Here is a 57671-nt window from a genome sequence, read left to right on the forward strand (position 1 = left end):
ATTAGTTACTGTACCGGCAGTTACCGAACCTGTACTAGCACCATAACAAGAAGCATCCGTTTTAGAAGAAGTTCCAAGAGCTAAGGCAGCAGCAGGTTGAGTAATCTCAACTTCTGAACTTGTAACACTGCATCCATTAGCTTCAGTTACTTTAACTTTATAAAATCCAACACCTAAGCCGGTATAAACTCCATTTGAATCACCATTTGTTGGTAAGCCAGTTGGACTAAACGATCCTCCTGAAGTGGCAGAATATAATAAATCATAAGTTATAGTTCCAGTACCTCCAGTTTTAGTTGCTGTTACTGTACCATTAGAAGCGCCATTACAAGTTACATTTGTTTTTGTTATTGAATTAATTGCTATTGTACAACAGGATTCAACTGTTATTGATTTTGTTTCAGTGTCTGTGTCATTATCGCTATCAGTAACTGTTAAACTTACTGTTTTTGATCCTCCAGAAGAGTATGTCACTGTAATTGGACCACTTGATGTTGAAGTAGCAGGAGATGCTCCAGTACCAAAATTCCAAGCATAAGTTAAAGTTCCATCTCCTCCTGTAGAGATATTGGTAAATGTTACTTGTTGGTAAGTGTTTCCTGTACAACTTGGGATGTATGTAAAATCAACAGCTAAAGGTGTGTTAACAATTATGTTAGGGATACTGCTTGCTTGAGCACATTTTGAACCGACTGATTCGCTTGCGCAACTAGCTGCTGTACTACTAAACCCCCCTGTTTTCCAAGATACATAAATATTGCGTAGTTCAAGTTTACCACCACATGTAAAATTTATTTGTGAGATATTAATTGGTATCGTTGGAATTTGAGTTCCGGTAATTGGCTCAGCATAAGTGTATTTACCAGTTGTATTCACTTTAACATCATTCCAGTAAAGATCAAATTGCACATAAATGTTGTATTTTGGGCCTGTATTAACAGTTAAAAATAAATATGCAGTTGTTGCATCACCAACATTACAGATATCTAATGGAGAACCATCTGCTTTTCCAATAAAAGCAGTTGTAATGGTTAAATCGTTTGCAGTACAACCTGAAAAGGTACAAGCCGAAGTTTCGGGTAATGTTACTGAGGGATTGGTTTGCGAATAACTATTTGCTACTGAAAATAACAATATTAACAAGGCTAAAAATCGAATAAAAGTAATTTTTTTCATAATATTTATTATTTAAATAAATTTGGGATGAATGCTTTAGAAGATGAGGAGCTATCCAATTTTTCCATAAAAGAATTACTGATATGCGTTTCTTTTGTAGTTAGGATTGTTTTGGAGGGAAGAGTAGTTTTAGTTTCCATAATAATCAATTTTAAGATGATTGGAGCTAATTGATATAGCTAGAAATGTATTAATCTAATTTTACGCTAAGCTACTCACATTAAATCTCAGCAATAAATTTTCTCTTTAAACAACCTAAAAACTCGTTAAAAAGCGTTTTTATTTGTAAAACAAACCCTAGAATTGAGTTAATTTTTTGTTTATCTGTCGTGATTAATCAAAAAGTTCTGTTAATATCGGAACTCATTTAAAGGATGTAGCATTTTAAAATCAGCTAATGACTTTGTTGATTTTTTGTTTTTATGATATAAAATATTCAAAGATTAATTGTATCTTTCTGTTTAGGAAATTTATAATAACGTCATGTAAACAGAAACAATATGAAAAATCTAGTGTTAGTAAGGCATGCAAAATCAAATTGGGATATGCCGTTGAAAGATATTGATCGGCCTTTGGATCAAAGAGGGCTTCAGGATGCGCATTTAGTTTCTTCTAATATTCAAAAGCATGTTCCTAAAAAATATATTATTTGGAGTAGTCCCGCCAAAAGAGCTTCTGATACTGCGGTTATTTTTGCCCAAAATATGTTGTATCCCATAGAAAATATTGTTTATAAGGAGGAGTTGTACACTTTTGATGAAAAGCAGTTGGAACATATTGTAAAATCCTGTGCAAACTCATTTGATAGTGTAATTCTTTTTGGTCATAATGCTGCAATTACAAATTTTGTTAATAAATTTGGTGATGTATTTATAGATAATGTTCCTACAAGCGGCTTTGTTTCGCTTGAATTTGATACAGATTATTGGGATAAAATAAATAAAGGAAAAACTAAAAAAATAATAATGCCAAAAGATTTAAAATAAAAAATGTTTGATCAAAAATATATTGACAGAGAAAAAAGTTGGTTAGCATTTAACGCCAGAGTACTCCAGGAAGCAGCAGACGATTCGGTTCCATTATTAGACAGATTACGATTTTTAGGAATTTTTTCCAATAATTTAGACGAATTTTTCAGAGTTCGTTTTGCTGCTATTCGCAGATTGAGTTTGTCCGGAAAAACAGGAGAAAAAATTTTAGGAGGAATCTCGGCACAACAATTAGTTAAAGATATTACCGAAATTGTAATTGAACATCAGGCGGAAAGTTTGGCTATTTTGAAAGAAATAGAAGCCAAACTGGAAACCGAAAATATTTTTATTATCAATGAGAATGAAATTTCCGATGAACAGGAAATTTTTCTGAAAGACTTCTTTATTCAGTCTTTAAGTCCCGAATTAGTAACCATCATTTTGAATGATTTGGCCGAATTTCCTTTGCTGAAAGATAATGTAGGTTATTTGGCTGTAAAATTGGTGATGAAAAAAGATGGAGAAGTTCATTATGCTATTATTGAAATCCCAAAAACAATTAATCGTTTTGTGGTTTTACCGTCAAATGATAATAAAAAATATGTAATTCTCATTGATGATGTCATCCGACACAATTTACATAGTATTTTCAATATTTTTGATTACGACAGTATTTCGGCTCATATGATAAAAATTAGTCGGGACGCGCAGTTAGAGATTGATAGTGATTTGAGCAAAAGTATGCTTGAAAAAATTTCAACCAGTGTAAAAGACCGACGAATAGGAGAACCCGTGCGTTTTATTTATGATCAGTTGATTGAAGATGATACGCTTCAGTTTTTCCTGGATAAAATGAAAATTGTCTCGACTGACAGTATTATTCCGGGTGGAAGATACCATAACAGAAGGGATTATATGGAGTTCCCAAACTTAGGCAGATTCGATTTACTTTATAAAAAAAATATTCCTTTGCCAATTCCCGGATTGAGTCTGGAAGGAAGTATTTTGGAAAAAATCAGTAAAAAAGATTATCTGTTGCACGCACCTTATCAGTCTTTTTCTTATTTGACCAAATTTTTAAGAGAGGCCGCCTTAGATCCCAAAGTGACTACAATAAAAATTACGTTGTACCGATTAGCAAAAAATTCTCAAATTATCAGTTCGCTGATAAATGCTGCTAAAAACGGAAAAAAAGTTACGGTTCAAATCGAATTACAGGCACGTTTTGACGAAGCTTCGAATATTTCATATTCCGAACAAATGCAACAGGAAGGAATTGAACTTATTTTTGGTATCAAAGGTTTGAAAGTACACAGTAAAATATGTGTAATTGAACGAATTGAAAACGGAAAAAATAAGCGTTACGGATTTATTTCTACCGGAAATTTCAACGAATCTACTGCTAAAATTTATACTGATGTGACACTTTTTACCAGTCACCAACAAATTTTAAAAGATATTTCGAAAATATTTGAATTTTTCAATATTAATTATCGAGTTCATCGCTATAAACATTTGATTGTATCTCCGCATTATACCCGTTCAAAATTTTATAAGTTCATCGATAGAGAAATTATGAATGCCCGTGCCGGAAGATTGGCGTATATGAAGCTGAAAATGAATAGTTTGTCTGATTTTGATATAATTGATAAATTATATGAAGCCAGTAATGCTGGAGTTAAAATTCAATTAGAAGTCAGAGGAATCTGCTCATTAATTCCAGGAATAAAAGGGATGAGTGAAAATATTGAGGCCATCAGTATTGTGGACAATTATCTGGAACATTCCCGTATTTATATTTTTGCAAATGGAGGACAAACAGAAGTTTATATATCATCTGCCGATTTTATGACCCGAAATTTAGATGGCAGAGTCGAAGTTAGCTGTCCGATTTATGACGAGGAAATTAAAAAAGAACTAATTGAAAATTTTGATATTGGTTGGAAAGGAAATGTAAAAGCACGTTTTCATTCGTATAAATTAGACAATAAATACCGTAAGAATAACGGTAAAAATATCTTTAGAGCACAAATTGAAACGTATAAATATTACCAACGAAAGGTTGATTTATTAAAAGAAGTTATCTTTTAAAAAGTCATTAATAAAGTAAGAGAATGATAAAAATTAAAAAATATGCCGCCATTGATATTGGATCGAATGCGATGCGTTTGTTGGTAACCAATATTGTAGAACAGGACGGCAAAGAAACGCAGTTTAATAAAAGTGCTTTAGTGCGTGTTCCTATTCGTTTGGGACAGGATGCCTTTACCGTTGGAGAAATTTCTCAAGAGAATTCAGACAGGATGATTGATGCCATGAAAGCATTTAATCTGTTGATGAAAGTACATAAAGTGGAAGCTTATAAAGCTTTTGCTACTTCGGCAATGCGTGAAGCTTACAACGGAAAAGAAGTGGTAGCGATGATTAAGAAAAAAGCCGATATTAAAATTGAAATTATCGATGGCAAAAAAGAAGCTGCTATTATTGCTTCAACCGATTTGCATCATTTGTTAAAAACCGACAAAACCTATTTGTTTGTGGATGTAGGTGGTGGTAGTACTGAATTTACGCTGTTTTCAGACGGAAAAATTGTAACCTCTCGTTCTTTTAAAGTAGGTACCGTTCGTTTGCTTAATGAAATGGTTTGTGATGTGGTTTGGAATGAAATTGAAAAATGGATAAAAACTAATACTGCTGAGTTTGATGAAATTTCACTGATTGGATCCGGAGGAAACATCAATAAGTTGTTTAAAATGTCCGGAAAAATGCAGGACAAACCTTTATCATATTTGTATATAAATTCACAATATGCTTTTTTAAATTCGCTGACTTACGACCAAAGAATTTCCGAATTAGGTTTGAATCCTGACCGTGCTGACGTAATTATTCCAGCGGTTCGAATTTATTTAAATGCTATGAAATGGAGCGGGGCCAGAAATATTTATGTTCCTAAAATTGGACTTTCCGACGGAATTGTGAAAGCCATGTATTTTGGTAAAATTTAGTAAAAATGAATAAAAACAGATTGGAAGCTTTTAGCGACGGAGTGCTGGCTATTATTATCACAATTATGGTTTTGGAATTAAAAGTTCCGGAAGGAGCTTTGTTTTCAGATTTACTTGGTCTTTTTCCGGTCTTTTTGAGTTATGTGCTGAGTTTTATTTATGTTGGGATTTATTGGAATAACCATCATCATTTGTTGCATAGTGCTACCAGAGTTGATGGTAAAATTCTATGGGCAAATCTTCATTTGCTTTTTTGGCTTTCACTGATTCCGGCTTCAACGGCCTGGATGGGAGAGCATAATTTTGCCAAAGCAACTGTAACCGTTTATGGCTTGGTTTTATTTATGTCGGCTATTGCTTTTGTGATTTTACAAACAACAATTATTTGTTTGGATGGCGAAAAATCTTTTTTGGCAGAAGCCGTTGGTAAAGATGCTAAAGGAAAATGGTCGCAGACTTTGTATCTTTTAGCAATTGTAATTTCGTTTTTCTATCAATGGATTTCCTTAGTCATTTATTTAATAGTTGCCCTGATGTGGCTAATTCCTGATTCCAGAATTGAAAAGAAAATTTTGGAATCCGGAAAAAGTAAACATTAAGCGTTTATGTCTAATCCAAAAGTGGTTCGCAACAAATCAATATTTGGGTTGATTTCGTGTAAACGGTTGTATCTGTCCTGATCATTTAAGGCTTTTTTGATAGCAACATTTTCATTTACAATGATATCAATCGTAATGTTGTGGTTGTGAAGATGTCCTCGTAGATGTCCTAAAAGTCCATTCATTTCTTTTTCGAAATCTAATTTGGAACCTTCGTTAGGTAATTCAATACTAATGGTTGTGCCGTTTAAAACCGGATCATTGATAAGCAATAAAGATTCCATAATTTTAAATCCTTTATCTCCTAAGCGTTTGGCATAATTATTCCATTGCAACAACATTTCGGTTTCAGTAAAAGCTTCGGTAGGCAAATCCACAATTGGTCTCACAACTGTTTTTTTGTTTTGTTCCAATGCTTGTCTGGCTCGAATACTCGATAAAGATAGGGCAGAAAATTGCGGACCTGTTACTTCAGGTTCTGTTTTTTTTGTAGTTTCCGGTTTTTCGATTGCTTGATTTTCTGCTGAGACCGAAGTTGGAGTAGTTACAGGTTCGACAGCAGTATGGTTTCCAATAGTTTTTGTTTGTTCAACTATCGAATAATCGTTTTTTCTAAAATAAGTTGGTGGAATTATAAAGGACTCAGCTTTTTTTTTTCTCCATCAAAAGTGATAGAGGCCAATTGCATCAAACAAAGTTCAACTAATAATCGCTGATTTTGACTGAGTTTGTATTTTAAATCGCACTCATTGGCGATAGCAATTCCCTGTAAAAGAAATTCCTGAGAGCATTTTTGAGCCTGAACACCATACATTTTTTGAGCCTGTTCTCCCGCTTCTAATAAAGTTAAAGTTGAAGGCGTTTTACAAACCAATAAATCACGGAAATGTGAAGCCAATCCGGCAACAAAATGGTGTGCATCAAAACCTTTTGAAAGAATGTCGTTGAAAGCAATTAATAAATCCGGAATTTTATTTTCCAGAATTAAATCGGTTACATTTATGTATGTTTCGTAATCTAAAACATTTAGATTCTCAGTTACCGCCTGACGGGTTAAATTTGTTCCACAATAAGAAACGACTCTGTCAAAAATAGACAAAGCATCACGCATTGCACCATCCGCTTTTTGAGCGATAATATGCAAAGCATCGTCTTCAAATTCAATTCCCTGATTTTCGGCAACACCGGCTAAATGTTCTTTGGCATCTTTTACGGTAATTCTTTTAAAATCAAAAATTTGACAACGGGATAAAATCGTTGGGATGATTTTATGTTTTTCAGTGGTTGCCAAAATGAAGATTGCGTGTTTAGGCGGTTCTTCTAATGTTTTCAAAAAAGCATTGAAAGCTGCCGAAGACAACATGTGTACCTCATCAATAATATAGACTTTGTATTTTCCGGTTTGCGGAGGGATACGTACCTGATCAATCAGATTTCGAATATCATCTACCGAGTTGTTTGACGCAGCATCTAATTCGAAAACATTGAAAGCAAAGTCTTCGTTAGGATCATCATAACCCGGTTGGTTGATTTTTCGGGCCAAAATTCTGGCACAGGTTGTTTTTCCAACACCCCTTGGTCCTGTGAAAAGTAAAGCAGAAGCCAAATGATTGTTTTCTATGGCATTCAATAAAGTATTGGTAATCGCTTTTTGTCCCACAACATCATTAAATGTTTGTGGACGGTATTTGCGGGCTGATACTATAAATTGTTCCATAGAAATTTTATTCGAAAGCAAATATAGGTTTTAATTTAAAGATTGAAAAATTTAAATATTGAAGATTTTATAAAAAATTAGAATCCTGATTTGATTGTTTTTAAGATTGATTTTTCCTTCTGCTTCGGGATTTAATACTAATATTTAATAATAGTTGTGTGGTTTCATTGTTAGAATTGGCAGCAAATCCGGCAACGTAAACTCCTTTTTTTCCGGACTTGGATTGGATACCAAAAACAATGGCTTCGTCATCCGGATTGGATTCACCTTCATAACGATAAATATGTTTGATTTCAAATTTATCAGGGTTTTTCAAAATGACATCTTCATGTTTGTTAAAGTCATAATTAAAACCATTTTCGTTCAATTCGTCCAAGGCTTTTGAAACAGAATCGTAGTGGTATATAGGATCCATGGTGTAAAATATTAAGTGGTTAAAAGTTATTTAAATATAACCATTTTATTTTTAATGTATTGCGAAATACTTGTTAAAGTCGCTGTTTTGTACTTGTTGGCATGGTTTTTAAATTGTAATTTTGCACCACAGACCGCCTTATCGCTGTTCGCCTTGGCGGAGAGAGGAAAGTCCGGACACCATAGAGAAGCATAGCGGGTAACACCCGTCATCCTGTTTTTCGGGACGGATAGGACAAGTGCAACAGAAAGTATGTACAGGTAATGCTGTAGTGAAACCAGGTAAACTCTATGCGGTGAAATACCAAGTATATCAGCTCCCGATAACTATCGGGATAAAAAGGATTTCTCGTCCGTTGCTGAAGGGTAGGTAGCTTGATCTTGTTGGTAACAACAAGGCTAGATAAATGATAAGGGTCCCGATAGCTATCGGGATACAGAATCCGGCTTATAGGTCTGTTTTTTTTTTTTTTTTCTTAAAAAAATAAACCATTAAGAATTTAAGTTTCATTAAGTTCCTAACACTTAATTTTCTTAATCTCTTAATGGTTTAAAATTGAAATTTTATTGATTATTCTTCTTCGTAGTCTTCATCATCAAAATCATCATCTTCTGTTTCTTCGTCAGTTTCAAATTCGAAAAAACTAAAGACTGAACCTCCATAATTTTTTTGAAAGGAAAAATTAGCTAAATGGTCTAGTTGTGTATGTTTGGAATGCTCGATTATCATCATTCCTTCTTCATCCAAAATATTATTTTCAAAAACCAGTAAAACCACTTTTTCAAATTTTGCCTGATCCAAATCATAAGGCGGATCGGCAAAAACAATATCAAAATTGCTGTTACATTTTTCTAAAAATTTAAAAACATCACTTTTGACAGCGGCAATTGGGAAATCAAATTCGGCAGCGGTTTGTTTGATAAATTTAACGCAACCAAAATCACCATCAACCGAAGTGATAGGTTCGCTTCCTCGGGATGCAAATTCAAAGCTGATATTTCCAGTTCCGGCAAATAAATCCAAAATTTTTAAACCGTCAAAATTGAAATGATTGTTTAAAATATTAAATAAGGATTCTTTGGACATATCGGTAGTGGGACGTACCGGTAGTCCTTTTGGTGGATTGATGCGTCTTCCTTTGTATTTTCCTGAAATAATTCTCATGAATTAAAAAGTATAAAATGATTTCGGTTTTCGACTTCCGTAAAATAATTGTTCCATTTCAAATCTTCTACATCAATAAGCGAAACATTTCGAACGTATTTGTATGCAATTTTGAAAAACGGACTTTCAGCTGTGATGTTCCCAATTAATTCCAATGGAAAATTTTCAGGATTCATATTGAGTTGTTCGGCGGTGAACAAAATGTAATAGATAAAGTCTTCCGGAGTTTGGTATTCGAATGAATTGAATAATAACAACTTTTGGTTTTGAATGACTATAATTTCAAAATGAGTAGTGTTAAAATGAACCATCATTTTTTTTGTATCTACATTTTTAGAAGCATCTAATAATTTAGTGACCAAAATACTGTTGGCGTGTTTGTATTCAAAAGAACCAAATTTGTCTATAAAAAAATTATTCATGTTTACATACGGAATGTAAACAGCATTAATTCCATAATTACTGATTTCGTCGAAAGCAAAAAAATCAGTTTCAAAAACCTTAGTATTGTATTGCAAATAACTTCCTAAAAAGTTTTCGTCAAAAAGTGGTTCCGGTACAAAAGTGGACAAATTGTTACTATGAATCACCAAAACGTCGTCATACTGCTCATTCAATTCAGGATGTTCTGCAAAAGCATTGGCAAATAAATCTTCAATTTTTAAATTTTTATCAAAATTCCCAAATGGAATATCTTTAAAAGCGGAAACCGTATTGTTAAGTGTGTCAAAACAACAAAAAGAAAGTCCCGTCAGCGAAACCTGAATGGATAGTTTTTTATATTTCTTTTCGGTGATGTCCATTGATGTAGCTTTTTTTCTGAATCGCAAACTTACAAATTTATAATAGCAATATCAATTTAAAATTTAACACAAAGTATTACAATGGAAACACGATGATGTGCAAAGAATTTGTAATTAAAATTTACTCATATATATATAGGTATAAAAACTTATGTTGGCTTCATTAAATTTTATAGTTCTAAAGAAATACTTATATGACTTATGTGTTTCAAAAAAGCTATCTTTGAAACTAAATTACACTTCATGAATTCCTCCCAGTTTTATAGTCTTTTAAAAAAGAAATTTCCTTTTAATCCAACTTACAATCAGGAAATTTTTTTTCAAAAGATTGCCATTTTTTTGACAGAAACGACCAATGACCGACTTTTTGTTTTAAAAGGATATGCCGGAACGGGAAAAACTACTGTGATTTCTACGATTGTAAATAATCTGACGGAGATTAATAAAAAATATGTTTTGCTGGCGCCTACAGGTCGTGCTGCCAAGGTGATTGCTAATTATTCCGAAAAACCCGCTTTTACCATTCATAAGAAAATTTATTATCCCAAGAAATCTTCGGGAGGTGGGGTAACTTTTACGCTTCAGCCCAACAAACATAAAAATACGGTTTTCATTGTCGATGAAGCTTCGATGATTTCAGATGTAGATTCTGATTCTAAAATGTATGCCAATGGTTCACTGTTGGACGACTTGATAATGTATGTCTATTCGGGAACCAATTGTAAAATGATTCTATTGGGAGATACGGCTCAGTTACCACCTGTTAATTTAGAGGTGAGTCCAGCTTTGGATATTGATACCCTGAGTTTGCATTATAATATGGATGTCGATCATATTGAGTTGAACGAAGTCATGCGTCAGGAGGAAAGTTCGGGGATTTTATTTAATGCAACCGAATTAAGAGAGTTGTTGAAAGATTCATTCATTACCGATTTTCAATTTGATGTTCGAAAGTTTAAGGATATCGTTCGCTTAGTGGATGGTTATGATATTCAAGATGCCATTCATTCGGCTTACAGTAATTATAGTATTGAGGATACTGCTTTTATTGTTCGTTCCAATAAAAGAGCCAATCAATATAATGAGCAAATTCGTTCCCGAATTTTAGATAAAGAAAGCGAACTTTCTGCCGGAGATTTTTTGATGGTGGTTAAGAATAATTATTTTTGGTTGAAAGATTCCGACGAAGCGGGTTTTATTGCCAATGGTGATATTATTGAAATTTTGGAAATCTTTAAAATTGTCGAATTATACAGTTTTAAATTTGCCAAAGTAAAAATCAGAATGGTCGATTATCCAAATCAAAAAGCTTTTGAAACAGTTTTGTTGTTAGATACCATAAAAAGCGAATCGCCTTCTTTAACTTACGAAGAATCCAACCGATTGTATCAGGAAGTTTTGCAAGATTATGTAGATGAACCCAAATACAAACAATTCCAGAAAGTAAAAGCCAATGAATATTTCAATGGTTTGCAGGTAAAGTTTTCGTATGCTATTACTTGTCATAAATCGCAAGGTGGGCAGTGGAATACTGTTTTTGTAGAGCAACCCTATTTGCCAAATGGTATCGATCGGGATTATATTCGCTGGTTGTACACCGCCATGACCCGTGCCAAAAACAAATTGTATTTAATAGGTTTCAAAGACGAAAGTTTTGCGGATTGATTTTGTTTTAGACCGTTTATTTTTTATAAACCATTAAGAAATTAAGATTAGTTAAGGAAAAACTTAATTTACTAAATTCCTTAATGGTTTAAAACATTAGAAACTTAATCTGGATTAAGTGCAAAATGCTAAATCCCGGATTAAATTTGTGTATTATTAATTGCAAATAATATTTTCAAAATGAATACTTTAAACGACCTACATAAAATTTCTTCAACTTTTTCGAATACAGCGAAAATGCCAGTTTTGTTCCTTGGCCACGGAAGCCCAATGAATGCTATTGAGGAAAATCAGTTTGTGGCGGGTTTTAGAAATTTGGCCAAAACTTTGCCACAACCCAATGCTATTTTGTGTATTTCGGCGCATTGGTTTACCAAAGGAACAAAAGTTACTGCTATGGAAATGCCACGAACTATCCATGATTTTGGCGGTTTTCCAAGAGAATTATTTGCGGTACAATATCCTGCGCAGGGAAGTCCGGAATTAGCGATTGCAACTAAAGAATTATTATTGCCTACCGAAGTAGAACTCGATCATGAATGGGGATTAGACCATGGAGCATGGAGTGTTATCAAGCATTTATATCCCGAAGCCAATGTGCCTGTTATTCAAATGAGTATTGATTATTCAAAATCACCACAGTACCATTTTGAGTTGGCACAAAAATTAAGTGCTTTGCGTCATAAAGGGATTTTAATTGTAGGAAGTGGAAATATTGTACACAATTTACGATTAGTAGATTTTTACAATATGGATGTAGATAATTATGGTTTTGATTGGGCAATTGAAGCTCGAAAAAAAGTAAATAAGTTTTTATTGGAAGGTAATTTTCAGGCGTTGATTGATTATGAAAAACAAGGACAAGCGTTACAACTCGCTATTCCTACACCGGAACATTATTTACCTTTAATTTATACTTTGGGATTAAAAGATAAAAATGAAGAACTGAGTTTGTTTAATGATAAATTATTGGGAGGTTCTTTGAGTATGACTTCGGTGAAGATTATGTAAAATTGATTTTATTATGGATTTAGTAGACAGACAGGTTAAAGTTTATCAAACATCAAAAAAGCTTATTTTTAAACCTCTATTATTCTGGGCTATAATTGTGATAATTGTTTGTGCAATTATGGGACAAATTGAATTAGTGCTTTTTTGGTTTGCAGGGATAGTTTTTATTGGTGTTTTAGGTTTTTTTATTTCTTCAAATTTAAAAATCACAATTGATTCAGATAAAGAACTGGTTGTTATAGATAAAACCAACTTTCTTGATAATTTAATTGAAACAAAAACATATATTTTGAATCGATATCATTTTAAAATCACATCAAGAAAATCATATAAAAACAGAATAAATTATTTTTTTGCTTTTAGAGATACCCACTATAAAGGAGGAGAATTATATTATAATGAAAATTTTTATACTGATGAATATAGTATAAGTGGGTTTTCTAAAAAAACAGTAAAATTGATAGAAAAAGATATTCAAAAAATACAAGATAAAATTCACCCAATGGTATTATAAGAATTAATAATTTTCCTTGTAATTTGATTTAGTTTTTAGAACTAATAAAAATTAAAATATATCTTTGCGCCTTAGTGCCTTTGCGGCAAATCCAAATTACACATGAAAATAATAGCAGTCATTCCCGCCCGTTACGCTTCTACAAGATTCCATGCCAAATTGATGCAGGATCTTGGAGGGAAAACAGTGATTTTAAGAACTTATGAAGCAGCGGTAAACACCAATTTGTTTGATGATGTTTTTGTGGTAACGGATTCCAGTTTGATTTTTGACGAAATTGTTTCTCATGGTGGTAAAGCCATTATGAGTATCAAAGAACACGAATCGGGGAGTGACCGTATTGCCGAAGCGGTGGAAAATATGGATGTCGATATTGTTATCAATGTTCAGGGTGATGAACCTTTCATTAATGCCGAACCTTTGAAAGAGGTAATCGAAGTTTTCAAAAATGATTTAGACAAAAAAGTAGATTTGGCTTCGTTGATGTATGAAATTAAAGAGGAAGAAGAAATCAACAATCCGAATAATGTGAAAGTAGTGGTGAACCAAAATAATTTTGCACTGTACTTTTCGCGTTCGGTGATTCCGTATCCAAGAGAGAAAAATGTTGGCGTTCGTTATATGAAGCACATTGGAGTCTATGCTTTTAGAAAACAGGCTTTGTTGGATTTTTACCATTTACCAATGAAAACTTTGGAAGCTTCCGAAAAATTAGAACAACTACGTTATTTGGAATTTGGAAAACAAATCAAAATGGTCGAAACGACTCACGCCGGAATAGGTATTGACACTAAAGAAGATTTAGAAAAAGCAAGAAAGATAGTTTAGTCTTTTTTGCTTTTTTCAAAATAACCTTTCGAATCAATTTTGGTGGAATAAAAATTCAGAAATAAAACCACAAACATTAAAACCAACATCGATTGGATAATAACCAAAATTTTCCCGAAAGTCTGTACGGGATATAAATCGCCAAAACCAATAGTGGTTGAAGTAACAGTGCTGAAATAAACGGCATCAAACCAGTTGTTAAAAGATTTATTTAAATATTCACCGGTGGAATATAAAACGGCAAATCCTAAAATCATTTCCAGATAATTAAAGAAAAGCAAAAGCATCGAGCGCTTATAAGAACGTGGTCGGGCAAATAAATCGGAAGCAAAAATTAAGGTTGGAATGTATAAAACGGTTTCCAGCATGACGTAAACCATCAATCCTAAAACCACCGGAAATTGTTGCCATTGATTGGTAATAATTATTACTGGCAAAGCTACTTTAAGCAAAATATAAAAATCCATTGCTAGATCTTCGTATTCCGTTCCTTTTTTGGAAGCCAAATATTTGATGTAAATCCCGGGAAAAATTAGTTGTGAAGTAGAAAGTAGCAAACGGACAATTTTTTCAATTCCGTTGTCGTCCTGATGATCGTTATTCCAAATGGCTTTGATGTTTTGAATGCGCTTTTGAATCGGATTCAATTTGGGCTCACGTAAATTGGTTACATTTCCTAAAAGCAATTTTCGGAGTATCTTTTTCATGGATAAAGATTATTTTATAAAAATCTAATGTACAAATAATACAATAAGTTGATGGTTTTGAAATAAAGAATTACTTAGGTCAAACTAATTTTTCAATTATAATAAGTTCGTTGTGTTTTTCAACTCTTGGAATCGATTTGATACTGCAATTTTCTTTAGAAAAATCGGAGATTAATTTTTGATTCCTAAGATTATCAGCCTTATTCAAAAGCATCGTATTGAAAAGAATGTTTCCCCGGTTTTTGAGTAAAAAACAAATCCGATCTATGAAAAAAGTTTCAAAAAGAAAATTGGGCATTTTAGTATCCTGAAAAACATCGACGACAATTAAATCGTATTTGTCTGTAGTTTTTAAAACAAATTCAAAAGCATCGTCAATTATAATTTTAAGTTGCGGAATTTCGTTTAATTTAAAGTAACGATTGGCAATTTGAATCACTTCCGGATCTATTTCAACACCTGTTATTTTTCCTGGAAAATGAATATCATCAATTAAAGTTTTAATTACACTCCCGCCTGCAACTCCAAGTATTAAAATGTGTTGCATATTTTTTATTTTTTCAAAACCAATATTTTTCAGTCCTAATTTTAAGATGCGTTGCAAACTTCCATAAGAATAATTAGTGTTCATAGAATCCATGACCAAATCGCCATTGGCCCAGGTGATTTCTAATGATTTGCTAAAAGCTGATTTTTGACTGTGAATTTTAATAGGGTAAAGGTAACTAAGCAATCTTTTTAGCATAAAGAAGGTTTTTCTCAAAAATAGGTTTTATTACGGAATTTAGATTGGATAATTTTAAAAAAAAAATAGATTTTTTCGTTTGAATTGAGTTCTGAAAAAAGTTGAAAATTGTTGTACTTCAGCGAGTAAAAACAACTTATTGAAACATAAATTATTTGTTTTTAAAAATGATAAAGTATTTATTTGTATGTAGATAAGTCTTTTGATTTCATTTAAATATTTAAGTTAAATTTCAAACTTTATTTATCTTATGAATTGGGTTTGTATGTTTTAAAAGTACCGTCCTTGTAGAAAAACACAATTTTTTCTATGTTTTCATCGAACGATGGAAATGAATTAGGCTCCTTCTTATCAATTTTATTAGGATTTATAGTTTCCGAATGTGTTTCTGAAAATAAATCTTTGTTTGCGTTTGAAACGGCATCAATGGTAGTATGAATAGGAGTAGATATAGTTTCTGTTTCAGGTGAATTTGAGTTTGTTTTAGGGAAATTACCTTTCCCGTTTAAAATCCAATACAGATCAATTTCAGGATAAACGTCTAAAATTTTCAGAATAAAATCCAAACTGGGTTTGTTTCTTCCGGAAAGGAGGTGAGACAAACTAGAACGTTGTACACCAATTTTATCAGCAAAAGCCGAGGCGTTCATTCCGTAATAATCGAGAATTATTTCGAGTCTTTTTATAAAATCATCTGTGTTTACCATTGTGAAATATATTTTTCAAAGCACTATTTACAAATGTAATGAAAAGCAACTGCGCAGGCAAATTTACAGTTGTAAATAGCTGTAATTGAGAAAAAATATCTTTAGATAAAGTTTAAGTTACGATATGTAACTGACTGATAAAAAGAATTTTATTTTGTGTTTTGTAAAACTATTACAAATGTTAATTTGATTTCTCCTTTTTAAGGAATTAATCTGGAAAAAGCTGTTTACAATATTAAAATATTAGAAATTTCATCTGTTTACAAATGTAAAAATAAAGATGTTTACTTTTGTAAATCAAAAAAAACAGGATATGAATTTAGAACAATTGTTTCTTGATAATAAAGAAAAAACGATTGAAGGGAGGTATTTGACATTAGAGTCTGTTGAGCCAATTTTAAAACGATTAAATACAGATAATCAACTTTCGGTTGTGGGGCAGTCGGTTCAGGGGCGAACGATTTATAAATATGTAATAGGTAGCGGGAAGACTAAAATTTATCTTTGGTCACAAATGCACGGTAATGAAAGCACAACAACCAAGGCTTTATTTGATTTCCTAAACTTATTGCACAGTGGCACTGAATTAGCGGAGCGTTTTTTAAGCAATTTTACTTTTTGCTGTTTGCCGATGTTAAATCCTGACGGGGCTTTTTTATACACCCGTGCCAATGCAAATGAAATTGATTTAAACAGAGATTCTCAAGCTTTGACACAGCCTGAAAGTAAAATTTTACGAGCTGTTTTTGAAGAATTCAAACCGGATTATTGTTATAATTTGCATGATCAGCGTACTATTTTTGGTGTGGCTGATACCGGAAAACCGGCAACGGTTTCTTTTTTAGCACCTTCATATAATGAGGAAAGAGAAATTAATGCATCCAGACAAAAAGCAATTAATCTGATTGCGGAGATGAATTTGGTTTTGCAGGAATTTATTCCGGGGCAAATCGGGCGTTTTGATGATTCCTTCAATATCAATTGTATAGGTGATACTTTTCAATATTTAGGAGTGCCTACTATTTTATTTGAAGCAGGACATTTCCCGGGAGATTATCAAAGAGAAATGACTCGTAAGTATATTTTTATCGCTTTGGTATCGAGTTTTATAGGAATTTGCGAAAACGTTGTAGTTGTCAACAGAACGAAAGAATATTTGAATATTCCTCAAAATAAAGTCGTTTTTTATGATTTAATGTATAAAAAGGTTAAAATAAATTATGACGGTAATGAAAAAATAACGAATTTTGCTGCACAGTATAAGGAGGAATTAGTTGACGGAAAAATTAATTTTAATGCTTATATTGCTAAAATTGACGATTTAGAAAATTTCTTCGGACATGAAGTGTTTGATGCTCAAGGGGCTAGCTATGAAGATGAAGACGGGAACTTTCCAAAAATTGATCAAAAAGCAAATTTTTGTTTAGGAAAAGAACAGAAATTTGTTAATGGATTAATAAAAAAGTAATTTTTTGTACGACTTTATCATTTTTATATATATTTTTATGGTTTAAAATGATAATTAATAATATAATTAGAGAAATATGAGTAAGTTCCGTTTAGATGAAGTAGATCATCAGATTTTAGACATGTTGATAGACAATACGAGAGTTCCGTTTACGGATATTGCTAAGAAATTATTAATTTCAGCTGGTACTGTGCATGTTAGGGTAAAGAAAATGGAAGATGCCGGAATTATTATGGGGTCCTCTTTAGTTTTGGATTATGATAAATTAGGCTATTCTTTTATTGCTTACGTAGGTGTGTTTTTGAATAATACTTCTCAAACGAAGTTTGTATTACAACGTATCAACGAAATTCCTTTCGTAACAGTTGCTTCAGTAACAACAGGAAAATTTAATATTTTCTGTAAAATCAGAGCAAAAGACACTAAACATGCTAAAGACGTAATCTTTATGATTGACGATATTGATGGTGTTTACAGAACTGAAACTATGATTTCTCTTGAAGAAAGTATCAACGATAAGAAGCGTTTGATGCATACTATTTTCAAAAATATGTAATTTTTGACTTGAATGTTATTTATATGAATACCTCAAGTTGACTCTTGGGGTAATTTTTTATAGAAAAATCACAATAGAACTCAATTAACTAAATAATTAAACATAATTTATGTATACGCTCCCTAAAATAGAACGTTTCAATCAAAATGTTCTCTCTAAATATCATATTTACAACAGCGTTTTCATTACTTTACCTTTTGATTCAATTGATAATACAGGTGCTTTACTTCCTTTATTCACAGAAGTTTGTGAAACAGGATATAAAAAAATGGAAACACCAAAGGAAATTTTTGAATTTTTCTCCAAAAAATACTTGCATACTGATGTAGAGGCTGATAAAATCGACTTAATGTTCCGTTTTATTCAGTATATCGAACGTCAAATTGTATTATTTGATGCGATTGAAGATGCCGCTTTTCCTATTGTAAATAATATGGAAGGGCGCGGTTCTTTGAGAGATATTAAAGAAAAATCAGAAGCCAGAGGAAATAATGAGGAATTGGCTGAATTTTTAGAAAATTTCAATGTCAGAACAGTTTTAACGGCTCACCCGACACAATTTTATCCTGGTCCGGTTTTAGGTATTATTAATGATTTGACTCAGGCAATTCGCGATAATAATTTATTGCAAATCAAACAGCTTTTGGCACAATTAGGAAAAACACCTTTTATCAAAAATGAAAAGCCAAATCCTTTTGACGAAGCGGTAAGTTTGATTTGGTATCTGGAAAATGTATTCTATAATACGGCCGGAGATTTAATGCATTATTTAGAAACGAATATTGCTCCAAATAAAAATATCAAAAACCCGATTATCCAACTTGGTTTCTGGCCGGGTGGAGACAGAGACGGAAACCCTTTTGTGACAACAGATATTACATTAAAAGTTGCTGACCGTTTAAGAACTTCTATTTTAAAATGTTACTATTTTGAAATGAGAAACTTAAAAAGAAAATTGACTTTCTCAGGTGTTGATGTTTTAGTTGCTGAACTTGAAAATAAATTATACCGTTCTGTGTTTTATTCTACAGGTGAAATTTTTATCACTTTAGAAGAATTTAAATCACAATTAAATAAAATTAAAACAATTATTGTAGAGCAACATCAATCTTTATATGTTGATGAATTAGAAGCTTTATTAATAAAAGTAAACTTATTCGGATTCCACTTTGCAACTTTGGATATTCGTCAAAACAGTAAAATTCACGATGCGGTTTTCAGAGATATTTTTGATTACTATTTAGCAAACGGCAGTGATGTTTTCCCTAAAAACTATTACGATTTATCAGAAGCTGAAAAATGTGAAGTTTTAACTCAGGTACAGGGGAATTTGAATTCGGCTGATTTTAAAAATGAAATGACTCAATCTACGATTGATTCAATCAGAGCAATTCAGCAAATTCAAAACGCTAATGGAGAATTAGGAGCGAACCGTTATATTATTAGTAACAATGAAAATGCGGTGAATGTTTTAGAAGCGTTTGCATTGTTTAGATTGAATAATTGGGAACATCCTTCAGTAGATATTGTGCCGTTGTTTGAATCTGTTGATGATTTGCAAAATGCACATAATGTGATGGAGCAATTATATACGAATCCGGTTTATGCTGCTCATTTGGCTAACAGAGGAATGAAGCAAACAATCATGCTTGGATTCTCTGACGGAACAAAAGATGGTGGGTATTTAATGGCTAACTGGAGTATTTATCAAGCAAAAGAACAGCTTACAGCCATGTCCAGAAAATACGGAATTAAAGTGATTTTCTTTGACGGACGTGGTGGACCACCAGCTCGTGGAGGAGGAAAAACACATAAATTCTACGCTTCCTTAGGACCGGAAATTGAAAACAAAGAAATTCAGGTAACAGTTCAGGGGCAAACAATTAGTTCTAATTTTGGAACCTTAGATTCTTGTCGTTATAATTTAGAAAATTTATTAAGTGCCGGTGTTACTAACCAGGTATTTAATAAAGAATTAAATAAATTGTCTGAAACAGATAAGGAAGTAATGACACAATTATCGGAACTGGGATATGAGAAATATTTGAGTTTCAAGAATCATGATAAATTTATTCCGTACTTAGAAAAAATGAGTACGTTGAAATATTATGCTAAAACTAATATTGGTAGCCGTCCGACAAAAAGAAGCAAATCTGAAAAATTAGATTTTAAAGATTTAAGAGCAATTCCTTTTGTAGGTTCATGGAGTCAGTTGAAGCAAAATGTACCAGGTTTCTACGGAGTAGGTTCTGCTTTGAAACATTTTGAAGAAACAAATCAATGGGATAAAGTTCAGGATTTATACAATCATTCCTTGTTCTTTAAAACATTATTAGAAAACAGTATGATGTCATTGGCAAAATCATTCTTCCCATTGACAGCTTATATGAAAAATGATCCTGAATTTGGAGAATTCTGGCAAAATATCTACGATGAGTTTTTAGAAACAAAACGTTTGTTATTGAAAATTGCCGGTCATAAAGAACTGATGGAAAATTATCCTGACGGAATGGCTTCGATTCAAATCAGAGAGCGTATTGTGTTGCCTTTATTGACAATCCAACAATGTGCTTTATTACGAATTAACGAATTGAATAAAGAAGCTAATCCGGATGAAAAACTGATTAAAGTTTACGAAAAAATCGTAATGCGTTCTTTATTTGGAAATACTAATGCAAGTAGAAACTCAGCTTAATTTATGAAGCGAATAGCTATTCCCAACAACGAATACGCTGGATTTTATGCAACTTATATGCAGGAAGCCGGTGATGAAGATTTGTATGAAGACTTAGAAATAAGTCTTCATGCTTTTATTCGTTTTGTTCAGGATATTCCAATGGATAAATTTGATTATCGCTATGCCGAAGGCAAATGGACAATCAAAGAAATTATTCAGCATGTAATTGACACCGAACGTGTTTTTGCTTATCGGGCTTTGCGAATTTCAAGAAATGATAAAACGCCTTTGCCCGGATTTGATGAAAATGATTTTGTTTTGAATACAAATGCTAACGACAGACATTTGCAAAGCTTATTAACCGAGTTGTCTATTGTTCGCCAGAGTACTTTAGCACTTTTTAAAAGTTTTTCAAAGGAACAATTAAAAAGAATCGGAATAGCTTCTAATAATGAAATTTCGGTTCGTGCAATTGGTTTTATTATTATAGGACATCAAAAACACCATCAAAGAATTTTTCAGGAACGCTATTTATAGATTATCAAAAACAACAGACCAGCTTTTCAATTTGTTTTCAAATGACATTGTATTAGCGGGACTGGTAGAAGGCATTACATGATACGTAATGCCTTTTATTTTTCCGAAACTTTTAATGAAATAACGATGACTTTCCTTTCCGTTGAAAACTATCGTTTTTATTGCAGGATGTTCGTCGAATAATTTCTTAAAATTATTTGGTTGTTGATTTTTGATATGAACATCCAAACTTCCTTTGCGTTCACAATTTTGGAGTACATCCCAAATTCCAATTTTATTCCTGGTTAAAAGTTGGATTCTTTCTTCGTAAATTTCAGAAACAACAGTTTTTCCTAAAACAGTAAAAAGAATTTTCCAGAAATGATTTCTCGGATGCGCATAATATTGCTGTTTTTCTAAAGAAGCAATTCCGGGCATGGTTCCCAAAATCAGAATTTTAGTTTCTTTATTTACAAATGGCGGAAAGGAGTAAATCATGAATTTTCTTTTTCGATGATGGTTAATCCGATTCGGATTTTTTCATAACTTATTTTTTCTTCAAAATAATCAAAATAAGGTTTTAATGCAGTAGGATTTTTTAATTCAATTTTTGCTTTGGCAATTAAATCAACTTCTTCCTGAGTGATAAATTGCGATAAATCAATCGCATTTCCGTCTAAATATAATTTGGCTAAATGTGAAATAATTGTGCTTAAACCTAGTTTTCTTTTGGTTGCAATTTCTTCTACACTTAAGTCTTCGTTATAAAGAGTCAATGTTTCTTTGTAGGTACTGGAAGTTTTTTGTTTTTTAAGCTTTTTGTCCTTTTGAAAAGCAATGATTGTTTTGATAAAAGCGTCGCCGTATTTTTCTAATTTACTTCTTCCAACTCCGTCAATGGCAATAAATTCTTCTTCGCTCATCGGACGATTGATTTCCATTTGTCGTAAGGTAGCATCGCTGAAAATAACATAAGCAGGAACATCTTCTTCTGTGGCAATTTCGTAACGTAATTTACGTAGACTTTCAAATAATGAATTTGTAATTGTTTTTGTTTGGGTAGTCGGTTTTTCTTTTTTCCTGTCTTCCTTAATTTTGATTGTACTGAGTTGTACTTTTTCATTTTCAAATAAAACCTTTTTTGCCAAAGAAGTCAATTTGATTTTATTTTGTTGGTGAAAAGCAATTTCACAATAGCCTAAATTGATTAACTGAATCAAATATTGATTCCAGTCCTGCCAGGAAGTTTCAATTCCTACGCCATAGGTTTTCAGGTTTTGGTACTCTTTTTCGTAGATAAAAGCATTTTTAGAACCTCTTAAAAAATCAATAATCACAGGTAAAGGTTCGGATTCTTTGAGGCGAATAATAGCCGAAAGTGCTTTTTGAGCCAAAATCGTACCATCGAAAAATTCCGGTGGATTTTTACAAATATCACAGTTGTTGCAGTTTTCGGTAACGATTTCTCCAAAATAAGAAAGTAATATTTTTCGACGACAACTTAAAGCATCTGCATATTGCTTCATACGTTCGAGTTTTGCCAATTGGATTTCGGCATTTTGTCCCTGCGAAGCAAATTTTTGAAGCTGAATAACATCTCCGTAACTTTCAAATAAAATAGTTTCGGAAGCTAAGCCGTCACGTCCGGCACGACCAATTTCCTGATAATATCCTTCGATATTTTTGGGAAGATTGTAATGAATTACCCAACGTACATTGGATTTGTCGATTCCCATTCCAAAAGCTATCGTGGCACAAACTACCTGACATTCATCGTTTATAAATTCATCCTGAGTTTTAGAACGAATTTCAGCGTCTAAACCGGCATGATAAGCTTTGGCGGCAATTCCTGCTTTTTGTAATTTTTCAGCAAGTTCTTCAGTTGCTTTTCTGCTTAAGCAATAAATAATTCCGGAATCGTTTGTTTTGGATTCGATAAAATCAATAATTTGTTTGACTCTGTCTAAAGCCGGACGAACTTCCAAACTTAGATTTTTCCGGTCAAAGGAAGCGATAAAAACCTTGGGTTTTTTAAGGTTTAACTGTTTGCTAATATCTTCACGTGTAGCTTTATCGGCAGTTGCAGTTAAAGCTAAAATCGGAGTAGAAGGGAAGCGGTTTTTGAGATAACCTAAATTGGTGTAAGCCGGTCTGAAATCATGTCCCCAGGACGAAATGCAATGTGCTTCATCAATAGCAATCAAACTGATATTGATGGTGCTAAAAATATTTTCTAAATACGATAAACTCTCGGGAGCAATATAAACGAGTTTTATTTTTTGATTAATGATGTTGTCTATATGCTGTTGTTGTTCATCTTCTGTTTGTGTACTGTTAATGTAACAAGCCGGAATTCCATTGGATTTTAAACCATCAACCTGATCTTTCATTAAAGCAATCAGAGGCGAAATAACAATGGTTAGTCCCGGAAATAATAGGGCTGGTAATTGAAAACAAATCGATTTTCCTCCGCCTGTAGGCATAATAGCCAAAGTGTCTTTGTTTTGTAAAACCGTATTAATTATCTCTTCCTGATTTGTTCTGAATTTTTCAAATCCAAAATTTTCTTTAAGTGTGGTGTGTAAAATTTGAGAAGTAATCATTTAAGGAAGCTTGTTTTTTTTTGAAAAATTTTACAGTTTGTAAGGATAAAAAAAGGAACTCTTTTTGGAGTTCCTTTTCGTTTTGTATTCTTATGAATTAATCTTCGTCATCGTCATCTTCTTCATCGGCGATGTCTTTGTCGTCTCCATCTTCATCTTCATCGTCAAGTTCTGGCTTGTCATTATCATCATCATCGTCGTCATCGTCACTGATGTCATCATCCATATCTAAACCTTTAATTGGAGCAATTGGTTCAATTACATCATCGATATCATCATCTTCATCAAAATTCTCAATTCTGTCAGCAAGCTTAGTACTTACTTTTACTAAGTAAATAGTGTCTTCTGTACGAACTTCAACTGCTTCAACTAATTCATTTTTGGCGTTTTTAAAACGAATGATATCTTCGTCATCATATCCATCAGGAAATTTTTCAACCAATAAGTTTAAAATTTCGTTAGTTAGTTTAGCATACTCAACAATAACTCTTCTCATATAAATGGTATTATAAATCTAATAAATAAGCAAAAATTAATGGCGCCACAATAGTAGCATCTGATTCGATTATGAATTTAGGAGTGTTGATATCTAATTTACCCCAGGTAATTTTTTCATTAGGAACCGCTCCGGAATAAGATCCATAACTTGTTGTTGAATCAGAAATTTGGCAGAAATAACTCCAGAAGGGAACGTCATGCATTTCCATATCCTGATACAACATTGGCACCACGCAAATAGGGAAATCTCCGGCGATACCTCCACCAATTTGGAAGAAACCAATACCGTTTTCAGAATTTTTAGTGTACCAATCAGCTAAGAAAGTCATGTATTCAATACCTGATTTCATGGTAGAAGCTTTCAATTCTCCCTTGATTACATAAGAAGCGAAAATATTCCCCATTGTACTGTCTTCCCATCCCGGTACAATAATAGGCAAGTTTTTCTCAGCAGCTGCATACATCCAGCTGTCTTTTAAGTCAATTTCGTAATATTCTTCTAATACTCCCGAAAGTAACATTTTGTACATGAACTCATGAGGGAAATAACGTTCTCCTTTATCATCAGCATCTTTCCAGATTTTGTAGATGTGTTTTTGTAATCTGCGGAAAGCTTCGTGTTCCGGAATACAGGTATCTGTTACACGGTTTAATCCTCTTTCTAATAAATCCCATTCGTCCTGTGGAGTCAAATCACGGTAGTGAGGTACTCTTTCGTAGTGAGAATGAGCTACTAAGTTCATAATATCTTCTTCAAGATTTGCTCCTGTACAGGAAATAATCTGAACTTTATCCTGACGAATTACTTCGGCAAATATTTTTCCAATTTCGGCGGTACTCATGGCACCTGCCATACTCACTAACATTTTAGCACCATTCGCTAATTGTTGTTCGTATGCTTTGGCAGCGTCAACTAATGCAGCTGAATTAAAGTGTAAATAGTGTTTTTCAATAAATTGACTGATCGGTCCTTTACTCATTTTATAGGGTTTAAATCATTAGTAAATTTATCATATTTAGAATCTAAATCGGTTCAAATATAATGAAATTATAAATCTACCAAAGGTGTATTTGATTAATTATTTTTTATTTGTAGCCTAAAATTTTTAATACTTCTTCAGAGGTTTGTTGTTCCGAAAATACTTCCGTTGCAAGGATACCATTTTCATCTCTGTCAATTAAAATGTGCTTAGGCTGCGGGATTAAACAGTGGTGTAATCCACCGTATCCGCCGATTGTTTCCTGATAAGCGCCCGTATTAAAAAATCCGATATAAAGTGGTTTTTCTTTGTTGTATTTCGGTAAATAAATCGCGTTCATGTTTTGCTCCGAATTGTAATAATCGTCGCTGTCGCAAGTAAGTCCGCCCAAAAGTACTCTTTCGTAAGTATCGTTCCAGCGGTTAACGGCTAACATGATAAAACGCTTGTTTATGGCCCAGGTATCCGGTAAAGTGGTGATGAACGAAGAATCAATCATGTTCCACTTTTCTCTGTCGTTTTGTTGTTTTTGGTATAAAACCTGATAAATTGCACCGCCGCTTTCTCCAACAGTAAAGGAACCAAATTCCGTAAAAATATGCGGAACATCTACTTCGGCTTCTTCGCAGGCAATTTTAATTTGATTGATGATTTCATCAATCATGTATTGGTAATCGTATTCAAAAGCCAAAGAATTTTTGATAGGGAATCCACCACCAATGTTCAGTCCGTCTAATGTTGGACATTCTCTTTTAAGTGCAATATATACTTTGATACATTTTACTAATTCGTTCCAATAATAAGCCGTATCATTGATTCCGGTATTAATGAAAAAGTGCAGCATTTTTAATTCAAGATTTGGATTGTCCTGAATTTGCTTTTTGTAAAAATTTACAATGTTTTTATAACCGATTCCTAAGCGGGAAGTATAGAACTCAAATTTTGGTTCTTCCTCAGCAGCAATACGAATTCCAATTTTGAATTTTCCTTTGATTTCCGCCTGAAGCAAATCTAATTCTTCGTAGTTGTCAATAATAGGAATGGTATTTTTATGTCCGTTATTGATTAATCGGGCAATATTAGAAATGTACTCATCTCTTTTAAAACCATTACAAATCACATAAGTACTTTTGTTGATTTTACCGTTTTTTAGTAAATTCTCAACAATATTAATGTCAAATGCCGATGATGTTTCAACGTGAATATTGTTTTTAAAAGCTTCATTCATAATAAATTCAAAATGAGAGCTTTTGGTGCAATAACAGTAATAGTATTTTCCCTCATATTTGTTTTTCTCCATCGCTCTACGAAACCAACTTTTAGCTTTGTTGATATTGTTGGAAATTTGAGGTAAATAAGTAAATTTTAAAGGGGTACCGTATTTTTCAACCAATTTCATCAAATCAATGTTGTGAAATAAAAGGTTGTCTTTGTTTAGTTTAAATTCTTCCTGAGGGAAATAGTAGGTTTGATTAATTAAGTCCGAATATTTAGTATTCATTTTTTTAGGATTTATGATTTTATAGTTTTAATGAAATAAATTAAACTATAATTCAAACCCTGATATTGGCATAAATAATCTGCAATTTTTCGTTTTCTACTTTTAAGAATTGAAAAATATCAAAATGAAATTGTCTCGCAACACAAAAAAAACGTTTCAATATTCTTTGAAAAGAAGTATTGTTCACGCCTTGGCTGGAGCGGTAGTTTCGTTGTTTTTGATCTTTTTTCATCGCGGCAAATGTAAAAAATAAAATATAAGTGATGCAATCCTTTTTTATAAAAAAAAAAGGTTACGATTTGTAATCTTCAAAGGCTTCAAGAATCAATTCATTCTCAACTTCTTGGTTGATTTTTATCTTTCCGATACCTTCAATTAAAGCAAATTGAATGCTTCCGTATTCGTTCTTTTTGTCGTGAATTAACAAATCTAAAATCGGTTTGATATCTTCTTCTTCAAATGTAATATCTTCATAAATTGATTTTAAAACGGTTTTGATTTGAATGTATTCCTCTTTTGTAATTAAACCTTTGTGTAAAGAAATAAAACTTTCCAAAATCATTCCTACAGCAATTGCTTCTCCGTGAAGCAAAGTAGTTTTATTTTCATTTTCCAGAAAATAACCTTCGATAGCATGACCTAAAGTATGACCAAAGTTCAATGCTTTTCGGATGTTTTTCTCCGTTGGATCCTGTTTTACAATTTCGTTTTTAATTTCAACCGAACGATAAATTAATTGATCTAAAGCGTCAAAATCAATTGTTGATATATCTAAAAACTCTTCCCAGTACTTTTTGTCATAAATCAAACCGTGTTTTAGCATTTCGGCAAGACCGGAACGCATTTCGTTTTGAGGAACCGTTTCTAAAAATTGTGTATCAATCAAAACCATGCTGGGAACGTTAATTACACCGATTTGATTTTTTAAATTTCCTAAATCTACTCCGTTTTTTCCACCAACAGAAGCATCCACCATAGAAAGTAAAGTAGTTGGAATGTGAATGAAATCAACGCCTCGCTTAAAGGTCGAAGCCACAAATCCGCCTAAATCAGTTACAACACCACCACCTAAATTTAACACCAAACTTTTTCGGTCGCCGCCAAGTTCTGTCAATACTTTCCAAATTTCAACGCAGGTTTCGATGTTTTTATTTTCTTCTCCGGCCTCAAATTCTATAATTTCGACATTCAAATCGGTTTCGATTAACGGCAATAATTTTGGTAAACAAAATTCATTCGTATTGCTGTCAACAATTATAAAAATGTTTGAATATTTATTTTGGCTGATGTGAAGATTTAAAGCTTCGTATGCTTTTTCGTTAAAATAGATTGGGTAATTATTGGCTTGAATTGTTTGCATCGTCATTAATTAATTTGAAATGCAAAATAAGGCAATTTCGAGTAATTATTATTCATAACTCTGTCTATATTTGTTTCAAATAATGAAAAAAAATGAAAAAGATTTTTAAAAATACCGAAATCGCTTTTGCTTTAAAGAGCGACACCGAATTAGACAGGGCTTTTTTTCTTTTCAAAATGATTTCCAGTCAGCCTTTGGTACGAATTGGTACAGCGGTTACCAATTTTGCTTTAAAAGTTCATCTTCCGGTAGAAAAATTAATTCGAGCCAGCGTTTTTGATCATTTTTGTGGTGGCGTGAATGAAGAAGACTGTCTTTCGGTGGTTGATAAAATGTACACTAAAGGAGTTTCTTCGGTTTTGGATTATTCTGTAGAAGGAAAGGAGGAAGAAGATCAGTTTGAAGCGGCTTTGAAAATGACTCTGAAAACAATTGATTTTGCTCAGGAACGTAAGGCAATTCCATTTGCAGTTTTTAAACCTACTGGGCTCGGAAGAATTGATTTGTATGAAAAAGTGGGAGCTAAAATTGCTTTGACGGAAGCGGAACAGGCTGAGTGGGATAGAGTAGTGGAGCGCTTTGATATTATTTGCAGTGAAGCGCATAAAAAAGATGTAGCTTTATTGATTGATGCAGAAGAAAGTTGGATGCAGGATGCCGCCGATGATATTGTTGCCGATATGATGCGTAAATACAATAAAGAAAAAGCAATTGTTTTTAACACCTTGCAAATGTATCGTTGGAATCGTTTGGATTATTTGAAAAAATTACACGAACAAGCCAAACAACAAGGTTTTCATATTGGAATTAAGATTGTTCGCGGGGCTTATATGGAAAAAGAAAATGACAAGGCAGCTGAAAAAGGATACAAATCACCGATTTGTACTTCAAAAGAAACGACAGATGCGAACTACAACGCTGCAATTTTGTATATGCTCGAAAATATTGATTCGATGTCTATTTTTGCAGGCACACACAATGAAGAAAGTACGTATTACTTAATGCAATTGATGGAAGAAAAAGGAATTGCAGCCACCGATAACCGAATTTGGTTTGGTCAATTGTATGGGATGAGTGATAATATTAGTTATAATTTGGCTTACAATGGTTACAATGTGGCTAAGTACTTGCCTTTTGGCCCGGTAAAAGATGTAATGCCATATTTAATCAGACGTGCCGAAGAAAATACTTCGGTTGCGGGACAAACCAGTCGCGAATTGAAAATGCTTAAAAAAGAACGCAAAAGAAGAAAGAAAGCATAAAACAACTTATTATTTTACCACAAATTGCACAAATTTTTACCAATTGAATTGTGAAAGTTTGTGTTTTTTTTATTGACAGATAAGATTTTTGCCTGATTGCACTATAGAAATTTAGCTTTCAATTCCGGAGTCGGAATCATGCATTGCTCTTTTTTGCCGTACCATTTGTAGCGGTTTTTGGCAATATAATCGTAAATGGAATCCCGAATGCCAATTGGAAAAATTTTAAAAATTCCCAATAGAGAATAAACCGAATGAAATTCAGCCACAATTTTTAAAGCAGCTTCTGATTTTAAATAATAAGCCGTTCCGGGTTCGTACAAAATGATACTATCTGTAATTTTTGGATTTACACCAACATAATTACAAATTTCCTGACCAAGTTCGGATTGTAAAGCCACAAACCTGAAAACATCTTTTTTGTCTCTTTCAATAATAAACTGCACTGACGAATTGCATAAATTACAAATGCCATCAAAAAGAATTATTTTTTTGTTTTTAGGTAGGTTTTGCATTTGGTTAAGTCATTGCTTCGTTCCGATAGCTATCGGAACGAAGCAATCGCATTTTTGTTTTTACGTACTGATTTGCTTATCCTAGTGAGATTGCTTCGTTCCTCGCAATGACACTGATTACTGCTTACTGCAAACTATTTTTTCACCGCTTCAACTAAATCCAACTCATCCAAACTAACCTTAGAAGTAAACAGACCATAATTTACGGTTGCTTTGTTTTTCTCAATTGAGTCAATGCTTCCCACTGCTTTACCATCAATCATTCGCACGCGGTCACCTACTTTTAGAATTGGTTTTGGTTTTTCAACCACAGGTTTTAGTTTCTTTTCTTTTTTCTCTTTTCTGATTTCTTCCACCTGAACCTGAACTTCTTCTATAATTTCTTTTTTCTTGGCAATTATCGCTTTAGTTTCTTTTGGAGTGGCTTTTTTACGTTTGGAATTTTCGATTTCTACAATCTTTAAAAATTCACCAATCAGCTCTTTTTTATTTTTATTGTTGAAATATTTTTCGGCCAAATCATCCACCTTTTGACCTATATAAATGGCTTTCTGATTACTGTCATATAGCTCCTGATAGCTTTCCAGTTTTTGTTTTATTTTGGTATTGATAGATTCCATTTTTTTGCTCTCTTCACGAGCCCGGGTTTCTTCTTCTTTTAAATTCAAAGAGGTTTTCTCGAGCTTAGAGCGTTCTTTTTGTAAGTTGGCAATGGTTTTGTCAAAACGAACTTTTCCCACTTCGATTTTCTTTTTCGCCCGATTAATCAAACCAAAAGGAATTCCGTTTTTCTGTGCTACTTCAAATGTGAAAGAACTTCCGGCCTGACCTAAAACCAATTTATACATGGGTTCTAATGATTTTTCGTCAAAAAGCATATTGGCATTGGTTGCAAAAGGCAGTTCATTAGCCAGAATTTTCAAATTGGCATAATGTGTCGTAATAATCCCAAAAGCTTCCCGATGATAGAATTCTTCCAGGAAAATTTCAGCCAGAGCACCACCTAATTCAGGATCAGAACCGGTACCAAATTCGTCAATTAAAAACATCGTTCTACGATTGCATTTTTTCAAAAAGTAGTTCATGTTTTTTAATCGGTAACTATAAGTACTTAAGTGATTTTCAATAGATTGGTTATCTCCAATATCTGTTAGTATTCTGTCAAATAAAAAAGTTTCTGAACGTTCGTGAACTGGAATCAACATTCCGGATTGTAACATCAATTGCAGTAAACCAATCGTTTTTAAGGAAATGGTTTTTCCTCCCGCATTAGGTCCCGAAATCACAATAATTCGATTTTCCTGCTGTAATTCTATGGTTTGCGGATAGGTAATTTCCTTTTTCTGTTTGTTAGTCAAATACAAAATAGGATGGTACGCTTCTCTAAAATACAAACGGCGTTCTTCGGTGATATTAGGAAGTATTCCGTTGATTTTTTCAGCATATTTTGCTTTGGCAGCAATCACATCAATGTCGCTTAAAAATTCCTGATATTCTTTTAATAAAGGAACAAAAGGACGAATGGCATTGGATAATTGTTTTAAAATACGGGTGATTTCTTCTTTTTCCTCGTATTCTAAATTGCTCAATTCACGCGAATATTTTAAGGTCATTTCGGGTTCAATGTAGGCGATACTTCCTGTTTTTGAACTGCCTAAAATGGTTCCTCGTACTTTTCGCCTGTGCATCGCCAATACTGCCAAAACACGACGATTTTGCACAAAACTTTCCTTAATATCATCCAGATAGCCTAAGCCATTGTATTGTTGCAGCGCAATTCCAAAACTTTGATTCACTTTTCCTCGAACCAAATTCATATTTCGGCGAATATCGGATAACGCAGGAGAGGCGTTGTCTTTAATTTCACCGTATTTATCAACTACAACATCAATTTGAGTTACAATTTCCTTTGTAAATTCAACTCTGGAAGCTCTGGCGTTGATGTTTGGATAATAATCATCAAATTTTTTCAGGTATTGCAACATCGTATTCACTGTGGAAGAAAGTGTAGCAATTTTTCTAAAACTGCCTACTTCCAAAAAACTATCTTCAATAGACAGGAATTTGATTTCATGCGTTATGGCATCAAATCCGTGATTAGGAATGGCATTGTTATTTTGAAAGGAAGAAACATACTCCGAAGTTTGCATCAAGGCCTGCATCAAATCTTCTTTTTCCCGGAAAGGAGTGATTTTTAACGCTTTTTCTTTTCCAATTTCGGTATTACAAATCTCTGAAATGGTTTCGAGAATGGTTGGAAATTGTAAATCCTGTAATGTTTTTTCGGTGATGGATATCATTTGTATGCTAAATTCTAAAAGCGTCAAAGTTACAAACTTGTTAAGTTCTATTAATAGAAAACAATTAATTTTTATATTTGTTACATGAGAAAAGAAGAAATCATTACTAGTTTACTAACTGAGAAACAATTTCTGAAAGATAATTTCGGAGTTGTATCTATTGCTTTATTTGGTTCCTATGCCAAAGGACTTGAAGATGCAGAAAGTGATGTCGATTTCCTGGTAGAATTCAAGGAGCCTTCATATAGTTTTCTGATGGGATTATACGCTTTTCTGGAGAACAAATTGAAAGCTAAAATAGAAATTGTTCGTAAAGGACCTCATGTATCGCAACGTTTTTTGGATACCATAAAAAATGATTTAATTTATGTATGATGCCGTATATAAATATTCTTTAGAAACTATTTTGGAACATATTACTGTTTGTAACAGAAGATTTTCAGAAATCAATTCTTCGATTGATTTTGTTTCTACAGAACATGGAAAAACGCTTCTGGATGCTATTGTTACCCGACTTCAGGCAATAGGAGAAAACATAAAAAATATTTTTAGAAAACACAATTTATTAGAAACCAACTATCCGGAAATGGAATGGAGTAAAATCATTCGTTTTCGGGATTTTATTTCACACCATTATGAGATGTTGGATTATGAAATTGTATATCAAATTTGTGACAATTATTTACCTCAATTAAAAAGTATTGTAACTAAAGAGTTGAGTAAATTTAATTAAGAAACATGCAACTCAACTTATCTTCGCAATGGCAGACAATTTTGTCAGATGAATTACAAAAACCTTATTTTTCTGATTTGATGATGGAAGTGGAAAAGGAATATCAGACTGGTATTTGTTATCCGCCCAAAGGTTTGATTTTTTCGGCTTTTAACTATTGTGATTTTTCCAATTTGAAACTGGTTATTATTGGTCAGGATCCTTATCACGGTGAAGGAGAGGCAAATGGTTTGTGTTTTTCGGTTAATAATGGTGTAAAAATCCCGCCTTCATTAAGAAACATTTATCGCGAAATCAACGATGATTTAGATAACTTATTAATGCCTGTTTCCGGAAATTTAGAACATTGGGCGAAGCAGGGTGTTTTGTTGTTAAATGCCTCGCTTACCGTTCAAAAAGACAAACCGAATAGTCATAAACATTTGAAGTGGAATCTATTTACGGATGCTGTTATTCAAAAAATATCCGATGAAAAAGAAAATATTGTTTTCCTACTTTGGGGTTCTTTTGCGCAGAAAAAAGGAAGCAAAATCGACCGAAACAAACATTTGGTGCTTGAATCTGGTCATCCTTCGCCTATGAGTGCTAATCAGGGAAAATGGTTTGGAAACAAACACTTTTCACAGGCTAATGCTTATTTGAAATCAAAAAATAAGGAAGAAATAAATTGGGTTTTATAATAAGAGAAAAGTATTAAAAACAACAAATTCGCAAATTAATATTTGAATTAAATTTGCGAATTTGCGGTTATTTTAAAAAGCTTACTTCTTGATAATATTCTCTAAAGTAGCTTTGTTTTCTTCGTTTTTTACAGTCAAAATGATTTCTACATTTTTGGCTGTTTTCCCTTCGATAACGTATAATTTGGCTTTTTTTCCAAATTCGGTGTCGCTTTTATCAAAATCAACATCTCCAAATTCCAGCGTTTTTCTAATATCAGCGGTATCAACCCATTTTTCATTTAAAACCTGAGTTGCTTTTACGGAATATTCGAAAGGTTTACTTCTGATATCATTCAAAACACGGGCATTTGGGAAATAATTGCAGCGGGTATCTTTTCCGCCATAAACAAGGGCTACAAAAAAGCAGCCTATTACTAAACCTACTAAATAATAGGCAAAACGTTGTACAAATTTCATGTATTTAATTTTTGGGCAAAGGTAATTGATGTTTGCTTAAAACACAATTAAATTGATGTCGTTGTTAGGTAAATCAAACCATTCGCCAATGGCTCTGTTTGTTAAAATTCCGTGGTAGGTATAAACCCCGTTTTTCAGACCTTTGTCACAACGAATGGCGCTTTCGAGACCGCCATCTTCGGCAATTTTCAATAAATAAGGAGTGATAATGTTGCTAATAGACAAGGATGCTGACTTGGAATAGCGGGAAGGAATATTGGGAACACAGTAGTGTAAAATATTGCTCTTTATAAAAGTAGGTTTTTCGTGAGTGGTTACTTCGGAAGTTTCAAAACAACCACCGGTATCGATACTTACATCAACAATGACAGCGCCTTTTTTCATGTGTTCCACCATCGTTTCCGTAACTACAACCGGACAGCGTTCCAGACCGCGCATTGCGCCAATAGCAACATCGCAACGTCTTAAAGCTTTCATTAAAGCCTTGGGCTGAATCGTGGAAGTAAAAATACGCTGGTTTAAACTGTTTTGCAGTCGTCTTAATTTGGTAATCGAATTATCGAAAACTTTTACGTTTGCTCCTAGACCAATGGCTGTTCTGGCAGCAAATTCTCCGGCAGTTCCAGCGCCCAAAATGACAACTTCAGTAGGGGGAACTCCGGTAATATTTCCAAAGAGCAAGCCTTTTCCGTAAGAATTGGCAATCATTAATTCGGCAGCGATTAAAATGGAGGCTGTTCCGGCAATTTCGCTTAAAGATTTTACAACCGGATAAGTTTCATCGACATCTTTAAGGTATTCAAAAGCTAATGCGGTGATTTTCTTTTTGGTTAAAGCTTCGAAATACTCTTTTTTCTTGGTTTTTAATTGAATCGCGGAAAGCAGAATCGTTTGATTGTTCATCATGTTGATTTCGGCCACTGTAGGCGGTTCCACCTTTAAAATCATCGGACAACCAAAAACTTTTTGCGTGTCTTTGGTTACTTCCGCTCCGGCTTCTGAATATTCTTTATCGGAATAACTGGCGCTTTCTCCGGCTCCTGATTCAATCATTACACGATGTCCATGACACACTAATGAACTTACCGCATCCGGCGTTAAGCAGATGCGTCGTTCCTGATAGCTTGTTTCTTTTGGAATACCAATAAATAGTTCGCCTTTTTTTCTGGCAACTTCCAGCTTCTCTTCCTGAGGTAATAACTGTTGTTTGGTAAATGGAGTTATTGAAATCGACATCGTTTTTTGATACTATTAAAAAGTAAAATTACACAAAAAGATTAAAAAAATAAGCTTTATATTCTGATAAAAACAGAAATGATTTTATTTATTAAGATTAGGTATCAATTTCACCATTTTTATAGATTTTATTAAGACGTAATTTCGGAATTCAATTTAATAAAAATAAATTAATTTGTTGATTTACAGTGATTAATATATGGTTTGTTATTAATTTAATTTTAAAAGACGTTTGTTATCCGGAAGCACTTCGATGGTAATTGTGGAATAAGATTCCGGAAGCAAACCGGCAATTTTTTCGGCCCATTCGATAAAACACCAATTTCCGGAGTACAAATAATCATCTACGCCCATATCAAGTGCTTCGGTTTCTTTTTTCAAACGGTAAAAATCAAAGTGATAAATAAGTTCACGATTAGCCGCTTCATATTCATTTACTAAAGAAAAAGTAGGACTGCTGGTTGCCTGGGTAACACCTAAAGTTTTACACAATTGTTTGATAAAAGTAGTTTTTCCGGCACCCATTTCACCATTAAAAAGAATTACTTTATGCGGTTGGGCCGCTACAATTAGTTCGGCAACATTATTTATTTCTTCTAATGAAAAAGTGATTTCCATGTTTTTAGTTTATTAGTCCTTAGTCCTTAGTCCTTAGTCCTTAGTCCTTCATTTCTGTTTAGCGTACTAAGGACTGACGACTAAGGACTAAATCCCTATTTTGGATTAAATATCAAACAAGGCACAATCATTTCTTCCAATGAAATTCCACCATGCTGATACGTATTTTTATAATAACTCACATAATGATTGTAATTGTTCACGTAAGCCAAAAACAAATCATTTTTTGCAAAAATAAAAGAACTGCTCATATTTATAGCGGGTAACCCAATTTTTTTAGGGTCTTTTACGGCATAAACATCTTTTTGCTCATAAGTTAAGCTACGACCGGTTTTGTAGCGTAAATTCAGGCTGGTGTTTTTGTCGCCCACTACTTTCGAAGGGTTTTTGACATTGATGGTTCCGTGATCGGTGGTGAGAATCAGTTTGAAACCTAATTTTTGAGCCTGTTGGATGATTTCTAACAGTGGGGAATTTTTAAACCAACTCAACGTCAGCGAGCGATAAGCCTTATCATCCGGAGCCAGTTCTTTCACTACATCCATTTCGGTTTTGGCGTGCGAAAGCATATCGACAAAATTATAAACAAGGGCGACTAAATCGTTGTCTTTTAAAGATTTAAAGTTGTCCAGAAGTTTTTTTCCCGAAGCCATATTGGTAATCTTGAAATAATCCGATTTGATGTTCAGATTCAGACGTTTCAATTGGGCTTCCAGAAATTCGGCTTCAAATAAGTTTTTTCCGCCTTCGTCCGGATCATTTTTCCATAAATCAGGATGCTTTTTTTCCATATCAACCGGCAATAATCCAGAGAAAATAGCATTTCGGGCATATTGGGTTGCCGTAGGTAAAATAGAGTAGTAGGGAACTTCTTTTTCTAATTTGTAATAATCGGCTACTACATTTTCGAAGGCTTTCCATTGATCGTATCTCAAATTATCGATAACCACAAATAAAACCGGTCTTTCTTTCTTTTTCAATTCAGGAACAACCAATTCTTTGAATAAGGTATGCGACTGTACAGGAGTATCAGCTTTTGGCAGAAACCAATCTTCGTAATTACGTTCGATGAATTTACCAAACTGCGAATTGGCTTCCACTTTTTGCGATTCCAAGATTTCTATCATCGCCGGATCGTTGATGTCTTCGAGTTGCAATTCCCAAAATAACAGTTTTTTATACAACTCAATCCAGTCTTCGTAGCTGTTGACCATGCCCATTTCCATGGCAATTTTGCGAAATTCCTTTTGGTAATCCAAAGTGGTTTTTTGCGAAATCAGCTTGGAGTTGTCCAAATTCTTTTTCAAACTCAGCAAAATCTGATTAGGATTGACCGGCTTAATCAGGTAATCGGCAATTTTGGCGCCAATGGCTTCCTCCATGATGTATTCTTCCTCACTTTTGGTAATCATAATCATCGGGATGGCGCTCTTTTTTTCTTTCATTTCCGAAAGGGTTTCCAAACCGCTCATTCCGGGCATGTTTTCGTCAAGGAAAACAATGTCAAAGTTTTCATTGTCAAATATTTCAATGGCATCCAAACCGTTGTTGCAAGTGGTGACTTCGTAGTTTTTTTTCTCTAAAAAAAGGATATGTGGTTTTAGGTAATCAATCTCGTCGTCCACCCAAAGTATTTTTATTTTGTCCATAAATTCATTGTCTTTTTGTCCTTAGTATGTCATTCCGAAGAATGAGCAATCTCATAAAATTGTTTAAAAAGTGTAAAAACACAATTTAAAATAGTTTTATGTTAACGTAAATGTAGCTTCTTCATTGTGCAAATTAGTCATTTTAAAAGCGCCATTTTCCTAATATTATGATAAAATTTCTTTCTATAATATTTAGAAGATTGCTGAAAGTCTTTTAAAAAATCGTAATTTTAAATTACAAAAACATTAAATATAATGAAACCTAGAATAATAGCCCTCGAAGAAAAAAAAATAGTAGGATGTAAGCAAAATATGAATTATGCAGCTTATAATCCGGTGCCGTTGTGGCAAAGTTTTATGCCAATAAAAAAGGAAATTGTAAATACTATTGGTTCAGATTTGTTTTCGGTACAGCAATTTCCGAAAGGTTTTTGGATAGCATTTAATCCGGAAACGATTTTTGAAAAATGGGCAGCGGTTGAAGTAAGTGCTTTTGAAAACATTCCGCCCAACATGCATACTTTGGTGATTCCCGGTGGCTGGTATGCGGTTTTTGATTACAAAGGAGACGGCAGCGATGCGCCCGCTTTTTTTGAAGCCATTTTTAGCGAATGGATTCCTAATTCGGCTTATGTGGTGGATGACCGACCACATTTTGAAATTTTAGGTTCGAAATATAAAAAAGGAGATCCTGATTCGGAAGAAGAAGTATGGATTCCTGTTCGCTTGAAAACTCTTTAAGTTTTTATGGTACACGGATGAAACTGATTTTAGCAGATTGGAACAGATTTTTTATTTTCTATATTTTAAAAATTCCCTTTATTTGTTGTTAAATTAATTTGTTTTCTCATTAGAATGCTGAATTTAGCACAAAATAATCTTTGTAATGAATGAAAAGCAACGTTTAAAGGAGCTGGCACAACTCTTTTTGAAGTTAGGAATAATAGGTTTTGGTGGTCCTGCAGCTCATATTGCCATGATGCAAAATGAAGTGGTTGTCAAAAGAAAATGGCTGGATGAACAGCATTTTCTGGATTTATTAGGAGCGACCCATTTAATTCCGGGGCCAAACAGTACCGAAATGGCTATTCATATCGGGCATGAACGGGCGGGAGTAAAGGGCTTAATCGTTTCGGGCTTGTGTTTTATTTTACCTGCCGTTTTTATCACCGGATTTTTTGCCTGGCTTTACAAAGCATACGGTCAGTTACCGGAAATACAGCCTTTTTTGTACGGTATTAAACCGGCGATTATTGCCATAATTTTAGGCGCTATTTTTCCTTTGGCAAAAAAATCATTTAAAACGATTCCGCTTACTTTTATTGGAATTATTGTTTTAGTACTTTCTCTTTTACAATTTAACGAAATAGCCCTGCTTTTTGGTGCGGGATTTTTGTCGTTATTTTGGTTTTCGATACAAAATAAAAATTCCGTTCAAAGGAATTGGATTTCTCTGGGGATTTTACCGGCTTCACAAACAACTCTTGCAGCTGTAAGCAATTGGAATTTATTTTTGATTTTTCTAAAAATCGGTGCCATTCTTTACGGAAGCGGTTATGTTTTATTTGCTTTTTTAGACGCCGAATTGGTTGCCAAAGGTTTGCTTTCCCGCACCGAATTGATTGATGCTATTGCGGTGGGACAATTTACACCCGGACCTGTTTTTTCATCGGTAACTTTTGTGGGGTATCAAATGAATGGTTTTAGCGGAGCAGCGGTTTCTACGTTGGCCATTTTTCTGCCTTCTTTTGTTTTTGTAGCTTTATTAAATCCTTTGGTCAAAACACTGCGAAATTCTAAGTCTTTTTCAGTTTTTCTGGATGCTGTGAATGTTTCTTCGGTGGCGATAATTATTTCTATTTGTATCCAAATGGGAGCAGAAACCATAACCGATTGGAGGACTATTCTGATTGCTATTATAAGTATGATTGTTGCATTTTATTATAGAAAAATCAACAGTGCTTTTATAGTTTTAGGAGGTGCTTTTTTAGGTTATATTTTAGGATTGTTTTAAAGCAAAAAAGCCATTAAGTGCGGAAACTTAATGACTTTTTGAAAAATAACTAATTTTAAAATAAAGCTTATTGCCATCCTCCGCCAAGGGCTTTGTACAATTGAATTATAGCTTTGTATTGTTGGAATCTATTGTCAACCAAATTTAGTTTGGCATTCAACGCATCATTTTTTGAGGTTAAAACTTCCAGATAATTGGCCAAACCATAGGTTAACAATTCATCAGAAAAACTGGCCGCTTTTGTTAATACATCGGCTTGTTTTTCGCGAATAATAATTTTGCGTGTTTCATTGTTGTATTGTGCTAAAGCATCCGAAACTTCTTTTCCGGCTTTTAACAACGATTGCTCAAATTGCAAATAAGCTTTTTCCTGATTAGCTTTAGCAATTTCATATTTGGTTTTTATTTGCCTTTGATTAAAAATTGGCTGTGTCAAACCGGTTACAACATTGGCAAAAATAGAATTAGTGCTGAACCATTCCTTTAAATCAATACTTTGTAAACCTCCGGTAGCTGTTACTTTTAGACTTGGATAAAAACTACTTTTGGCCACATTAGTCAATTCAAAATTTGAAATCAAATTGTATTCGGCTGCAATTACATCCGGACGGTTTCTCAATAATTGAGTTGGAACACCTAATGTGATGGTAGGTTGCAATTTTTGATCATTAAAAGTGCTGCGTGCTATCTCGGCCGAAGGTTCGCCTAAAAGCGTACTCAAGGTATTTTCGAGAATTATTACCGAATTTTTCAAATCGGCAATAATTAATTCAGTTGCATATTTTTGAGCTTCTGTTTGTTTAACACCAACTTCGGTTACACTTCCTGATTTTTTAAGCTGAATTATCGTTTCAACACTTTTGTTTCGGTTAATCAGTGTTTCTTCGGCAACTTTTATTTGCTCGTCCACCGCCATTAATTGGTAATAAGTGGCAGCAATATTAGCTATCAACTCGGTTTTAATCGCCTGATTAGCGGCTGTAGTTTGTAAATAAGCCGCATTAGCTGCACGTTTATTACTTCTGATTTTTCCCCAAATATCCGCTTCCCAGGAAAGTGTTCCGGTTAATTGATATTGGTTAATCGTAGTGTTTCTAACAATTGAACCCATTTGAGAATTTTTAGATAATTCCTGATGAGTCCAGTCGGTTCCAACAGAAAAATTTGGAAAAAAACCTGCTTTGCTTTGCTTCATCGTGGCTTCGGCAGCAGCAAGATTTTGCATTGCAATGCGAATGTCTAAATTGTTTTGCAATCCTTTTTTAATATATTCCTGTAAAATAGGATCGGTGAAAATTTTATCCCAGCTTACATTTGCCAGCGAATTAGTATCGGCAATTGCGGTTTCGCTGCGATACAAATTATCCGTTTTTACATCAGGTCTTTTGTAATCTTTAGCAACAAAACAGGATTGCATTACGATTGCTGTTGTTCCTAGTAAGACAACTTTATATAATTTATTTTTCATTTTCTTATTCTAAAGATTCAACATCTGATTCGTCGATTGGAGCAGGAAGTGGTTTTGTGGAAATTTTTTCCTGTAAATTTTGGAAAACAATAAACAATACCGGAATTACAAATACTCCTAAAATCGTTCCTATTAACATACCTCCGATAGCTCCGGTTCCAATAGCTTTGTTTCCTACAGCTCCGGCTCCGCGGGCAAGCATTAATGGCAATAATCCTAAAATAAAGGCAAAAGAGGTCATTAAAATAGGTCTTAAACGGGCAACCGCTCCCTGAATAGCCGCCTGAGTTACGCTATAGCCTTTTCGTCGGGCATCGACTGAGAATTCTACAATCAAAATGGCATTTTTAGCCAATAATCCAATAAGCATGATTAAGGTAATTTGCAGATATATATTGTTTGTAACTCCAAATAAATAAGCAAAAATATAAGAACCTGCTAAACCAATTGGCAACGATAATAATACCGCAAAAGGCAAAATGTAACTTTCGTATTGTGCTGATAATAAGAAATACACAAACACTAAACACAGAATAAAAATAAACAGCGTTTGTCCGCCGGCACTAATTTCCTCACGGGTCATTCCTGAAAATTCATAACCATATCCTAAAGGCAATTTTTGACTGGCAACTTCTTCAACTGCTTTAATAGCGTCTCCCGAACTAAAACCAGGATTTGGAGCTCCGGTAATTTTTACCGAAGTAAATAAGTTAAAACGTTCTATGGCCTGAGGTCCAAAAACTTTTTCCAGTTTCACAAATTGAGAAATAGGTGCCATTTGTCCGTTGTTGTTTCGTACCAAAATTTTATTGAATGATTCCGGATCATTTCTGAATTGTGGTTCTGACTGATAAACAACACGATATTGTTTTCCAAATTTATTAAAGTTTGAAGCATAAACTCCTCCATAATATCCTTGCAATGTTCCTAAAATATCGGTTACTGTTAATCCTGACTTTTTAATGGCAGGAACGTTTAAATCAATGCGATATTGCGGATAATTGGCAGAGAAAGAGGTCGCTGCATATTGAATTTCAGGACGGCTGTTTAATTCGGCAATGAATTCGTCTTTTACTTTACTCAATTCCTGAACGGTTCCACCTTTTTGGTCTTGCAACTGCATTTCAAATCCATTGGAGAATCCAAAACCAACCAGCGTAGGACGGGCGAAAAATAACACTTTAGCATCTTTTACTACCGCCGCACGTTTAAACAATTCCTGTACAATGGCAGTAACTTCCTGATTGGCTTCTTTTCGTTCAGCCCAGGGTTTCAGTTTCACGATTACCATTCCGTAGTTACTTCCGGTACCACTAATTAAACTTCGACCGGAAATACGTAAAACTTCTTTAATTTCAGGAATATCTTTAATTTGATTTTCAATTTGCAAAAGGACTTCTTCGGTTCTTTTTAAAGAAGTTCCCGGTGCCAAAGAAACATCCGACATAATAGATCCGGTGTCTTCATTTGGTACGAAAGCTTTAGGAGTAATTGTTGTCAATAAGATATAAAGTCCGGCAAAAAGAGCAATTCCCGCAAATGCCATCCATTTTCTTTTGACAAAAAACTCAACCGAGCGTTTGTATTTAGATGTAGTAGCATCAAATCCCGTGTTGAAAGCAGCATAAAAACGTTCTACAAATCCTTTTGGTTTGTGAGAACCATGTTCTTTTAAGAAAATGGCACAAAGAGCAGGGGATAAGGTAAGTGCATTAATTGCTGATAAAACAATAGAAACTGCCAGTGTTAAACCAAATTGTTTATAGAAAACTCCCGAAGAACCACTAATAAACGATACCGGAATAAATACAGCCGACATTACCAACGTAATCGAAATAATGGCGCTACTAATGTCTCCCATCGCACTGTGAGCTGCTTTTTTAGGATCGTGTTCTCCGGCTTCCATCTTAGCGTGGACGGCTTCCACCACTACAATGGCGTCATCCACTACAATTCCCACGGCTAAAACCAGTGCGAATAAGGTTAACAAGTTAATGGTAAAACCAAATAAACTCAGGAAAAAGAAGGTCCCGATAATAGCAACCGGTACCGAAATTGCCGGAATAAGTGTAGATCTCCAATCTTGTAAGAAGATGAAAACCACAATAAATACCAGAATGAAAGCTTCTATTAAGGTATGAATTACTTTAGAAATCGATTCGTCAAGGAAATCATTGGCATTAATTAAAGTAGTATATTTTATTCCTTTTGGGAAATTAACCGATGATTGATCTAAAACTTTTAAGGAGTTTTCAATTACTTCCTGCGCATTAGAACCTGCCGTTTGAGCAATGGCAATCGCCACGGATTGATTACCGTTTGTCAGTGTGTTACTGGCATAATTTACGGCTCCCAGTTCCACTTTAGCAATATCTCCTAACTTTAAAACTTCTCCGTCAGGAGTAGAACGAACTACAATTTCTTCAAATTCTTTAGTACTTTGTAAACGACCTTTGTATTTTAAAACATATTGAAAAGATTCGTTGCTGCTTTCTCCAAGTTGCCCCGGAGCAGCTTCGATGTTTTGTTCGGCTAATAAAGCAGTAATATCTGAAGGGACTAAGCCGTAAGCTCCCATTACGTCCGGTTTTAACCAAATACGCATTGAGTAGTCTTTTTGACCAAAAATCATCGCTTCACCTACACCGGCAACCCTTTTAATTTTAGGTAAAATGTTAATGTTGGCATAGTTTTGAAGGAAAGTCATATCGTAATCTGGATTTTCACTGTATAAAGAGAAAATCAAAATGTTATCACTTTGTCTTTTAGAAGTGGTAACCCCGGCTTTAGTAACTTCCTGCGGCAATAAAGGCGTAGCACGCGATACACGATTTTGAACGTTTACCGCGGCTAAATCAGGATTTGTACCTAATTTGAAATAAATATTTATCGATGCCGAACCGTCATTATTGGAAGTCGAAGTCATGTAAGTCATGTCTTCCACACCATTAATTTGTTCTTCCAAAGGAATTACAACCGAGTTCATTACAACTTCGGCACTGGCTCCCTGATAATTAGCTGAAACCGTTACTGTAGGCGGAGCAATCTCCGGATATTGAGAAACAGGAAGTGATATTAAACCTAATAGCCCCAATATAACGATGATAATAGAAATCACCGTTGACAAAACGGGTCTGTCAATGAATTTTGAAAACATAATACGTTATTTATTCGGTTGTTAGTTTATCCCTTTTTTTACAGGATTGATTATGGTGGCGTAGTCAACTAATTCAGGTTTGATTAAAGTACCTTCGGCAACAATTCCAACACCTTCAATAAGTATTTTATCATTCACATTTAAGCCTTTGTCAACTACAAAAAACTGTCCTCCTGGTACTGCACGAACTTCAACTGGTACTGCTTTTACTTTGTTTTCTTTGTCAATGGTAAGAGCAATACGTTTGTCCTGCATTTCTAAAGTTGCATTTTGAGGAATCAAAATAACATCACTTAAATTAGTTGGAATCTGAATTGTTCCGCTTCCGCCTGAACGCAATAATTTGTTAGCATTTGAAAAACTGGCTCTTACGTTAAACGAACCTGTTTGTGTATTTGCCTGACCGCTAAACGTTTCAATTTTACCTTTTTGTGCATATTCAATTCCGTTGCTCAGAATTAAATTTACAGCCGGCATTTGAGCAATTTTTTGTTGAAAAGATTTACCCGCAGCATTCAGCGTAATATCTAATTGTTGTTTTTCGTTCATTGAAAAATAAGCATAAATAGTACTTACATCCGAAATTCTGGTCAAAGGCTCAGTCGTTTGACTGCTTACATAACTTCCTAATCGTAAAGGTAAAGTTCCAACAATTCCGTTTACAGGACTTTTGATAGTAGCATAATTAATGCGGGCAATGATACTTTGGTAAGTACTTTTGGCACTGGCCAAATTCGCTTTGGCAGTTTCTAATTGTACATCGCTGATAATGTTTCTTTCTACCAATGGTTTTAAACGGTTCACTTCTACCTGAGCAGCAGCAACTTTAGCTTTTGCCGCACTGGCTTCCTGATCGGCAGTTTGTGTTTCTAATTTAAAAAGTAATTGTCCTTTTTTAACTTCCTGTCCTTCCTGAACATATATTTTTTCAATATAACCATCTACTTTGGCACGAATATCAATATCGGTAACTCCTTCTAAAGTAGCCGGATATTCTGCCAGTAAAGAAGTGTTAGACTTCGTCACGGCAACGACTTTATAAGGCATGGCGACAGGCGCAGCCTTATCTTCCTTTTTTTGATTACAGGAAACTAAGCCAATTGATAATATGAGGGAACTAATAAAAAATCTCTTTTTCATAATTGAATTTTAGTTTTGGGATTGATTTTGTGTTTCTATTTTTTTAAACTCGGCAATTGTTTTTTTTAAAGATTTTTCAACCTCCAGCAAATGCTTTTTATAGGATTTGATGTTTTCCAAATTGCATTTTTCTTCACTGCAGCTGGCTGTTTTTTCTCTGTAATTCAGAATTCTTTCTGTTACGATAAATTCTGATTCTAATATTTTTAAATAATTTAATAATCTGCTGCTTAAAGGTGCTGACTTAAAGTATTTTTTTCGGTCACAAGGAATGGTGAAATAATAAATTTTTTCCATCTTGAGCAGTAAATTCAAATTAGTTGAAATAGAGCTCTTGCTTGCACCCAGTTTTTCTACAATGTTTTCAAAAGTTAAACCTGATTTACATCCTTCTACAATTAGTAATCCGACAATTCTGGCGGCTAAAGGTGGTATGTTGTAAACAGATTCAAAGTGGATACCGAACATCTCAATCAGTTCATCTTTCTCTTTTTGTAAACTGTCCATGTTATTTTTTTTGCAAATTTACGATTGGTTCGCTAATTACCGAACTAACCAAACTTAATTTTGTGTTAATTTTTTTGCAACTGATTTTTAACCAAAAACAGCTGTTAAAAGTCTTTGAGGTAATAAAGGGGCAAAAAATACAATTGAAATTAGTTATATTTGCAGCCAAAATCAGCATAGTGACTCAAATTAATAAACTCAAAATTTTTAACGACCCTATTTACGGATTTATAAGCATTCCCAATGCTTTAATTTACGATTTAATTCAGCATCCTTATTTTCAGCGATTAAGGAGAATTTCACAGATGGGACTTTCTTATTTGGTTTATCCCGGAGCTAATCATACCCGTTTTCATCACGCTTTAGGCTGTATGCATTTAATGCAAAAAGCCGTGGATGTATTGCGTTTTAAAGGCGTTTCTATTTCGGAAGAGGAAGAAAATGCCTTGTATATTGCTATTTTACTTCACGATATTGGTCATGGTCCGTTTTCACATGCTATGGAAAAAAGCATTGTAGAAGATGTGCATCACGAAGAAATTTCGCTGTTGTTTATGCGACAATTAAATGTGGAATTTAAAGGTAAACTGAGTCTGGCTATCAAGGTTTTTGAAGGGGATTATCATCGAAAATTTATGTTGCAATTAATTTCCAGTCAATTAGATATGGATCGGATGGATTACTTAAAAAGAGATAGTTTTTATTCGGGTGTTGCCGAAGGAAACGTTAACTCAGAACGTTTAATTCAGATGATGAATGTTGAAGATGACGCATTAGTTATTGAGGAAAAAGGGATTTATTCGGTAGAGAAATTTCTAATGTCACGTCGATTAATGTATTGGCAGGCTTATTTGCATAAAACAAGCTTAGCTGCCGAATTGATTTTGACCAAAATATTAAAACGCGCCAAAGAACTTACTTTAAAAGGAGTGGTCTTGCCAAGCAGCGAACCTTTGCAGTTTTTTATGCAAAATAAAATTGATTTCGAATCTTTTGACACAGAAACACTGGATTTGTTTTCACAGTTAGATGATTTTGATGTGATTAGTGCTTTAAAAGCCTGGCAAAAAAACGATGATTTTATTTTGGCATCATTAAGCAAAATGATTATTAACCGGGATTTGTTAAAAATACAATTAACTGGTGACAAGGTTGCTATTGATGATTTGAATCCGTTAAAAGAGCGTTTTGCAGCTGAAAACAATATTAGTATTGCCGATACGAATTACTTTATCTTTAAAGGAAAAATTAAAAATCAGGCATACGATAAAGAAGCGGAACCGATACGAATTTTGAAAAAAGACCGTACGGTGGAAGATGTAATTGAATCATCTGATCAATTGAACTTGAAATCGTTATCAAAGTCAGTAACCAAATATTATATTTGTTTTCCAAAACAACTAATATAAAACCGTATTTGAAATCTATTTTTTTATATTTTTGTCGGAATGAAATTTACAGCAGAACAAATAGCGGGAGTTTTAGAAGGCGAAGTCGTTGGTAATCCATTGGCAGAAGTTCATGAGCTTTCTAAGATTGAGGAAGGAAAAGAGGGTTCTTTGACTTTTTTATCTAATCCCAAATACAATAACTTTATTTACACTACTGAAGCTACCATTACCATTGTAAATAAAACTTTTACCCCTGAATCAGATTTAAAAACGACTCTGATAAAAGTAGAAGACGCTTATTTGGCCTTTTCTAAATTATTAGAATTTTATGATCAGGCCCGAAAAGCCAGTAAGCAGGGAATAGAAGCTCATACAGTTATTTCTGAAAATGTAAAATATGGAGAAAATCTGTATTTAGGAAGTTTTAGTTATATCGGAACCAACGTAAGTATTGGTGATAATGTGAAAATTTACCCAAATTGTTTTATCGGAGATAATGTTATCATTCGTGATAATGTCACTATTTTTGCCGGCGCCAAAATTTACTCAGAAACGATAATAGGCAATAATTGTATTATTCATGCCGGAACCGTTTTAGGTTCGGATGGTTTTGGATTTGCTCCAAATGCTGATGGCAGTTATAAAAAAATACCTCAAACAGGAAATGTTGTTATTGAAGACGATGTAGAAATTGGAGCCTGCTCTACTATTGACAGAGCTACTTTAGGTTCTACAATTGTTAGGAGAGGGGTTAAATTAGACAATCAAATTCAGATTGCACATAATGTTGAGATAGGAGAGAATACGGTAATTGCTGCTCAAACAGGTGTTGCTGGTTCGACTAAAATTGGTAAAAACGGAATGATTGGCGGACAAGTTGGAATTTCCGGACATTTGACTATTGGGAATAATGTAAAAATTCAGGCCCAGTCAGGTGTAGCACGAAATATAAAAGACGATGAAGTTTTGCAGGGAAGCCCAACATTTGGCTACAGCGACTTTAGTAAGTCTTATGTGCATTTTAAAAATTTACCTAAGATTATTGCAGAAATTGAAGAATTAAAAAAACAAATATTAAACCAAAAAAATGGAAACAATGGTTAAACAGAAGACCATCAAAACAGAAATCTCGTTAACGGGAGTTGGGTTACATACCGGAAAAGAAGTTACAATGACTTTTAAACCAGCTCCAGTAAATAATGGTTTTACTTTTGTTAGGGTAGATCTAGAAGGACAACCGGTTATTGAAGCTGATGCAAATTACGTTGTAAACACACAGCGTGGTACTAACCTGGAAAAATTAGGAGTTAAAATTCAAACTCCTGAGCATGTTTTAGCAGCTTTAGTAGGTTGTGATTTAGATAATGTTATCATTGAATTGAATGCTTCAGAATTGCCAATTATGGACGGTTCTTCAAAATATTTTGTGGAAGCATTAGAAAACGCAGGGGTTGAAGAGCAAACTGCAAATCGCAATGTTTATGTAGTAAAAGAAATCATTTCTTTTACAGATGAAGCCAGCGGAAGTGAGATTCTTGTAATGCCAAGTGATCAGTATAGTGTTACTACTATGGTTGATTTTGGTACTAAAATCTTAGGTACTCAAAATGCAACGCTTAAAAGTATTGAAGATTTCAAAACCGAAATTGCTTCTTCCAGAACTTTTAGTTTCTTGCACGAATTAGAATCGCTTTTAGACAACGGTTTGATTAAAGGAGGGGATTTAAATAATGCTATTGTTTATGTAGATAAAGAAATATCTTCATCAACAATGGAAAATTTAAAAGTTGCTTTTGGAAAAGAAACGATTAATGTAAAACCTAACGGAATTTTAGATAACCTTACCTTGCATTATCCTAATGAGGCAGCCAGACATAAATTGTTGGATGTTATTGGTGATTTAGCATTAATCGGAACTAAAATTCAGGGAAAAATTATTGCCAATAAACCTGGCCATTTTGTAAATACTCAGTTTGCCAAAAAAATGGCTAAAATGATTAAAATCGAACAAAGAAATTACGTTCCTACGTACGATTTAAATCAAGAGCCATTGATGGATATTCATAAAATCATGGCTATGTTACCTCATAGACCACCGTTTTTATTGATTGACCGAATCATTGAAATGTCTGATTCTCATGTGGTAGGTATGAAAAATGTTACTATGAATGAAAATTTCTTCGTAGGACACTTTCCTGATGCACCAGTTATGCCCGGAGTTTTAATTGTGGAAGCAATGGCACAAACAGGAGGGATTTTAGTTTTAAGTACTGTTCCGGATCCTGAGAATTATTTGACTTATTTTATGAAAATTGACAATGTTAAGTTCAAACATAAAGTGTTACCGGGTGATACTTTAGTATTTAAATGTGACTTAATAACACCTATCAGAAGAGGAATTTGTCACATGCAGGCCAATGCTTATGCTAATGGTAAATTAGTTGCAGAAGCAGAATTAATGGCACAAATAGCTAAAAAACAATAATTTTTTTGTTGATTTGGTTAATCGTTTTTCGATTAATCGATTAAACAGTTAAACGATTAAATAAAAAATATGAATCAACCGTTAGCTTACGTTCATCCTGGCGCAAAAATCGCCAAAAATGTGGTAATTGAACCTTTTACAACGATTCACAACAATGTGGTAATTGGTGATGGTACCTGGATAGGTTCTAATGTAACTATCATGGAAGGGGCAAGGATTGGTAAAAATTGCAATATTTTTCCCGGAGCAGTTATTTCTGCGGTTCCTCAGGATTTAAAATTTGGCGGTGAAGATTCATTGGCAATTATTGGTGACAATTGTACCATTAGAGAATGTGTTACAGTAAACAGAGGGACAAGTGCTTCCGGTCAAACGGTTATTGGAAATAATTGTTTAGTTATGGCTTATGCTCATATTGCTCATGACTGTGTTATAGGGAATAATGCTATTATTGTTAACGGTGTAGCTTTGGCAGGACATGTTGTTGTTGGTAATTATGCTGTAATTGGTGGTTTAGCAGCAATACATCAGTTTATTCACATTGGAGATCACGCAATGATTTCGGGAGGATCTTTAGTTCGTAAAGATGTTCCGCCTTATACTAAAGCAGCTAAGGAGCCTTTGTCTTATGTTGGAATTAATTCAGTGGGCTTAAGAAGAAGAGGATTCTCAACTGAGAAAATCAGAGAAATTCAGGATATATATCGAATTTTATATCAAAAAAATTACAACACCACGCAGGCTTTAGGCATTATTGAAGCCGAAATGGAAGCTACTCCGGAAAGAGATGAAATTATTGATTTCATCAGAAACTCTTCCCGAGGAATTATGAAAGGATATTCAGGAAACTATTAAAATAAGTATAACCGTTTATTTGTTTAATCGATGAAATAAGCAAACGGTTAACAAATAAACGAATTAACAAATAAACAAAAAATGGCATCTACATCAGATATTAGAAACGGACTTTGCATTAAATTCAATCACGATATTTATAAAATTGTCGAATTTTTGCACGTAAAACCAGGAAAAGGACCTGCTTTCGTAAGAACAAAATTAAAAAGTTTAACTACCGGAAAAGTATTAGACAATACTTTCTCTGCAGGTCACAAAATTGAAGACGTACGTGTAGAAACACATACTTATCAGTATTTATATGCTGAAGGAGATCAGTTTCATTTTATGAATAATGAAAGTTTTGAACAAATTACTTTGAATAAAAATATCCTTGACGCTCCGGATTTGTTAAAAGAAGGAACGAATGTAATGGTTCAGATTAATACCGAAACGGATTTACCTTTATCAGTAGATATGCCGGCTTCAATTATTCTTGAAGTTACTTACGCAGAACCTGGAGTAAAAGGTAATACGGCTACTAATGCTACAAAACCGGCTACAGTTGAAACCGGAGCTACTGTTAACGTTCCTTTATTTATTAACGAAGGGGATAAAATTAAAATTGACACGGCTTCAGGTTCTTACATGGAGCGTGTTAAAGAGTAATTTAATTGAAAAATTTAAAGATTAAATGATTTTAAGCTTTAAGTTGTCAATAGAATTTTTTAATCTTTAAATTTTTCAATTTTTAAATTAGTTTATGAAATTTACAAGAGCACATTCTTTAAAAGAAATAGCAGATTTACTTAACTGTGAATTTGTTGGTGATGAGAATTTTGAAGTTTTAGGCATGAACGAAATTCATGTGGTGGAAAAAGGAGATATTGTTTTTGTAGATCATCCTAAATATTATGATAAAGCTTTACATTCAGAGGCTACCATTGTTTTAATTAACAAAAATGTAGCTTGTCCGGAAGGAAAAGCTTTATTGATTTCTGAGGATCCTTTCAGAGATTTTAATAAGTTAACCAATTATTTTAAGCCTTTTCAATTTTCATCAGTTTCAATTTCACCAAGCGCAATTATTGGAGAAGGAACTATCATTCAGCCTAATTCTTTTATTGGTAACGGAGTTGTAATTGGAAAAAATTGTTTGATTCATTCTAATGTTTCCATCTATGACCACACTATTATAGGCGATAATGTAATTATTCACGCCGGAACTATTCTTGGGGCGGATGCGTTTTATTACAAAAAACGTCCCGAAGGCTTTGATCAGTTGCTTTCCGGAGGTCGTGTAGTTATCGAAGATAATGTTGGTATTGGAGCGCTTTGTACTATCGATAAAGGTGTTACCGGAGATACAACTATTGGGGAAGGAACTAAAATTGACAATCAGGTACATATTGGTCACGATACGGTAATTGGCAAAAAATGTCTGATTGCTTCTCAAACCGGAATTGCCGGTTGTGTTGTTGTTGAAGACGAAGTGACACTTTGGGGACAAGTAGGTGTAACCAGTGGAATTACCATTGGGGAAAAGGCTGTTTTATTAGGACAAACCGGAGTAACGAAATCTGTTGAAGGCGGGAAAACTTATTTTGGAACACCTATTCAGGAATCAAGAGAATCTTTGAAACAATTGGTTAATCTTAAAAAGATTCCGGAAATATTAGAAAAATTAAAAGCATAAAAAAAGTTGCTGTAAATTATTGATTTTGTTTTAAAAGACATTGTTTTGTGTCGTTGATAACAAAAGAGCTTAATAAAGAACTTTTTTTTTGATAAGAAAAGAGCTCAAATAATTTCGAAAACCTTATTTTTGCAGTACAAATTTAAAAATCACATAAAATATATATCATGAGTGTTTTAGTTAACAAAGATTCTAAAATAATTGTTCAAGGTTTTACAGGAAGCGAAGGAACTTTCCACGCTTCTCAAATGATTGAATACGGAACAAACGTTGTAGGTGGTGTAACTCCGGGAAAAGGAGGAACTTTACACTTAGAGCGTCCTGTTTTTAACACTGTAAAAGATGCAGTGGAGCAGGCAGGTGCTGATACTTCTATCATTTTTGTACCACCAGCTTTTGCAGCTGATGCTATTATGGAAGCTGCTGATGCAGGAATTAAAGTAATCATTGCTATTACTGAAGGTATTCCTGTTGCTGATATGATTCATGCAAATAACTACGTGAAACAAAGAAACGCCAGATTAATTGGACCGAACTGTCCTGGTGTAATTACTCCGGGTGAAGCTAAAGTTGGTATTATGCCAGGTTTTGTTTTCAAAAAAGGGAACGTAGGTATCGTTTCTAAATCAGGAACTTTAACTTATGAAGCTGCTGATCAGGTTGTAAAACAAGGATTAGGAATCACTACTGCTATTGGAATTGGTGGAGACCCAATCATTGGAACAACTACTAAGGAAGCTGTTGAGTTATTGATGAACGATCCTGAAACAGAATGTATCATCATGATTGGTGAAATCGGTGGTCAATTAGAAGCAGATGCTGCTAAATGGATCAAAGCTGATGGAAACCGTAAACCAGTTGTTGGTTTTATCGCCGGAGAAACTGCTCCAGCTGGTAGAACAATGGGACACGCCGGAGCTATCGTTGGTGGTTCTGACGATACTGCAGCTGCTAAAAAACGTATCATGAGAGAAAATGGAATTCACGTTGTGGATTCACCAGCTGAAATTGGTAAAAAAGTAAAAGAAGTTTTGGTTAATGCAACAGTTTAATCTCGAAACTAAATTTTAAATAAATTAAGCCTCACATTTGTGGGGCTTTTTTAGTTTAAACAGAATTTTAGAAATACATTTGCACCCAATAAATAATCAGCTCGCTGACAGATATAAAACAATACAAAAAGAATACTATGTATAAAGAATTAGAAGGATTCAAAGTTAAAAATCAATTTTCATTAACCACTGAAGATAATTTGGAAGAAGTATGTAATGCATCAGAAGGTTCCGGAATATTTTTAGTGTATGATGTAGCAGATGAAAAAGAACTAATCATGGTGGGGTCAACCGGAACGGTTCAAAATGACGGAACTTTGAAAACTAAAAATGGCGGTTTGTATGACAAAATTGTAAACGGTCATCAATTTGCTAAAACAGGAAGAAAATATTCCTGGCCGGCTCAAATGAAAAAAGAAGCTATCAGTCGTTTAGAAGTGGTTTGGTACGAAACTTATAATGGCGATGCTAAAGTGATTCCTACTTTTGTTGAAGCTCAGGTGTTGCAAAATTTCTTAAATGAAAATAATAAATTGCCAAGATGGAATGTAGCTTTTTAGTTCATTTTCAATTTGTTAAAAGAATATTTTTTTAAGCCTTGCTTTGGTAAGGCTTTTTTTATAGCATAAATTTTATAAAACAGCTAAATCAATTATATTTGTAACTCATTTAGCAAATTAACTTAAATTATAATATGAAATTACTTGAAGGAAAAGTAGCTATTATTACAGGTGCAAGCCGCGGAATCGGTAGAGGAATTGCCGAAGTTTTCGCAAAAAATGGTGCTGATGTAGCTTTTACTTACAGCTCGTCTGCCGAATCGGCTTTGGCTCTTGAAAACGAATTAAATGCTTTAGGAATTAAAGCAAAAGGATATAAATCGAATGCTGCCGATTTTGACGAAGCGCAAACTTTAGTCGATGCTGTTTTAGCTGATTTTGGAACTGTTGATGTTTTAATTAACAATGCCGGAATTACAAAAGATAATTTATTAATGCGTATGTCTGAAGCCGATTTTGATCAGGTGATTGATGTAAACCTGAAATCGGTTTTCAATATGACAAAAGCCATTCAAAAAACCTTCCTGAAAAAACGTGCCGGTTCTATTATCAACATTAGTTCTGTAGTAGGAGTTTCCGGAAATGCAGGACAAACTAATTACGCTGCTTCTAAAGCAGGTGCTATTGGATTTACAAAATCGGTCGCTTTAGAATTAGGTTCCCGTAATATTCGTTGTAATGCTATCGCTCCTGGATTTATTGAAACAGAAATGACTGCTAAATTAAGCGAAGAAGTAGTTAAAGGATGGAGAGAAGGTATTCCGTTAAAACGAGGAGGAACTCCGGAAGATGTTGCCAATGCTTGTCTTTTCTTAGCTTCTGATATGAGTGCTTATGTAACTGGTCAGGTTTTAAATGTTTGCGGCGGAATGCTTACTTAATAAAAGTTTACAGTAAACAGTATCAGTTTACAGGTACTGAAAACTGATAACTGCGACTGAATACTTAAAATAATATGACAACAAACACTATTCTATTAATTGTACTTTCGTTATTGATAGCTGGTGGTTTGTCTTATTTTCATTATTATTACAAAGCCAAGAGTAAATTAAAGGTTAATTTACTCTTGGCTTTTCTACGTTTTCTGGCAATTTTTGGCTTATTAATTTTACTGATTAATCCAATAATTACAAGTAGCAATACTGTAATTGAAAAACCAATTTTAGCTATTGTAAGCGATAATTCCAGTTCGGTTTCCTATTTAAAAGCTGATAAAAAGGCTAAAGAAATACATTCGAAATTAGTTAACAATAAAGATTTACAGCAAAAATTTAAGATTCAATCGTATCAGTTTGATGTTGATTTTTTAGCTTTTCAAAACTTAAATTTCAAGGGAAAACAAACGAATCTGGATGTGGTAGCCAAGGATTTAAAAGCAATCAATCGAAATAAATTTTACCCAACAGTATTGCTTACCGATGGAAATCAGACAACAGGAAATGATTATGTTTTTCGTTTCGATGATTCTAATAAAATTTTTCCCATTGTATTAGGTGATACGACAGAAGTTTTGGATTTAAAAATCAACCAACTGAATGTCAACAAATACGCTTTTTTGAAAAATCAGTTTCCGGTGGAAGTTTTTCTGCAATATTCAGGCAGTAAAAATATTTCGGCTAATTTTCAAATTTCTAAAAGCAATACGATTTTAAGCAATCAAAAGCTTAGCTTTTCGCCAACAAAAAATACAGCTGTTCTAAATGTTTTTTTAACTGCTGATAAAACCGGAACACAGTTGTATAAAGCCAGTTTGATTTCGACAGAAAAAGAAAAAAACAGCTATAACAACACCAAAAATTTTGCGGTTGAAATTATAGATCAAAAAACAAATGTTGCTTTGATTTCAGAAATTAATCACCCCGATATTGCCGCTTTAAAAAGGTCAATAGAATCTAATGCTCAACGCAAAGTGTCTATTGTTAAACCAAAACAAATCAGTGATTTAAACAATTATAATGTTTTAGTTTTTTATCAACCTACAAGCGAATTTAGCAACGTATTTGAAACTAACAAAAACGCCAAAATAAATTCTTTTATTATTACAGGAACCCATACCGATTTTAACTTTTTAAATCAGCAACAAACTAATTTAAATTTTAAAATGGCTGCTCAAAAAGAAAATTATTTAGCAGTTTTTAATTCACAATTCAATCTTTTTGCTGTTGATAATATTGATTTTGAAAATTTTCCGCCTTTGGAAAATTTGTATGGAAAAATCCAAAGCAGCTCAAATACCTCTATTTTACTTTCTTCAAAAATTAGAGCGATCAATACCGGGATGCCTTTACTTGCTTTTAGTGAAAATCAGGGAAATCGTTCGGCTTTTTTATTGGGAGAGAATAGTTGGAAGTGGCGTATGGAAAGTCATAATCAAACCAATTCTTTTGATAAATATGATGTTTTCATTGCTAAAATCATTCAGTTTTTGACAACCAATACTATAAAGAAATCGTTGGTAGTTAATCATGAATCTTTTTACAATTCGGGAGAAAACATCGAAATTACCGCTCAATATTTCAATAAAAATTACGAGTTTGATGAAAAAGCACATTTAAGTATTTCATTGGTAAATTCGAAAACGAAACAAACAAAACGTTACGATTTATTAAAAACAAATAATGCTTACAAAGTCAATTTAGACGGTTTATCGGCTGGAAATTACAATTTTACGGTTAAGGAATTGAATTCTAAAACAACTTATTCCGGTCATTTTGAAATCATAGATTTTGATATCGAGAAACAATTTGTTAATCCAGATATAGACCGATTGGAGCAACTCGCTGAAATTTCAAAAGGAAAATTGTATTTCCCGGATCAGACTGATGTTTTAATTCAACAACTTTTGACTGATGAAAACTATAAAACCATTGAGAAAACAAATAGCAGCCAAACACCTTTAATTGATTGGAAATATTTGTTATTATTGATTTGCAGCTTATTTGCCGCCGAATGGTTTATTCGAAAATACAACGGATTATTGTAGTAACCGGATGTAACTTTTTAATTTAACTGATAAAAAATCTTTTGAAAAAAGACAGAAACATATTCGCTGAAAACGGAATTTTTAATTTAGAAAAACACAGCAAAACGCAACAGTTTATTTTTGTGTGTTTGTTGCTAATTTGTCTCTCAGGTTTTATTACTCCGCCTATTGCCTTATTGCTTGGAATATTGGTAGCCAATATTTCCGGACATCCTTGGTTGCATCTGAACCATAAAATAATTCGGGTTTTACTTCAGGTTTCGGTAGTAGGGCTGGGGTTTGGGATGAATGTACACAATGCGTTGTTGTCAGGTAAAGAAGGTTTTGTTTTAACCGTTGCAACCTTATTTAGTACTATAGTTTTAGGAATTATTTTAGGCAAATGGCTCAAAACAGACGTAAAAACATCGCATTTAATTTCCTGTGGAACGGCTATTTGCGGCGGAAGTGCTATTGCAGCGATTACGCCGGTTATCAAATCAGATGAAAAGCAAACTTCGGTTGCACTGGGAGTTATTTTTATATTGAATTCAATTGCTTTATTTGTTTTTCCTATGGTTGGACATTGGTTACAGTTGTCTCAGGAAGATTTCGGATTGTGGTGTGCTTTAGCGATTCACGACACCAGTTCGGTTGTAGGAGCAGCTAACAAATACGGAGCTGAGGCTTTACAAATTGCAACAACTGTAAAATTAGCCAGAGCCTTGTGGATTATTCCAATTGTGTTGTTAACGAGTGTTTTGTTT

General features: G+C 33.7%; 54 protein-coding genes and 1 other RNA gene (1 of these 55 running past the window's edge). 30 read left to right on the top strand and 25 right to left on the bottom strand.

The window, feature by feature from the left end:
- On the bottom strand, nt 1-1134 hold a 1134-nt coding region (locus B6A10_RS13905; RefSeq protein ID WP_188221348.1), incomplete at its 3' end, for a PKD domain-containing protein.
- A gap of 542 nt (nt 1135-1676) precedes the next feature.
- Here B6A10_RS13905 and B6A10_RS13910 point away from each other — a divergent pair.
- Genes B6A10_RS13910 through B6A10_RS13925 form a run of 4 tightly spaced genes read left to right on the top strand, consistent with a single transcriptional unit; the run spans nt 1677 to nt 5751 of the window.
- On the top strand, nt 1677-2162 hold the full coding sequence (locus tag B6A10_RS13910) for a SixA phosphatase family protein (RefSeq protein WP_026713556.1): 486 nt from the start codon (nt 1677-1679) through the stop codon (nt 2160-2162).
- Nucleotides 2163-2165: 3 nt separating this feature from the next.
- Nucleotides 2166-4238 carry a polyphosphate kinase 1 gene (ppk1, locus tag B6A10_RS13915; protein WP_188221349.1) on the top strand — a complete coding sequence of 691 codons (2073 nt, stop codon included), beginning with the start codon at nt 2166-2168 and terminating at the stop codon, nt 4236-4238.
- A 23-nt stretch (nt 4239-4261) separates the two neighbouring features.
- A complete protein-coding gene (locus B6A10_RS13920; protein ID WP_026713558.1) occupies nt 4262-5152 on the top strand; it encodes a Ppx/GppA phosphatase family protein in 891 nt (296 codons plus the stop codon).
- Between the two features lie 5 nt (nt 5153-5157).
- Nucleotides 5158-5751 (top strand): TMEM175 family protein, encoded by a 594-nt coding sequence (locus B6A10_RS13925; protein ID WP_188221350.1) that lies wholly within the window; start codon nt 5158-5160, stop codon nt 5749-5751.
- Here the strand turns inward: B6A10_RS13925 and B6A10_RS13930 are convergent.
- The 3 genes from B6A10_RS13930 to B6A10_RS13940 form a co-directional block, all read right to left on the bottom strand.
- Nucleotides 5748-6140, bottom strand: a complete 393-nt coding sequence (locus B6A10_RS13930) for a DNA polymerase III (protein WP_317172041.1) — start codon at nt 6138-6140, stop codon at nt 5748-5750. The genes B6A10_RS13925 and B6A10_RS13930 overlap by 4 nt on opposite strands.
- Nucleotides 6141-6382: 242 nt before the next feature.
- The gene (gene dnaX, locus B6A10_RS13935; RefSeq protein ID WP_188221352.1) at nt 6383-7468 is read right to left on the bottom strand and encodes a DNA polymerase III subunit gamma/tau; all 1086 of its coding nucleotides are present in this window, start codon (nt 7466-7468) and stop codon (nt 6383-6385) included.
- Nucleotides 7469-7568: 100 nt separating this feature from the next.
- Nucleotides 7569-7883 carry a hypothetical protein gene (locus tag B6A10_RS13940; protein WP_188221353.1) on the bottom strand — a complete coding sequence of 105 codons (315 nt, stop codon included), beginning with the start codon at nt 7881-7883 and terminating at the stop codon, nt 7569-7571.
- A 125-nt stretch (nt 7884-8008) separates the two neighbouring features.
- On the opposite strand from B6A10_RS13940, the gene rnpB reads away from it, so the two are divergent.
- An RNA gene (gene rnpB / locus B6A10_RS13945) (RNase P RNA component class A) lies at nt 8009-8349 on the top strand.
- Between the two features lie 104 nt (nt 8350-8453).
- Here rnpB and rsmD read toward each other — a convergent pair.
- Together rsmD and B6A10_RS13955 are read right to left on the bottom strand one after the other, a co-directional pair.
- Nucleotides 8454-9047 carry a 16S rRNA (guanine(966)-N(2))-methyltransferase RsmD gene (gene rsmD, locus B6A10_RS13950; protein WP_188221354.1) on the bottom strand — a complete coding sequence of 198 codons (594 nt, stop codon included), beginning with the start codon at nt 9045-9047 and terminating at the stop codon, nt 8454-8456.
- Nucleotides 9044-9850, bottom strand: coding sequence for a DUF3822 family protein (locus B6A10_RS13955; RefSeq protein ID WP_188221355.1), 807 nt, complete (start codon nt 9848-9850; stop codon nt 9044-9046). Before B6A10_RS13955 ends, rsmD begins: the two co-directional genes overlap by 4 nt.
- A gap of 243 nt (nt 9851-10093) precedes the next feature.
- On the opposite strand from B6A10_RS13955, the gene B6A10_RS13960 reads away from it, so the two are divergent.
- The 4 genes from B6A10_RS13960 to kdsB all read left to right on the top strand — a co-directional run bounded on the left by B6A10_RS13960 (nt 10094) and on the right by kdsB (nt 13868).
- On the top strand, nt 10094-11515 hold the full coding sequence (locus B6A10_RS13960) for an ATP-dependent DNA helicase (protein ID WP_188221356.1): 1422 nt from the start codon (nt 10094-10096) through the stop codon (nt 11513-11515).
- A 180-nt stretch (nt 11516-11695) separates the two neighbouring features.
- Nucleotides 11696-12526: a 4,5-DOPA-extradiol-dioxygenase gene (gene ygiD / locus B6A10_RS13965; protein ID WP_188221357.1), complete on the top strand. Its 831-nt coding sequence runs from the start codon at nt 11696-11698 to the stop codon at nt 12524-12526.
- A gap of 13 nt (nt 12527-12539) precedes the next feature.
- The gene (locus B6A10_RS13970; protein ID WP_188221358.1) at nt 12540-13040 is read left to right on the top strand and encodes a hypothetical protein; all 501 of its coding nucleotides are present in this window, start codon (nt 12540-12542) and stop codon (nt 13038-13040) included.
- A 102-nt stretch (nt 13041-13142) separates the two neighbouring features.
- The gene (kdsB, locus tag B6A10_RS13975) at nt 13143-13868 is read left to right on the top strand and encodes a 3-deoxy-manno-octulosonate cytidylyltransferase (protein ID WP_188221359.1); all 726 of its coding nucleotides are present in this window, start codon (nt 13143-13145) and stop codon (nt 13866-13868) included.
- Here the strand turns inward: kdsB and B6A10_RS13980 are convergent.
- The 3 genes from B6A10_RS13980 to B6A10_RS13990 form a co-directional block, all read right to left on the bottom strand.
- Complete coding sequence (locus B6A10_RS13980; RefSeq protein ID WP_188221360.1) at nt 13865-14575, bottom strand: potassium channel family protein; 711 nt, start codon at nt 14573-14575, stop codon at nt 13865-13867. The genes kdsB and B6A10_RS13980 overlap by 4 nt on opposite strands.
- Before the next feature lie 79 nt (nt 14576-14654).
- A complete protein-coding gene (locus B6A10_RS13985) occupies nt 14655-15320 on the bottom strand; it encodes a spermidine synthase (protein WP_188221361.1) in 666 nt (221 codons plus the stop codon).
- Between the two features lie 248 nt (nt 15321-15568).
- Entirely contained in the window at nt 15569-16027 is a 459-nt protein-coding gene (locus B6A10_RS13990) for a helix-turn-helix domain-containing protein (protein ID WP_188221362.1), read from the bottom strand.
- A 313-nt stretch (nt 16028-16340) separates the two neighbouring features.
- Between B6A10_RS13990 and B6A10_RS13995 the strand changes: the two genes are divergently transcribed.
- The 4 genes from B6A10_RS13995 to B6A10_RS14010 all read left to right on the top strand — a co-directional run bounded on the left by B6A10_RS13995 (nt 16341) and on the right by B6A10_RS14010 (nt 21265).
- Nucleotides 16341-17495, top strand: a complete 1155-nt coding sequence (locus B6A10_RS13995; RefSeq protein ID WP_188221363.1) for a M14 family metallopeptidase — start codon at nt 16341-16343, stop codon at nt 17493-17495.
- A gap of 76 nt (nt 17496-17571) precedes the next feature.
- Nucleotides 17572-18051 (top strand): Lrp/AsnC family transcriptional regulator, encoded by a 480-nt coding sequence (locus tag B6A10_RS14000; protein WP_007139244.1) that lies wholly within the window; start codon nt 17572-17574, stop codon nt 18049-18051.
- Nucleotides 18052-18160: 109 nt separating this feature from the next.
- Nucleotides 18161-20746, top strand: coding sequence for a phosphoenolpyruvate carboxylase (locus B6A10_RS14005; protein ID WP_188221364.1), 2586 nt, complete (start codon nt 18161-18163; stop codon nt 20744-20746).
- Between the two features lie 3 nt (nt 20747-20749).
- Nucleotides 20750-21265: a DinB family protein gene (locus B6A10_RS14010; RefSeq protein WP_188221365.1), complete on the top strand. Its 516-nt coding sequence runs from the start codon at nt 20750-20752 to the stop codon at nt 21263-21265.
- Here B6A10_RS14010 and B6A10_RS14015 read toward each other — a convergent pair.
- The 6 genes from B6A10_RS14015 to aroB all read right to left on the bottom strand — a co-directional run bounded on the left by B6A10_RS14015 (nt 21260) and on the right by aroB (nt 28186).
- On the bottom strand, nt 21260-21742 hold the full coding sequence (locus tag B6A10_RS14015) for a DNA-deoxyinosine glycosylase (protein ID WP_188221366.1): 483 nt from the start codon (nt 21740-21742) through the stop codon (nt 21260-21262). The two genes, B6A10_RS14010 and B6A10_RS14015, sit on opposite strands and share 6 nt — an antisense overlap.
- Entirely contained in the window at nt 21739-23847 is a 2109-nt protein-coding gene (gene recQ / locus B6A10_RS14020) for a DNA helicase RecQ (protein WP_188221367.1), read from the bottom strand. Before recQ ends, B6A10_RS14015 begins: the two co-directional genes overlap by 4 nt.
- A 97-nt stretch (nt 23848-23944) precedes the next feature.
- Complete coding sequence (locus B6A10_RS14025) at nt 23945-24343, bottom strand: hypothetical protein (RefSeq protein WP_055093086.1); 399 nt, start codon at nt 24341-24343, stop codon at nt 23945-23947.
- A gap of 10 nt (nt 24344-24353) precedes the next feature.
- Nucleotides 24354-25325 carry a deoxyhypusine synthase family protein gene (locus B6A10_RS14030; RefSeq protein WP_055093088.1) on the bottom strand — a complete coding sequence of 324 codons (972 nt, stop codon included), beginning with the start codon at nt 25323-25325 and terminating at the stop codon, nt 24354-24356.
- A gap of 106 nt (nt 25326-25431) precedes the next feature.
- Nucleotides 25432-26826 carry a type III PLP-dependent enzyme domain-containing protein gene (locus B6A10_RS14035; protein ID WP_055093090.1) on the bottom strand — a complete coding sequence of 465 codons (1395 nt, stop codon included), beginning with the start codon at nt 26824-26826 and terminating at the stop codon, nt 25432-25434.
- A 292-nt stretch (nt 26827-27118) separates the two neighbouring features.
- Nucleotides 27119-28186: a 3-dehydroquinate synthase gene (gene aroB, locus B6A10_RS14040; RefSeq protein WP_188221368.1), complete on the bottom strand. Its 1068-nt coding sequence runs from the start codon at nt 28184-28186 to the stop codon at nt 27119-27121.
- A gap of 92 nt (nt 28187-28278) precedes the next feature.
- Between aroB and B6A10_RS14045 the strand changes: the two genes are divergently transcribed.
- On the top strand, nt 28279-29448 hold the full coding sequence (locus tag B6A10_RS14045) for a proline dehydrogenase family protein (RefSeq protein ID WP_188221369.1): 1170 nt from the start codon (nt 28279-28281) through the stop codon (nt 29446-29448).
- Nucleotides 29449-29549: 101 nt separating this feature from the next.
- On the opposite strand, the gene B6A10_RS14050 is transcribed toward B6A10_RS14045, so the two are convergent.
- Nucleotides 29550-29963: a thiol-disulfide oxidoreductase DCC family protein gene (locus B6A10_RS14050; protein WP_188221370.1), complete on the bottom strand. Its 414-nt coding sequence runs from the start codon at nt 29961-29963 to the stop codon at nt 29550-29552.
- A gap of 134 nt (nt 29964-30097) precedes the next feature.
- Nucleotides 30098-32263, bottom strand: coding sequence for an endonuclease MutS2 (locus B6A10_RS14055; protein WP_188221371.1), 2166 nt, complete (start codon nt 32261-32263; stop codon nt 30098-30100).
- An 84-nt stretch (nt 32264-32347) separates the two neighbouring features.
- On the opposite strand from B6A10_RS14055, the gene B6A10_RS14060 reads away from it, so the two are divergent.
- The 3 genes from B6A10_RS14060 to ung are packed head-to-tail and all read left to right on the top strand — an operon-like array spanning nt 32348 to nt 33676.
- A complete protein-coding gene (locus B6A10_RS14060) occupies nt 32348-32638 on the top strand; it encodes a nucleotidyltransferase family protein (protein ID WP_055093100.1) in 291 nt (96 codons plus the stop codon).
- Nucleotides 32631-32996 (top strand): HepT-like ribonuclease domain-containing protein, encoded by a 366-nt coding sequence (locus B6A10_RS14065; protein ID WP_188221372.1) that lies wholly within the window; start codon nt 32631-32633, stop codon nt 32994-32996. The genes B6A10_RS14060 and B6A10_RS14065 overlap by 8 nt, the downstream gene beginning before the upstream one ends.
- Nucleotides 32997-33001: 5 nt before the next feature.
- Nucleotides 33002-33676 carry a uracil-DNA glycosylase gene (gene ung / locus B6A10_RS14070; protein WP_188221373.1) on the top strand — a complete coding sequence of 225 codons (675 nt, stop codon included), beginning with the start codon at nt 33002-33004 and terminating at the stop codon, nt 33674-33676.
- 81 nt (nt 33677-33757) lie between these two features.
- Here the strand turns inward: ung and B6A10_RS14075 are convergent, their stop codons facing one another.
- From B6A10_RS14075 to porX, 4 genes are all read right to left on the bottom strand, one after another.
- Nucleotides 33758-34135 carry a DUF4258 domain-containing protein gene (locus tag B6A10_RS14075; protein ID WP_188221374.1) on the bottom strand — a complete coding sequence of 126 codons (378 nt, stop codon included), beginning with the start codon at nt 34133-34135 and terminating at the stop codon, nt 33758-33760.
- A gap of 36 nt (nt 34136-34171) precedes the next feature.
- Nucleotides 34172-35371, bottom strand: a complete 1200-nt coding sequence (locus B6A10_RS14080) for an alanine dehydrogenase (protein WP_026713591.1) — start codon at nt 35369-35371, stop codon at nt 34172-34174.
- A gap of 210 nt (nt 35372-35581) precedes the next feature.
- Nucleotides 35582-35989 carry a tRNA (adenosine(37)-N6)-threonylcarbamoyltransferase complex ATPase subunit type 1 TsaE gene (tsaE, locus tag B6A10_RS14085; protein WP_055093108.1) on the bottom strand — a complete coding sequence of 136 codons (408 nt, stop codon included), beginning with the start codon at nt 35987-35989 and terminating at the stop codon, nt 35582-35584.
- A 95-nt stretch (nt 35990-36084) separates the two neighbouring features.
- On the bottom strand, nt 36085-37638 hold the full coding sequence (porX, locus tag B6A10_RS14090) for a T9SS response regulator signal transducer PorX (protein WP_188221375.1): 1554 nt from the start codon (nt 37636-37638) through the stop codon (nt 36085-36087).
- A gap of 255 nt (nt 37639-37893) precedes the next feature.
- On the opposite strand from porX, the gene B6A10_RS14095 reads away from it, so the two are divergent.
- Both B6A10_RS14095 and chrA read left to right on the top strand, forming a co-directional pair.
- Nucleotides 37894-38379 (top strand): GyrI-like domain-containing protein, encoded by a 486-nt coding sequence (locus B6A10_RS14095; protein WP_188221376.1) that lies wholly within the window; start codon nt 37894-37896, stop codon nt 38377-38379.
- A gap of 145 nt (nt 38380-38524) precedes the next feature.
- Nucleotides 38525-39652: a chromate efflux transporter gene (chrA, locus tag B6A10_RS14100; protein ID WP_188221377.1), complete on the top strand. Its 1128-nt coding sequence runs from the start codon at nt 38525-38527 to the stop codon at nt 39650-39652.
- 67 nt (nt 39653-39719) lie between these two features.
- Here chrA and B6A10_RS14105 read toward each other — a convergent pair whose 3' ends face one another.
- The 4 genes from B6A10_RS14105 to B6A10_RS14120 are packed head-to-tail and all read right to left on the bottom strand — an operon-like array spanning nt 39720 to nt 45924.
- Nucleotides 39720-41120 carry an efflux transporter outer membrane subunit gene (locus B6A10_RS14105; protein WP_188221378.1) on the bottom strand — a complete coding sequence of 467 codons (1401 nt, stop codon included), beginning with the start codon at nt 41118-41120 and terminating at the stop codon, nt 39720-39722.
- Between the two features lie 4 nt (nt 41121-41124).
- Nucleotides 41125-44277, bottom strand: coding sequence for an efflux RND transporter permease subunit (locus B6A10_RS14110; RefSeq protein ID WP_188221379.1), 3153 nt, complete (start codon nt 44275-44277; stop codon nt 41125-41127).
- 21 nt (nt 44278-44298) lie between these two features.
- A complete protein-coding gene (locus tag B6A10_RS14115; protein WP_188221380.1) occupies nt 44299-45417 on the bottom strand; it encodes an efflux RND transporter periplasmic adaptor subunit in 1119 nt (372 codons plus the stop codon).
- Between the two features lie 9 nt (nt 45418-45426).
- Entirely contained in the window at nt 45427-45924 is a 498-nt protein-coding gene (locus tag B6A10_RS14120; protein WP_188221381.1) for a GbsR/MarR family transcriptional regulator, read from the bottom strand.
- 179 nt (nt 45925-46103) lie between these two features.
- Between B6A10_RS14120 and B6A10_RS14125 the strand changes: the two genes are divergently transcribed.
- The 11 genes from B6A10_RS14125 to B6A10_RS14175 form a co-directional block, all read left to right on the top strand.
- On the top strand, nt 46104-47333 hold the full coding sequence (locus B6A10_RS14125) for an HD domain-containing protein (protein WP_188221385.1): 1230 nt from the start codon (nt 46104-46106) through the stop codon (nt 47331-47333).
- A gap of 39 nt (nt 47334-47372) precedes the next feature.
- Nucleotides 47373-48419: a UDP-3-O-(3-hydroxymyristoyl)glucosamine N-acyltransferase gene (lpxD, locus tag B6A10_RS14130; RefSeq protein WP_055093130.1), complete on the top strand. Its 1047-nt coding sequence runs from the start codon at nt 47373-47375 to the stop codon at nt 48417-48419.
- Nucleotides 48412-49800, top strand: a complete 1389-nt coding sequence (locus tag B6A10_RS14135) for a bifunctional UDP-3-O-[3-hydroxymyristoyl] N-acetylglucosamine deacetylase/3-hydroxyacyl-ACP dehydratase (protein ID WP_055093308.1) — start codon at nt 48412-48414, stop codon at nt 49798-49800. Before lpxD ends, B6A10_RS14135 begins: the two co-directional genes overlap by 8 nt.
- Nucleotides 49801-49869: 69 nt before the next feature.
- A complete protein-coding gene (gene lpxA, locus B6A10_RS14140) occupies nt 49870-50655 on the top strand; it encodes an acyl-ACP--UDP-N-acetylglucosamine O-acyltransferase (protein ID WP_026713605.1) in 786 nt (261 codons plus the stop codon).
- Nucleotides 50656-50736: 81 nt separating this feature from the next.
- The gene (gene efp / locus B6A10_RS14145; RefSeq protein ID WP_026713606.1) at nt 50737-51303 is read left to right on the top strand and encodes an elongation factor P; all 567 of its coding nucleotides are present in this window, start codon (nt 50737-50739) and stop codon (nt 51301-51303) included.
- 94 nt (nt 51304-51397) lie between these two features.
- Nucleotides 51398-52330 carry a UDP-3-O-(3-hydroxymyristoyl)glucosamine N-acyltransferase gene (locus B6A10_RS14150; protein WP_055093133.1) on the top strand — a complete coding sequence of 311 codons (933 nt, stop codon included), beginning with the start codon at nt 51398-51400 and terminating at the stop codon, nt 52328-52330.
- Between the two features lie 167 nt (nt 52331-52497).
- Nucleotides 52498-53382, top strand: coding sequence for a succinate--CoA ligase subunit alpha (gene sucD / locus B6A10_RS14155; protein WP_055093135.1), 885 nt, complete (start codon nt 52498-52500; stop codon nt 53380-53382).
- A gap of 137 nt (nt 53383-53519) precedes the next feature.
- Nucleotides 53520-53942: a hypothetical protein gene (locus B6A10_RS14160; protein WP_188221382.1), complete on the top strand. Its 423-nt coding sequence runs from the start codon at nt 53520-53522 to the stop codon at nt 53940-53942.
- Nucleotides 53943-54076: 134 nt separating this feature from the next.
- Nucleotides 54077-54823 carry a 3-oxoacyl-[acyl-carrier-protein] reductase gene (fabG, locus tag B6A10_RS14165; protein ID WP_188221383.1) on the top strand — a complete coding sequence of 249 codons (747 nt, stop codon included), beginning with the start codon at nt 54077-54079 and terminating at the stop codon, nt 54821-54823.
- A gap of 74 nt (nt 54824-54897) precedes the next feature.
- A complete protein-coding gene (locus tag B6A10_RS14170) occupies nt 54898-56925 on the top strand; it encodes a hypothetical protein (RefSeq protein WP_188221384.1) in 2028 nt (675 codons plus the stop codon).
- A gap of 77 nt (nt 56926-57002) precedes the next feature.
- A protein-coding gene (locus B6A10_RS14175) for a YeiH family protein (protein ID WP_317172042.1) crosses the window boundary here: on the top strand, nt 57003-57671 show its 5' portion. The gene runs 273 nt beyond the window's last position; 669 of the gene's 942 nt are visible here — the first part of the coding sequence; it begins with the start codon at nt 57003-57005; its stop codon lies off the right edge, out of view.

The sequence above is a fragment of the Flavobacterium pokkalii genome, assembly GCF_014596575.1.
In the GTDB taxonomy this organism is placed as follows: Bacteria; Bacteroidota; Bacteroidia; order Flavobacteriales; family Flavobacteriaceae; genus Flavobacterium; species Flavobacterium pokkalii.

What these genes read in the sequence shown, in the direction of transcription:
- B6A10_RS13910 (WP_026713556.1), top strand. Translation starts at nt 1,677, where the DNA reads ATGAAAAATCTAGTGTTAGTAAGGCATGCAAAATCAAATTGGGATATG.
- ppk1 (WP_188221349.1), top strand. Translation starts at nt 2,166, where the DNA reads ATGTTTGATCAAAAATATATTGACAGAGAAAAAAGTTGGTTAGCATTT.
- B6A10_RS13920 (WP_026713558.1), top strand. Translation starts at nt 4,262, where the DNA reads ATGATAAAAATTAAAAAATATGCCGCCATTGATATTGGATCGAATGCG.
- B6A10_RS13925 (WP_188221350.1), top strand. Translation starts at nt 5,158, where the DNA reads ATGAATAAAAACAGATTGGAAGCTTTTAGCGACGGAGTGCTGGCTATT.
- dnaX (WP_188221352.1), bottom strand. Translation starts at nt 7,468, where the DNA reads ATGGAACAATTTATAGTATCAGCCCGCAAATACCGTCCACAAACATTT.
- B6A10_RS13940 (WP_188221353.1), bottom strand. Translation starts at nt 7,883, where the DNA reads ATGGATCCTATATACCACTACGATTCTGTTTCAAAAGCCTTGGACGAA.
- rsmD (WP_188221354.1), bottom strand. Translation starts at nt 9,047, where the DNA reads ATGAGAATTATTTCAGGAAAATACAAAGGAAGACGCATCAATCCACCA.
- B6A10_RS13955 (WP_188221355.1), bottom strand. Translation starts at nt 9,850, where the DNA reads ATGGACATCACCGAAAAGAAATATAAAAAACTATCCATTCAGGTTTCG.
- B6A10_RS13960 (WP_188221356.1), top strand. Translation starts at nt 10,094, where the DNA reads ATGAATTCCTCCCAGTTTTATAGTCTTTTAAAAAAGAAATTTCCTTTT.
- ygiD (WP_188221357.1), top strand. Translation starts at nt 11,696, where the DNA reads ATGAATACTTTAAACGACCTACATAAAATTTCTTCAACTTTTTCGAAT.
- B6A10_RS13970 (WP_188221358.1), top strand. Translation starts at nt 12,540, where the DNA reads ATGGATTTAGTAGACAGACAGGTTAAAGTTTATCAAACATCAAAAAAG.
- kdsB (WP_188221359.1), top strand. Translation starts at nt 13,143, where the DNA reads ATGAAAATAATAGCAGTCATTCCCGCCCGTTACGCTTCTACAAGATTC.
- B6A10_RS13980 (WP_188221360.1), bottom strand. Translation starts at nt 14,575, where the DNA reads ATGAAAAAGATACTCCGAAAATTGCTTTTAGGAAATGTAACCAATTTA.
- B6A10_RS13985 (WP_188221361.1), bottom strand. Translation starts at nt 15,320, where the DNA reads ATGCTAAAAAGATTGCTTAGTTACCTTTACCCTATTAAAATTCACAGT.
- B6A10_RS13990 (WP_188221362.1), bottom strand. Translation starts at nt 16,027, where the DNA reads ATGGTAAACACAGATGATTTTATAAAAAGACTCGAAATAATTCTCGAT.
- B6A10_RS13995 (WP_188221363.1), top strand. Translation starts at nt 16,341, where the DNA reads ATGAATTTAGAACAATTGTTTCTTGATAATAAAGAAAAAACGATTGAA.
- B6A10_RS14000 (WP_007139244.1), top strand. Translation starts at nt 17,572, where the DNA reads ATGAGTAAGTTCCGTTTAGATGAAGTAGATCATCAGATTTTAGACATG.
- B6A10_RS14005 (WP_188221364.1), top strand. Translation starts at nt 18,161, where the DNA reads ATGTATACGCTCCCTAAAATAGAACGTTTCAATCAAAATGTTCTCTCT.
- B6A10_RS14010 (WP_188221365.1), top strand. Translation starts at nt 20,750, where the DNA reads ATGAAGCGAATAGCTATTCCCAACAACGAATACGCTGGATTTTATGCA.
- B6A10_RS14015 (WP_188221366.1), bottom strand. Translation starts at nt 21,742, where the DNA reads ATGATTTACTCCTTTCCGCCATTTGTAAATAAAGAAACTAAAATTCTG.
- recQ (WP_188221367.1), bottom strand. Translation starts at nt 23,847, where the DNA reads ATGATTACTTCTCAAATTTTACACACCACACTTAAAGAAAATTTTGGA.
- B6A10_RS14025 (WP_055093086.1), bottom strand. Translation starts at nt 24,343, where the DNA reads ATGAGAAGAGTTATTGTTGAGTATGCTAAACTAACTAACGAAATTTTA.
- B6A10_RS14030 (WP_055093088.1), bottom strand. Translation starts at nt 25,325, where the DNA reads ATGAGTAAAGGACCGATCAGTCAATTTATTGAAAAACACTATTTACAC.
- B6A10_RS14035 (WP_055093090.1), bottom strand. Translation starts at nt 26,826, where the DNA reads ATGAATACTAAATATTCGGACTTAATTAATCAAACCTACTATTTCCCT.
- aroB (WP_188221368.1), bottom strand. Translation starts at nt 28,186, where the DNA reads ATGCAAACAATTCAAGCCAATAATTACCCAATCTATTTTAACGAAAAA.
- B6A10_RS14045 (WP_188221369.1), top strand. Translation starts at nt 28,279, where the DNA reads ATGAAAAAGATTTTTAAAAATACCGAAATCGCTTTTGCTTTAAAGAGC.
- B6A10_RS14050 (WP_188221370.1), bottom strand. Translation starts at nt 29,963, where the DNA reads ATGCAAAACCTACCTAAAAACAAAAAAATAATTCTTTTTGATGGCATT.
- B6A10_RS14055 (WP_188221371.1), bottom strand. Translation starts at nt 32,263, where the DNA reads ATGATATCCATCACCGAAAAAACATTACAGGATTTACAATTTCCAACC.
- B6A10_RS14060 (WP_055093100.1), top strand. Translation starts at nt 32,348, where the DNA reads ATGAGAAAAGAAGAAATCATTACTAGTTTACTAACTGAGAAACAATTT.
- B6A10_RS14065 (WP_188221372.1), top strand. Translation starts at nt 32,631, where the DNA reads ATGTATGATGCCGTATATAAATATTCTTTAGAAACTATTTTGGAACAT.
- ung (WP_188221373.1), top strand. Translation starts at nt 33,002, where the DNA reads ATGCAACTCAACTTATCTTCGCAATGGCAGACAATTTTGTCAGATGAA.
- B6A10_RS14075 (WP_188221374.1), bottom strand. Translation starts at nt 34,135, where the DNA reads ATGAAATTTGTACAACGTTTTGCCTATTATTTAGTAGGTTTAGTAATA.
- B6A10_RS14080 (WP_026713591.1), bottom strand. Translation starts at nt 35,371, where the DNA reads ATGTCGATTTCAATAACTCCATTTACCAAACAACAGTTATTACCTCAG.
- tsaE (WP_055093108.1), bottom strand. Translation starts at nt 35,989, where the DNA reads ATGGAAATCACTTTTTCATTAGAAGAAATAAATAATGTTGCCGAACTA.
- porX (WP_188221375.1), bottom strand. Translation starts at nt 37,638, where the DNA reads ATGGACAAAATAAAAATACTTTGGGTGGACGACGAGATTGATTACCTA.
- B6A10_RS14095 (WP_188221376.1), top strand. Translation starts at nt 37,894, where the DNA reads ATGAAACCTAGAATAATAGCCCTCGAAGAAAAAAAAATAGTAGGATGT.
- chrA (WP_188221377.1), top strand. Translation starts at nt 38,525, where the DNA reads ATGAATGAAAAGCAACGTTTAAAGGAGCTGGCACAACTCTTTTTGAAG.
- B6A10_RS14105 (WP_188221378.1), bottom strand. Translation starts at nt 41,120, where the DNA reads ATGAAAAATAAATTATATAAAGTTGTCTTACTAGGAACAACAGCAATC.
- B6A10_RS14110 (WP_188221379.1), bottom strand. Translation starts at nt 44,277, where the DNA reads ATGTTTTCAAAATTCATTGACAGACCCGTTTTGTCAACGGTGATTTCT.
- B6A10_RS14115 (WP_188221380.1), bottom strand. Translation starts at nt 45,417, where the DNA reads ATGAAAAAGAGATTTTTTATTAGTTCCCTCATATTATCAATTGGCTTA.
- B6A10_RS14120 (WP_188221381.1), bottom strand. Translation starts at nt 45,924, where the DNA reads ATGGACAGTTTACAAAAAGAGAAAGATGAACTGATTGAGATGTTCGGT.
- lpxD (WP_055093130.1), top strand. Translation starts at nt 47,373, where the DNA reads ATGAAATTTACAGCAGAACAAATAGCGGGAGTTTTAGAAGGCGAAGTC.
- B6A10_RS14135 (WP_055093308.1), top strand. Translation starts at nt 48,412, where the DNA reads ATGGTTAAACAGAAGACCATCAAAACAGAAATCTCGTTAACGGGAGTT.
- lpxA (WP_026713605.1), top strand. Translation starts at nt 49,870, where the DNA reads ATGAATCAACCGTTAGCTTACGTTCATCCTGGCGCAAAAATCGCCAAA.
- efp (WP_026713606.1), top strand. Translation starts at nt 50,737, where the DNA reads ATGGCATCTACATCAGATATTAGAAACGGACTTTGCATTAAATTCAAT.
- B6A10_RS14150 (WP_055093133.1), top strand. Translation starts at nt 51,398, where the DNA reads ATGAAATTTACAAGAGCACATTCTTTAAAAGAAATAGCAGATTTACTT.
- sucD (WP_055093135.1), top strand. Translation starts at nt 52,498, where the DNA reads ATGAGTGTTTTAGTTAACAAAGATTCTAAAATAATTGTTCAAGGTTTT.
- B6A10_RS14160 (WP_188221382.1), top strand. Translation starts at nt 53,520, where the DNA reads ATGTATAAAGAATTAGAAGGATTCAAAGTTAAAAATCAATTTTCATTA.
- fabG (WP_188221383.1), top strand. Translation starts at nt 54,077, where the DNA reads ATGAAATTACTTGAAGGAAAAGTAGCTATTATTACAGGTGCAAGCCGC.
- B6A10_RS14170 (WP_188221384.1), top strand. Translation starts at nt 54,898, where the DNA reads ATGACAACAAACACTATTCTATTAATTGTACTTTCGTTATTGATAGCT.